Annotated in this window: 49 protein-coding genes and 1 tRNA gene (1 of these 50 running past the window's edge); 27 read left to right on the top strand and 23 right to left on the bottom strand. The window is 72.4% G+C overall.

All coding sequences use genetic code 11. The annotated features are described in order from the left end of the window. A protein-coding gene (locus tag IE311_RS06370; protein ID WP_373313768.1) for an ADP-ribosylglycohydrolase family protein crosses the window boundary here: on the bottom strand, positions 1-165 show its beginning. 1122 nt of this gene lie to the left of the window's left edge; only the first 165 of its 1287 coding nucleotides appear in the window; it begins with the start codon at positions 163-165; its stop codon lies off the left edge, out of view. 413 nt (positions 166-578) lie between these two features. Then, positions 579-1574 (bottom strand): ADP-ribosylglycohydrolase family protein, encoded by a 996-nt coding sequence (locus IE311_RS06365; protein ID WP_189830572.1) that lies wholly within the window; start codon positions 1572-1574, stop codon positions 579-581. 253 nt (positions 1575-1827) lie between these two features. Between IE311_RS06365 and IE311_RS06360 the strand changes: the two genes are divergently transcribed. The 3 genes from IE311_RS06360 (at position 1828) to IE311_RS06350 (ending at position 9235) form a co-directional block, all read left to right on the top strand. After that, positions 1828-2556: a VIT1/CCC1 transporter family protein gene (locus IE311_RS06360; RefSeq protein ID WP_189830571.1), complete on the top strand. Its 729-nt coding sequence runs from the start codon at positions 1828-1830 to the stop codon at positions 2554-2556. Positions 2557-3222: 666 nt separating this feature from the next. Next, positions 3223-7782 (top strand): glutamate synthase large subunit, encoded by a 4560-nt coding sequence (gene gltB / locus IE311_RS06355; protein WP_189830570.1) that lies wholly within the window; start codon positions 3223-3225, stop codon positions 7780-7782. After that, a complete protein-coding gene (locus IE311_RS06350) occupies positions 7775-9235 on the top strand; it encodes a glutamate synthase subunit beta (protein WP_189830569.1) in 1461 nt (486 codons plus the stop codon). Before gltB ends, IE311_RS06350 begins: the two co-directional genes overlap by 8 nt. Positions 9236-9396: 161 nt before the next feature. Here the strand turns inward: IE311_RS06350 and IE311_RS06345 are convergent, their stop codons facing one another. From IE311_RS06345 to IE311_RS06335, 3 genes are read right to left on the bottom strand one after another with little or no spacing between them, the layout of a single operon-like run. Next, positions 9397-10287: an alpha/beta hydrolase gene (locus IE311_RS06345; RefSeq protein ID WP_189830568.1), complete on the bottom strand. Its 891-nt coding sequence runs from the start codon at positions 10285-10287 to the stop codon at positions 9397-9399. Continuing rightward, a complete protein-coding gene (locus IE311_RS06340) occupies positions 10284-11009 on the bottom strand; it encodes an SDR family NAD(P)-dependent oxidoreductase (protein ID WP_229901754.1) in 726 nt (241 codons plus the stop codon). The genes IE311_RS06345 and IE311_RS06340 overlap by 4 nt, the downstream gene beginning before the upstream one ends. After that, positions 11006-12133 (bottom strand): LLM class flavin-dependent oxidoreductase, encoded by a 1128-nt coding sequence (locus tag IE311_RS06335; protein WP_189830567.1) that lies wholly within the window; start codon positions 12131-12133, stop codon positions 11006-11008. The genes IE311_RS06340 and IE311_RS06335 overlap by 4 nt, the downstream gene beginning before the upstream one ends. A gap of 111 nt (positions 12134-12244) precedes the next feature. Here IE311_RS06335 and IE311_RS06330 point away from each other — a divergent pair, with 111 nt between their 5' ends. From IE311_RS06330 to IE311_RS06315, 4 genes are all read left to right on the top strand, one after another. Continuing rightward, the gene (locus tag IE311_RS06330) at positions 12245-12856 is read left to right on the top strand and encodes a PadR family transcriptional regulator (RefSeq protein ID WP_229901753.1); all 612 of its coding nucleotides are present in this window, start codon (positions 12245-12247) and stop codon (positions 12854-12856) included. 52 nt (positions 12857-12908) lie between these two features. After that, positions 12909-13289, top strand: a complete 381-nt coding sequence (locus IE311_RS06325) for a VOC family protein (protein WP_189830566.1) — start codon at positions 12909-12911, stop codon at positions 13287-13289. 97 nt (positions 13290-13386) lie between these two features. After that, entirely contained in the window at positions 13387-13902 is a 516-nt protein-coding gene (locus IE311_RS06320; protein ID WP_189830565.1) for a pyridoxamine 5'-phosphate oxidase family protein, read from the top strand. 81 nt (positions 13903-13983) lie between these two features. Further along, positions 13984-14754, top strand: a complete 771-nt coding sequence (locus IE311_RS06315; RefSeq protein ID WP_189830564.1) for a hypothetical protein — start codon at positions 13984-13986, stop codon at positions 14752-14754. Between the two features lie 19 nt (positions 14755-14773). Here IE311_RS06315 and IE311_RS06310 read toward each other — a convergent pair whose 3' ends face one another. Both IE311_RS06310 and IE311_RS06305 read right to left on the bottom strand, forming a co-directional pair. Then, entirely contained in the window at positions 14774-15778 is a 1005-nt protein-coding gene (locus IE311_RS06310) for an acyl-CoA dehydrogenase family protein (protein WP_189830563.1), read from the bottom strand. Next, positions 15778-16923, bottom strand: coding sequence for an acyl-CoA dehydrogenase family protein (locus tag IE311_RS06305; protein ID WP_189830562.1), 1146 nt, complete (start codon positions 16921-16923; stop codon positions 15778-15780). Before IE311_RS06305 ends, IE311_RS06310 begins: the two co-directional genes overlap by 1 nt. 57 nt (positions 16924-16980) lie before the next feature. Between IE311_RS06305 and IE311_RS06300 the strand changes: the two genes are divergently transcribed. From IE311_RS06300 to IE311_RS06280, 5 genes are all read left to right on the top strand, one after another. Further along, positions 16981-18117: an acyl-CoA dehydrogenase family protein gene (locus IE311_RS06300; RefSeq protein ID WP_189830561.1), complete on the top strand. Its 1137-nt coding sequence runs from the start codon at positions 16981-16983 to the stop codon at positions 18115-18117. Next, a complete protein-coding gene (locus IE311_RS06295) occupies positions 18114-18908 on the top strand; it encodes an SDR family oxidoreductase (protein ID WP_189830560.1) in 795 nt (264 codons plus the stop codon). Before IE311_RS06300 ends, IE311_RS06295 begins: the two co-directional genes overlap by 4 nt. Positions 18909-19048: 140 nt before the next feature. Beyond that, on the top strand, positions 19049-19678 hold the full coding sequence (locus IE311_RS06290; protein ID WP_308439796.1) for a TetR/AcrR family transcriptional regulator: 630 nt from the start codon (positions 19049-19051) through the stop codon (positions 19676-19678). A 30-nt stretch (positions 19679-19708) separates the two neighbouring features. Continuing rightward, the gene (locus IE311_RS06285; protein WP_189830559.1) at positions 19709-20866 is read left to right on the top strand and encodes an acetyl-CoA C-acetyltransferase; all 1158 of its coding nucleotides are present in this window, start codon (positions 19709-19711) and stop codon (positions 20864-20866) included. 509 nt (positions 20867-21375) lie between these two features. Beyond that, a complete protein-coding gene (locus IE311_RS06280) occupies positions 21376-23100 on the top strand; it encodes a DEAD/DEAH box helicase (protein ID WP_189830558.1) in 1725 nt (574 codons plus the stop codon). Here the strand turns inward: IE311_RS06280 and IE311_RS06275 are convergent. Genes IE311_RS06275 through IE311_RS06255 form a run of 5 tightly spaced genes read right to left on the bottom strand, consistent with a single transcriptional unit; the run spans position 23025 to position 27370 of the window. Next, complete coding sequence (locus tag IE311_RS06275) at positions 23025-23927, bottom strand: tyrosine-protein phosphatase (protein ID WP_189830557.1); 903 nt, start codon at positions 23925-23927, stop codon at positions 23025-23027. The two genes, IE311_RS06280 and IE311_RS06275, sit on opposite strands and share 76 nt — an antisense overlap. Positions 23928-23974: 47 nt before the next feature. Then, the gene (locus IE311_RS06270) at positions 23975-25027 is read right to left on the bottom strand and encodes an NAD(P)H-dependent flavin oxidoreductase (RefSeq protein WP_189830556.1); all 1053 of its coding nucleotides are present in this window, start codon (positions 25025-25027) and stop codon (positions 23975-23977) included. Next, the gene (locus tag IE311_RS06265) at positions 25024-25773 is read right to left on the bottom strand and encodes a CoA-transferase subunit beta (RefSeq protein ID WP_373313758.1); all 750 of its coding nucleotides are present in this window, start codon (positions 25771-25773) and stop codon (positions 25024-25026) included. The genes IE311_RS06270 and IE311_RS06265 overlap by 4 nt, the downstream gene beginning before the upstream one ends. Further along, a complete protein-coding gene (locus IE311_RS06260; protein ID WP_189830555.1) occupies positions 25770-26624 on the bottom strand; it encodes a CoA transferase subunit A in 855 nt (284 codons plus the stop codon). The genes IE311_RS06265 and IE311_RS06260 overlap by 4 nt, the downstream gene beginning before the upstream one ends. Continuing rightward, positions 26621-27370 (bottom strand): enoyl-CoA hydratase family protein, encoded by a 750-nt coding sequence (locus tag IE311_RS06255; RefSeq protein ID WP_189830554.1) that lies wholly within the window; start codon positions 27368-27370, stop codon positions 26621-26623. Before IE311_RS06255 ends, IE311_RS06260 begins: the two co-directional genes overlap by 4 nt. 66 nt (positions 27371-27436) lie before the next feature. On the opposite strand from IE311_RS06255, the gene IE311_RS06250 reads away from it, so the two are divergent. From IE311_RS06250 to IE311_RS06240, 3 genes are all read left to right on the top strand, one after another. Then, entirely contained in the window at positions 27437-28297 is an 861-nt protein-coding gene (locus IE311_RS06250) for an SDR family oxidoreductase (protein ID WP_189830553.1), read from the top strand. 1 nt (position 28298) lies between these two features. Continuing rightward, positions 28299-29174: an SDR family oxidoreductase gene (locus IE311_RS06245; RefSeq protein ID WP_189830552.1), complete on the top strand. Its 876-nt coding sequence runs from the start codon at positions 28299-28301 to the stop codon at positions 29172-29174. Between the two features lie 184 nt (positions 29175-29358). Next, positions 29359-29784: a guanyl-specific ribonuclease gene (locus tag IE311_RS06240; RefSeq protein ID WP_189830551.1), complete on the top strand. Its 426-nt coding sequence runs from the start codon at positions 29359-29361 to the stop codon at positions 29782-29784. A gap of 130 nt (positions 29785-29914) precedes the next feature. Here IE311_RS06240 and IE311_RS06235 read toward each other — a convergent pair whose 3' ends face one another. Beyond that, positions 29915-31384 carry an ankyrin repeat domain-containing protein gene (locus IE311_RS06235; protein WP_229901752.1) on the bottom strand — a complete coding sequence of 490 codons (1470 nt, stop codon included), beginning with the start codon at positions 31382-31384 and terminating at the stop codon, positions 29915-29917. Between the two features lie 172 nt (positions 31385-31556). Here IE311_RS06235 and IE311_RS06230 point away from each other — a divergent pair, with 172 nt between their 5' ends. Together IE311_RS06230 and IE311_RS06225 are read left to right on the top strand one after the other, a co-directional pair. Continuing rightward, positions 31557-32018 (top strand): GNAT family N-acetyltransferase, encoded by a 462-nt coding sequence (locus IE311_RS06230; RefSeq protein ID WP_189830549.1) that lies wholly within the window; start codon positions 31557-31559, stop codon positions 32016-32018. Between the two features lie 81 nt (positions 32019-32099). Further along, positions 32100-32666 carry a DUF4291 domain-containing protein gene (locus tag IE311_RS06225; protein ID WP_189830548.1) on the top strand — a complete coding sequence of 189 codons (567 nt, stop codon included), beginning with the start codon at positions 32100-32102 and terminating at the stop codon, positions 32664-32666. 10 nt (positions 32667-32676) lie between these two features. Here the strand turns inward: IE311_RS06225 and IE311_RS06220 are convergent, their stop codons facing one another. Further along, positions 32677-33561 carry a hypothetical protein gene (locus IE311_RS06220; protein ID WP_189830547.1) on the bottom strand — a complete coding sequence of 295 codons (885 nt, stop codon included), beginning with the start codon at positions 33559-33561 and terminating at the stop codon, positions 32677-32679. A 175-nt stretch (positions 33562-33736) separates the two neighbouring features. Between IE311_RS06220 and IE311_RS06215 the strand changes: the two genes are divergently transcribed. Next, positions 33737-34507, top strand: coding sequence for a S1 family peptidase (locus tag IE311_RS06215; protein ID WP_229901764.1), 771 nt, complete (start codon positions 33737-33739; stop codon positions 34505-34507). Between the two features lie 176 nt (positions 34508-34683). On the opposite strand, the gene IE311_RS06210 is transcribed toward IE311_RS06215, so the two are convergent. Beyond that, positions 34684-36459 carry a glycoside hydrolase family 35 protein gene (locus IE311_RS06210; RefSeq protein ID WP_189830545.1) on the bottom strand — a complete coding sequence of 592 codons (1776 nt, stop codon included), beginning with the start codon at positions 36457-36459 and terminating at the stop codon, positions 34684-34686. Positions 36460-36550: 91 nt separating this feature from the next. On the opposite strand from IE311_RS06210, the gene IE311_RS06205 reads away from it, so the two are divergent. The 6 genes from IE311_RS06205 (at position 36551) to IE311_RS06180 (ending at position 44525) form a co-directional block, all read left to right on the top strand. Beyond that, on the top strand, positions 36551-37438 hold the full coding sequence (locus IE311_RS06205) for an AraC family transcriptional regulator (protein ID WP_189830544.1): 888 nt from the start codon (positions 36551-36553) through the stop codon (positions 37436-37438). A gap of 11 nt (positions 37439-37449) precedes the next feature. Next, on the top strand, positions 37450-37791 hold the full coding sequence (locus tag IE311_RS06200) for a chorismate mutase (protein WP_189830543.1): 342 nt from the start codon (positions 37450-37452) through the stop codon (positions 37789-37791). Next, entirely contained in the window at positions 37791-38777 is a 987-nt protein-coding gene (locus IE311_RS06195) for an asparaginase (protein ID WP_189830542.1), read from the top strand. The genes IE311_RS06200 and IE311_RS06195 overlap by 1 nt, the downstream gene beginning before the upstream one ends. 273 nt (positions 38778-39050) lie before the next feature. Next, positions 39051-41537 carry an aminopeptidase N gene (gene pepN / locus IE311_RS06190; protein ID WP_189830541.1) on the top strand — a complete coding sequence of 829 codons (2487 nt, stop codon included), beginning with the start codon at positions 39051-39053 and terminating at the stop codon, positions 41535-41537. Positions 41538-41736: 199 nt separating this feature from the next. Further along, positions 41737-43113: a pyridoxal phosphate-dependent decarboxylase family protein gene (locus IE311_RS06185; protein WP_189830540.1), complete on the top strand. Its 1377-nt coding sequence runs from the start codon at positions 41737-41739 to the stop codon at positions 43111-43113. Further along, on the top strand, positions 43110-44525 hold the full coding sequence (locus tag IE311_RS06180; protein WP_189830539.1) for a lysine N(6)-hydroxylase/L-ornithine N(5)-oxygenase family protein: 1416 nt from the start codon (positions 43110-43112) through the stop codon (positions 44523-44525). Before IE311_RS06185 ends, IE311_RS06180 begins: the two co-directional genes overlap by 4 nt. Positions 44526-44531: 6 nt before the next feature. Here the strand turns inward: IE311_RS06180 and IE311_RS06175 are convergent, their stop codons facing one another. After that, positions 44532-46334 (bottom strand): bifunctional metallophosphatase/5'-nucleotidase, encoded by a 1803-nt coding sequence (locus tag IE311_RS06175; protein WP_189830538.1) that lies wholly within the window; start codon positions 46332-46334, stop codon positions 44532-44534. 158 nt (positions 46335-46492) lie between these two features. Here IE311_RS06175 and IE311_RS06170 point away from each other — a divergent pair, with 158 nt between their 5' ends. Together IE311_RS06170 and pyk are read left to right on the top strand one after the other, a co-directional pair. Further along, on the top strand, positions 46493-47176 hold the full coding sequence (locus tag IE311_RS06170) for an SIMPL domain-containing protein (RefSeq protein WP_229901751.1): 684 nt from the start codon (positions 46493-46495) through the stop codon (positions 47174-47176). Positions 47177-47322: 146 nt separating this feature from the next. Further along, positions 47323-48750 carry a pyruvate kinase gene (gene pyk, locus IE311_RS06165; protein ID WP_189830536.1) on the top strand — a complete coding sequence of 476 codons (1428 nt, stop codon included), beginning with the start codon at positions 47323-47325 and terminating at the stop codon, positions 48748-48750. 3 nt (positions 48751-48753) lie between these two features. Here pyk and IE311_RS06160 read toward each other — a convergent pair whose 3' ends face one another. Further along, entirely contained in the window at positions 48754-49542 is a 789-nt protein-coding gene (locus IE311_RS06160) for a helix-turn-helix domain-containing protein (RefSeq protein ID WP_189830535.1), read from the bottom strand. A gap of 84 nt (positions 49543-49626) precedes the next feature. Then, positions 49627-49709, bottom strand: a tRNA-Leu gene (locus IE311_RS06155). Between the two features lie 93 nt (positions 49710-49802). Between IE311_RS06155 and IE311_RS06150 the strand changes: the two genes are divergently transcribed. Then, positions 49803-50456, top strand: coding sequence for an ANTAR domain-containing response regulator (locus IE311_RS06150; protein ID WP_187623954.1), 654 nt, complete (start codon positions 49803-49805; stop codon positions 50454-50456). 87 nt (positions 50457-50543) lie between these two features. Here IE311_RS06150 and IE311_RS06145 read toward each other — a convergent pair whose 3' ends face one another. The 5 genes from IE311_RS06145 to IE311_RS06125 form a co-directional block, all read right to left on the bottom strand. Then, positions 50544-51260, bottom strand: a complete 717-nt coding sequence (locus IE311_RS06145) for an ABC transporter ATP-binding protein (protein WP_189830534.1) — start codon at positions 51258-51260, stop codon at positions 50544-50546. Then, positions 51257-52327, bottom strand: a complete 1071-nt coding sequence (locus IE311_RS06140; protein WP_189830533.1) for an ABC transporter ATP-binding protein — start codon at positions 52325-52327, stop codon at positions 51257-51259. The genes IE311_RS06145 and IE311_RS06140 overlap by 4 nt, the downstream gene beginning before the upstream one ends. 3 nt (positions 52328-52330) lie before the next feature. Next, on the bottom strand, positions 52331-54172 hold the full coding sequence (locus IE311_RS06135; RefSeq protein WP_373313757.1) for a branched-chain amino acid ABC transporter permease: 1842 nt from the start codon (positions 54170-54172) through the stop codon (positions 52331-52333). Further along, on the bottom strand, positions 54169-55098 hold the full coding sequence (locus tag IE311_RS06130; RefSeq protein ID WP_055644126.1) for a branched-chain amino acid ABC transporter permease: 930 nt from the start codon (positions 55096-55098) through the stop codon (positions 54169-54171). The genes IE311_RS06135 and IE311_RS06130 overlap by 4 nt, the downstream gene beginning before the upstream one ends. A gap of 129 nt (positions 55099-55227) precedes the next feature. Beyond that, positions 55228-56448 carry a branched-chain amino acid ABC transporter substrate-binding protein gene (locus IE311_RS06125; protein WP_373313767.1) on the bottom strand — a complete coding sequence of 407 codons (1221 nt, stop codon included), beginning with the start codon at positions 56446-56448 and terminating at the stop codon, positions 55228-55230. Between the last annotated feature and the right edge of the window lie 29 nt (positions 56449-56477).

Genomic DNA, 56477 nt, shown 5'->3' with positions numbered 1-56477 from the left:
ACGATGCCTGGCGGCGGGCCAGCCGGCGGCGTCGCCCGAGGCGAGGCCGAGGAGGAGGCCTTCGACGGCGTCCCGGTCCGCACTGCGGGGGGCCTCCGGCCGGGGGGCCCGGTGGGCGCCGCCCCACGAACCGGTGCCGCGCACCGGGGCGGCCGCCTGTGGCACGAGGTCCGGCGGGCCGGCGTCCGGCGGCGGCACGAGGGCCGGCGGGACGGAATTCGGCGCCGAGGCGGGGGCCTGTGGTGCGAGGGCGGTGGGGTCGGCGTTCGGTGCGGGGGCCTGTGGTGCGAGGACCGGCGGGTCGGTGTTCGGGGCCGGGGTCTGTGGTGCGAGGCCCGGCAGGTCGGCGTTCGGTGCCGGTGGTGCGAGGTCCGGTGGGTCGGCGTTCGGCGTCGGTACCGGTGGCGCGAAGTCCACGGGGGCGGAGCCCGGTACCGGCGATCGGTCCAGGGGGGTGCCGAGCAGGGAGCCGTGACCCGCCGTCAGGGGCTGCGCCCACCCGTCCCGGTCCGCGGGACGAGGCTCCGCGGTGGTGGCGGCGACCGTGCCCGCGGTGTCCGTCGTCGTGTCCCCACTCATCAGGATTCCCCCTCCGGGGTCAGAAGGTCTGCTACGTCCAGGACGTGGTAGCCGCGCATCGACGGGAGGCAGCTGCCGGTCACCGGCGCGATGGCCCGCGCCCATTCCTCGGGGATCGCCGACGCGCCCGCCATCGCGCCGGCCAGGGCGCCCGCCACCGCCGCCGTGGTGTCGGCGTCGCGGCCCATGTTGACGGCCGTGAGGACCGCCGTACGGAAGTCGCCCCGCGCCGCCGCGAAGGCGCCGAACGCCAGGCCCACCGCTTCCGGGGCCAGGTCCGTCCAGGGGTAGCCGCCGATGACGACCGCCGAGCGGACCTGGCGTTCGCGGGTGAGGGGGTCCGGCTGGACGCGCTGGGCGGCGACGACCGCGCGGCGCAGTGAGCGGGCCGTCCACGAGTCCATCGGGACCGCGGAGAGGGCCGCGGCGATCACGGAGGTGACGCCCGCTCCCGCCATCGCCGCCGCGACGCCCGCCGCGACCGCCTGGCCGCCGTAGATGCCCTCGCCGTCGTGGCTGACGCTGCCGTCGATGGCGACGAGCCGGGCCGCCTCCGCCGGGCGGCCGGCCGCGAACACCCCGAACGGTGCCGCGCGCATGGCGAGACCGTCGCTCCAGGCGTGCCGGTGCTGGGCGGAGATGGGGGCGGCGAGGCCCCGGCGGAGGTTCTCCAGGGTGCCGCGCTCCGAGAAGCCCGCGCCGCGGAACGGGCCTTCGTCGAGGTCGGCGATCCAGTGGTGCCAGGCCCGTTCGACGTGGTGGACGGTGAGGGCCGAGCCGTGCCGGGCGAGGAGCAGCGCCGAGAAGATGGCGTACTCGGTGTCGTCCGTGCCGGCCGGGCTGTCCGTGACGAAGCCTTCGATCCGGCCCCAGCGGCGGCGGATCTCGGAGGGCCGCATGTTCTCGGCGGGCGCGCCGAGCGCGTCGCCGACGGCGAGGCCGAGAAGTGCCCCTCTCGCCCGTTCACGCGTGTCGCGCGCCGTGGTGGTCACCATGGTCGTGGCCCCTTCCTCGGTGGGGGCGCGTCGATGGCGCCCGCTGCCTGGATCTGTGCCACCACGGGCCGCGAACTCGCCGAAGAAACGTCTCTGTCACCCGCCTGACACCTCGCCAGAACCCGGTTCCCGCAGCAAGGCACGCCTTAGTAAGTACGGCCTGCCTTGCTGGCGGGCCCCTTACATCGCGCGTATTTTCGAGGGTGTTGGGGGCGGCGGGTGCAACCCGGCCCGCCGGAACGAGGGGAGAGCCATGTCCATCATCGAAGCTCAGGCGCCACTGCACGAGGCCCACCGCGACAACCACACGCACCGTGACGTGAACGGCGGTTGGCTGCGTCCGGCGGTCTTCGGCGCGATGGACGGACTCGTGTCCAACCTCGCCCTGATGACCGGCGTCGCCGGTGGCGCGGTCTCCACGCAGACCGTCGTCATCACCGGCCTCGCCGGACTCGCGGCCGGCGCCTTCTCGATGGCCGCCGGCGAATACACCTCCGTCGCCTCGCAGCGCGAGCTCGTCCAGGCGGAACTGGACGTCGAGCGACGTCAGTTGCGCAAGCACCCGGTCGACGAGATGGAGGAGCTCGCGGCGCTCTACGTCTCCCGGGGCGTGGAGCCCGCGCTCGCCCGCGAGGTCGCGATGCAGCTGTCGCGGGACCCGGAGCAGGCGCTGGAGATCCACGCCCGCGAAGAGCTCGGCATCGACCCGGACGACCTCCCGTCGCCCACCGTCGCCGCCGTCTCGTCCTTCGGCTCCTTCGCGCTCGGCGCGCTGCTCCCCGTGCTGCCGTATCTGCTGGGGGCGACCGCGCTCTGGCCGGCCGTCCTGCTCGCGCTCCTCGGGCTCTTCGCCTGCGGCGCGCTCGTGGCCCGGGTGACCGCCCGCGGCTGGCTCTTCAGCGGACTGCGCCAGCTCGTCCTCGGCGGCGCGGCCGCCGCCGTCACCTACGGGCTCGGCATGCTCCTCGGGGCCGCGCTGTAGGTCCTCTCCCGTGGATCTCGCCCGGCCCGCGCGAGGCGAGCCGGCCCGCGCGAGGTACCCCGGCCCCCGAGAGGCGCCCCGGCCCGCGAGAGGCGACCTGGCTCCTGAGGGGCGACCCGGCTCCCGAGAGGCGACCCGGCCCCCGCGGGGCCGGTGCGGATTCCGTACCCCCGCAGAAGACCGAGAGGCTCCCCAAAGGGGCTTCTCGGTCTTTTCGTGCTCTCTTTTCGGCGCAGAGGCCGCGAAAGGGCTGTGACGTATATCCCTGGCCCGATCCGCCGCAGCGATGAGACACTATGCAGGACGCCACATATGTAGCCGGTTACCCGGCGGTTTCGAACCCATGACCAACGGGAATGAGGCATGAGCGTCGCTGGGCAATGAAGCCCACACAGTGACGGGTCGCCGAAGACCCGGAGATCCTCCGGATCGACTCGATCCGTCCCCGCGAGGCAGGCCTCTGACCTCGCAAACCACAGGTGAACCCACACCACCGCTCCGTGTCGGTGGTGTCCGCATGCTGGAACGAGCTATCCACTTCGCGAGAAGCCAGCCATCATGTAACCTGCACGAAATTTCGCGGAGGGCCAACGTCGTCCCTCGGCAGCAGCTCCCCCAGACGTGGTCTGGGAGGTGCCCCCAGCCACGACGACGACGGGAGAGCCGATGCGTTCCGACGCCTGGTCGCCCATGGACGGTCGCCCTGCTCCGCAGGGGATGTACGACCCCCGTAACGAACACGACGCCTGTGGTGTCGGGTTCGTGGCCACCCTCACCGGTGTAGCCAGCCACGCGCTGGTCGAGCAGGCGCTGACCGTACTGCGCAACCTCGAGCACCGCGGCGCCACCGGCTCCGAGCCCGACTCCGGTGACGGCGCCGGCATCCTTTTCCAGGTCCCGGACGCCTTCCTCCGCGAGGTCGCCGGCTTCGACCTCCCCGAGGCCGGCGCGTACGCCGTCGGCATCGCCTTCCTCCCCGAGGACGGCACCGACGAGACCACCGCCAAGATCGAGGCGATCGCCGCCGAAGAGGGCCTGAACGTCCTCGGCTGGCGCGAGGTCCCCGTCGCCCCCGAGCTGCTCGGCGCCTCCGCCCGCGCCACCATGCCGGTCTTCCGCCAGCTCTTCGTCGCCGACGGCGAGACCTCGGGCATCGCGCTCGACCGCAAGGCCTTCGTCCTGCGCAAGCGCGCCGAGCGCGAGGCCGCGACCTACTTCCCGTCGCTCTCCGCCCGCACCATCGTCTACAAGGGCATGCTGACCACCGGCCAGCTCGAGCCCTTCTTCCCGGACCTGTCGGACCGCCGCTGCGCCACCGCCGTGGCCCTGGTCCACTCCCGGTTCTCCACCAACACCTTCCCGAGCTGGCCGCTGGCCCACCCGTACCGCTTCGTCGCCCACAACGGTGAGATCAACACCGTCAAGGGCAACCGGAACTGGATGACCGCCCGCGAGGCCCAGCTCGACTCCACCGTCTTCGGCGAGGGCTCGCTGGACCGGATCTTCCCGATCTGCACCCCGGACGCCTCCGACTCGGCCTCCTTCGACGAGGTCCTGGAGCTGCTCCACCTCGGCGGCCGCTCCCTGCCCCACGCGGTCCTGATGATGGTCCCGGAGGCGTGGGAGAACCACGAGACCATGGACCCGGCCCGCCGCGCCTTCTACCAGTACCACTCCACGATGATGGAGCCCTGGGACGGCCCGGCCTGCGTCACCTTCACCGACGGCGTCCAGGTCGGCGCGGTCCTCGACCGCAACGGTCTGCGCCCCGGCCGCTACTGGGTCACCGACGAGGGCCTCGTCGTCCTCTCCTCCGAGGTCGGCGTCCTCGACATCGACCCCGCCAAGGTCGTCCGCAAGGGCCGCCTCCAGCCCGGCAAGATGTTCCTCGTCGACACCGCCGAGCACCGCATCGTCGAGGACGACGAGATCAAGGCCGCCCTCGCCGCCGAGCACCCCTACGAGGAGTGGCTGGAGACCGGCGAGATCGAGCTCTCCGACCTCCCCGAGCGCGAGCACATCGTGCACACCCACGCCTCGGTCACCCGCCGCCAGCAGACCTTCGGCTACACCGAGGAAGAGCTCCGCGTCATCCTCGCCCCGATGGCCCGCACCGCCGGCGAGCCCCTCGGCTCCATGGGCACGGACTCGCCGATCGCGGCCCTGTCCGCCCGCCCGCGGCTCCTCTTCGACTACTTCACCCAGCTGTTCGCGCAGGTCACCAACCCGCCGCTGGACGCCATCCGTGAAGAGCTCGTGACCTCGCTGCGCTCCTCGCTCGGCCCCGGCAGCAACCTGCTCGAGCCCACCTCCTCGACGTGTCGCAGCGTCACCCTGCCGTTCCCGGTGATCGACAACGACGAGCTGGCCAAGCTCATCCACATCAACGCCGACGGCGACATGCCCGGCATGAAGGCCGCGACCCTCTCCGGCCTCTACCGGGTCTCCGGCGGCGGCGAGGCCCTCGCCGCCCGCCTCGACGCCATCTGCGCCGAGGCCGACACCGCCATCGAGGGCGGCGCCCGCCTCATCGTGCTCTCCGACCGGCACTCCGACGCCGAGCACGCGCCGATCCCCTCGCTGCTGCTCACCGCGGCCGTCCACCACCACCTCATCCGCACCAAGCAGCGCACCAAGGTGGGTCTGCTGGTCGAGGCCGGTGACGTCCGCGAGGTCCACCACGTCGCCCTGCTCATCGGCTACGGCGCCGCGGCGGTCAACCCGTACCTCGCCATGGAGTCCGTCGAGGACCTGGTCCGCGCCGGCACCTTCATCGAGGGACTGGAGGCCGAGCAGGCCATCCGGAACCTGATCTACGCCCTCGGCAAGGGCGTCCTCAAGGTCATGTCCAAGATGGGCATCTCCACCGTCGCCTCCTACCGCGGCGCCCAGGTCTTCGAGGCCGTCGGCCTCGACGAGACCTTCGTCGCCACGTACTTCAACGGCACGGCCACCAAGATCGGCGGCGCCGGTCTCGACGTCGTCGCCAAGGAGGTCGCCGCCCGCCACGCCAAGGCGTACCCCGTCTCCGGCGTCCCCTCGGCGCACCGCGCCCTGGACATCGGCGGCGAGTACCAGTGGCGTCGCGAGGGCGAGCCGCACCTGTTCGACCCGGAGACCGTCTTCCGCCTGCAGCACGCCACGCGCAACAAGCGGTACGACATCTTCAAGCAGTACACGGACCGGGTGAACGAGCAGTCGGAGCGCCTGATGACGCTCCGCGGCCTCTTCGGCTTCACGTCGGACCGCCCCGCGATCTCCGTCGACGAGGTCGAGCCGGTTTCCGAGATCGTCAAGCGCTTCTCCACCGGCGCCATGTCGTACGGCTCCATCTCCCGCGAGGCGCACGAGACCCTCGCCATCGCCATGAACCAGCTGGGCGCCAAGTCCAACACCGGTGAGGGCGGCGAGGACCCGGACCGCCTCTACGACCCGGCCCGCCGCTCCGCGATCAAGCAGGTCGCCTCCGGCCGCTTCGGCGTCACCAGCGAGTACCTGGTCAACGCCGACGACATCCAGATCAAGATGGCCCAGGGCGCCAAGCCCGGCGAGGGCGGCCAGCTGCCCGGCCACAAGGTCTACCCGTGGGTCGCCAAGACGCGTCACTCGACGCCCGGCGTCGGCCTCATCTCGCCGCCGCCGCACCACGACATCTACTCCATCGAGGACCTGGCTCAGCTGATCCACGACCTCAAGAACGCCAACCCGGTCGCCCGCATCCACGTGAAGCTGGTCTCCGAGGTCGGCGTCGGCACGGTCGCCGCCGGTGTCTCCAAGGCCCACGCGGACGTCGTCCTCATCTCCGGCCACGACGGCGGAACGGGCGCCTCGCCGCTCACCTCGCTGAAGCACGCCGGCGGTCCCTGGGAGCTCGGCCTCGCCGAGACCCAGCAGACCCTGCTGCTCAACGGGCTGCGGGACCGGATCGTCGTCCAGACCGACGGCCAGCTCAAGACCGGCCGTGACGTCGTCATCGCCGCGCTGCTCGGCGCCGAGGAGTTCGGTTTCGCGACCGCGCCGCTCGTCGTCTCCGGCTGCGTCATGATGCGCGTCTGCCACCTGGACACCTGCCCGGTCGGCATCGCCACCCAGAACCCGGCGCTGCGCGACCGGTTCTCCGGCAAGGCCGAGTACGTCGTCAACTTCTTCCAGTTCATCGCCGAAGAGGTCCGCGAGATCCTCGCCGAGCTGGGCTTCCGCACCATCGAGGAGGCCGTCGGCCACGCCGAGCTGCTCGACACCAGCCGCGCCGTCACCCACTGGAAGGCGCAGGGTCTCGACCTGGAGCCGCTCTTCTACGTGCCGGAGCTGCCCGAGGGCGCGGTCCGCCACGCGCTGATCGAGCAGGACCACGGTCTGGAGAAGGCCCTCGACAACGAGCTGATCCAGCTCGCCGCCGAGGCCCTCAACGCCGCCTCCGCCGAGGAGGCGCAGCCGGTCCGCGCCCAGGTCGCCATCCGCAACATCAACCGCACGGTCGGCACCATGCTCGGCCACCAGGTGACGAAGCGGTTCGGCGGTGCCGGCCTCCCGGCCGACACCATCGACATCACCTTCACCGGCTCCGCGGGCCAGTCGTTCGGCGCCTTCCTGCCGAGCGGTGTCACCCTCCGCCTGGAGGGCGACGCCAACGACTACGTCGGCAAGGGCCTCTCCGGCGGCCGCGTGATCGTCCGCCCCGACCGAGGCGCCGACCACCTCGCCGAATACTCGACCATCGCGGGCAACACCATCGGCTACGGTGCGACCGGCGGCGAGCTGTTCCTCCGCGGCCGCACCGGCGAGCGCTTCTGCGTCCGCAACTCCGGAGCCCTGGTCGTCTCGGAGGGCGTGGGCGACCACGGCTGCGAGTACATGACCGGTGGTACGGCGGTCGTCCTCGGCGAGACCGGACGCAACTTCGCGGCCGGCATGTCGGGCGGTGTCGCCTACGTCGTCGACCTCGACCGGGACAACGTCAACTCCGGCAACCTGGGCGCGATCGAGGCCCTGTCGGACGCCGACAAGGACTGGCTGCACGATGTCGTGCGCCGCCACCACGAGGAGACCGGCTCCACGGTCGCCGAGAAGCTCCTTGCCGACTGGACCGCGACCGCGGACCGGTTCAGCAAGATCATCCCCACCACGTACAAGGCAGTGCTCGCCGCCAAGGACGCCGCTGAGCTCGCCGGTCTCTCCGAGGCCGAGACCACCGAGAAGATGATGGAGGCGGCGACCCATGGCTGACCCCAAGGGCTTCCTGACCACCGGTCGCGAGGTCGCCGAGACCCGCCCCGTGGGCGAGCGCGTCAGGGACTGGAACGAGGTCTACGTCCCCGGCTCCCTGCTGCCGATCATCAGCAAGCAGGCCGGCCGCTGCATGGACTGCGGCATCCCGTTCTGCCACAACGGCTGTCCCCTCGGGAACCTGATCCCCGAGTGGAACGACTACGCCTACCGCGAGGACTGGTCGGCGGCGCAGGAGCGTCTGCACGCCACCAACAACTTCCCGGAGTTCACCGGCCGACTGTGCCCGGCGCCGTGCGAGTCCGCGTGCGTGCTCGGCATCAACCAGCCGGCCGTCACCATCAAGAACGTCGAAGTCTCCATCATCGACAAGGCCTGGGACGCCAACGACGTCAAGCCGCAGGTGCCCGAGCGCCTGTCCGGCAAGACCGCGGCCGTCATCGGCTCGGGCCCGGCGGGTCTCGCCGCCGCCCAGCAGCTGACCCGGGCCGGCCACACCGTGGTCGTGTACGAGCGTGCCGACCGCATCGGCGGCCTGCTGCGCTACGGCATCCCCGAGTTCAAGATGGAGAAGCGGCACATCAACCGCCGCATCGAGCAGATGCGCGCGGAGGGCACCAAGTTCCGCACCGGCATCGAGATCGGCCGCGACCTGACATCGACGGACCTGCGCAAGCGGTTCGACGCCGTGGTCATCGCCGCCGGTGCCACCACCGCCCGCGACCTGCCCGTCCCGGGCCGTGAGCTGGCCGGCATCCACCAGGCGATGGAGTACCTGCCGCTCGCCAACAAGGTCGTCGAGGGTGACTTCGTGACCCCGCCGATCACGGCCGAGGGCAAGCACGTCGTCGTCATCGGCGGCGGCGACACCGGCGCCGACTGCGTCGGCACGGCCCACCGCCAGGGCGCGGCCTCGGTCACGCAGCTGGAGATCATGCCGCGACCGGGCGAGGACCGGAACGCCAACCAGCCCTGGCCGACCTTCCCCATGCTGTACAAGGTCACCTCCGCGCACGAGGAGGGCGGCGAGCGGGTCTACTCCGTCTCCACCACCCACTTCGAGGGCGACGAGGACGGCAACGTCCAGTTCCTCCACCTCGTCGAGGTCGAGTTCGTCGCGGGCAAGCTGACCCAGAAGCCGGGCACGGAGCGCAGGATCCCCGCCCAGCTGGTCACGCTCGCGATGGGCTTCACCGGCACGGACGTCGAGAACGGCCTGGTCGCCCAGTTCGGTCTGGACCTCGACGAGCGGGGTAACATCGCCCGTGACGCGGACTTCGCCACCAACGTCGATGGCGTGTACGTCGCCGGAGACGCCGGCCGTGGCCAGTCGCTCATCGTCTGGGCCATCGCCGAGGGCCGCTCCGCCGCCCGCGGTGTGGACCGCTTCCTGACCGGCGCGAGCTCGCTGCCGGCCCCGATCCGCCCGACGGACCGTTCGCTGACGGTCTGATCCGACCGGATCACCCGAGAAACGTCCCGTACAACGACGTACGGAACTGAGCGCGGCGCCCCCCGAATGTCCCCGACCGGACGACTGGGTGGGCGCTGTTGCGCGTTCGCGGTCCGGGCGTGCTCACGAGGTGCGGGGTGGGGTGGATCCGAGCACCGTGCTCACGCGGTCCGGGGCGGGACGGATCCGGTCGTGGACAGCCAGGCCGCCGCCGCGTCCAGCGCCGCGTCCGCCTCCGGCAGCAGCCCCGCCCCGCCCAGGAAGCCGTGGAACACACCCGTGTGCAGGTGGACCTCGGTGCGCACACCCGCCGCTGAGAGGCGGCGGGCGTAGGCGAGGCCCTCGTCGCGCAGGGGGTCGCAGTCGGCCAGTACCAGGAGGGTCGGCGGGAGGCCGGAGACCTCGGCCGCCAGGCCGGGGGAGGCCGCGGTCGGGTCGCCGTCCGGGCCCATGTACTGCCGCCAGTACCAGCGCATGTGCGCCGTCGTGTGGAAGTAGCCCTCCGCGAAGTCGTGGGCCGATCGTCCCTCCATACGGTGGTCGAGGGCCGGGTGGACGAGGAGCTGGCCCGCCACACGCGGGCCGTCTCCGTCGCGGGCGCGGAGGGCCGCCGCCGCTGCCAGGTTCCCGCCGCTGCTGTCGCCGGCCAGGAACAGGGGGCGCCCCGGACAGCGGTCGGCCGCCCACTTCAGGGCCGTGCACACATCGTCCTCGGCCGCCGGGAAGCGGTGCTCGGGCGCGCGCCGGTAGTCGACGGAGACGACGGTGGCGCCGGTACGGGAGGCGAGCGCGCGGCACGTCCGGTCGTGGGTGTCCGGATCGCACAGGACCCAGCCGCCGCCGTGGGCGAAGACGACGACGAGGTCGGCCGTGCCCTCGTACACGCGGACGGGGACTCCGCGCGCCGAGGCGGAGGAGGCCGGCGGGATGTCGCCGAGGCGGGCCCGGGCCGCCGCCCGGAGGGCCTCCGGGCCCGCCTCGGGGCCGGGGAAGCCGGCCGTCATCGCGTCGCAGAGCGCGCGGGCGGCCGGGGTGAGGGGATCGGTCGTCATGCGGTGAGACCTCCGTCGATCGTGAACTCGGCGCCCGTCACGTACGAGGACCTGTCGGAGAGCAGAAAGGCGATCAGCTCGCCGACCTCCTGGGGGCGGCCCATCCGGCCGAGCGGCAGGTGCGACCAGTCCCTCTCGGCGACCGCCGCCGTCATGGGGGTGTCGACGGCGCCGGGGTGCACCGAGTTCACCCGGACGCCGTACCGGGCGAGGTCGCGGGCCGCCGAGCGGCTGAGACCCCGCAGACCGAACTTGCCCGCTCCGTAGGCGGCGTGGCCGGGGACTCCGGTCAGGCCGGCCGTCGACGACACGTTCACGATCGAGCCTCCCCCCGCCTCCCGGAGCGAGGGGAGGGCGGCCTGGATGCCGAGGAAGGGGCCCAGCAGGTTGACCCTGAGGAGGAGTTCGAAGTTCTCGTACGTCTCCGACTCCACGGGCGCCGTTCGCCACAGGGCCGCGTTGTTGACGAGCCCGTCGATCCTGCCGTACGTGGAGACCGCCGTGTCCGTCACGGCCCGCCAGTCGTCCGCCGACGTCACGTCGTGACGGACGAAGACCGCCGCCCCGCCGAGCTCCGCCGCGACCGCCCGGCCCTCCGCCTCCCGTACGTCGGTGAGGACGACCCGTGCCCCGTACGCCACCAGGAGGCGGGCCTCGGCCGCGCCCTGGCCGCGGGCCGCGCCCGTCACGATCACGACCCTGCCGTCCAGGACGCCGCTCACGCGGATGTCTCCGGTGCGCGGAAGTGCGGGATGACCTTCGTGCCCCACTGGCGGATGGTCTCCAGACAGACCTCCTGCGGCACGGTGCCCATCTGGATCAGGCACATCACCTCGTCGACGCCGATCTCCCGGAGCCGCTCGACGTAGGCGATCGCGGTGGCGGAGTCCCCGTAGGCGTGGTCGGTGTTGTAGGTGCCGGTGTCGACGGGCCGGGCGGGGACGTTCGCCTCGTGCAGCCGGGCGATCAGCGCGTCCCGTTCGAGGGCGAGGGCGCCGGTGTGGTCCTCGTCCTCCGCGTAGCCGGTGGGTGCGGGGGCGCCGCCGTACCAGTGGGCGATCGACTCGGCGAAGAAGCGCTGGCCGCGGGTGCCGAGCCGGCGGGCGCGGTCGGCGTCGTCCAGGACGATCGTCGGGCAGAGCGCGGAGAAGTGGTCGTTGACCTCGGTGGAGACGAGCCGCGACCCGTCCCGTGCGGCGACGGCCTCGTCGTACACCGTGCGCATCGCGCGGACGTCGTCGGCGCCCGCGAACCCCATCACGAGCGCGCCGATGCCGAGTTCGGCGGCCTGCCGAAGCGACTCGTGCCGGGAGCAGGCCATGAAGAGCGGGGGATGGGGGAGCTGGGCGGGGCGGGGCAGGACCGCGCCGGGGCCGATGTCGAGGGAGCCGTGCCACTCGAACTCGGGCTCGCGCCACGCGGCGGCGAGGATCCGCAGCGCCTCCTCCGTCTGCGGCCGGGTGTCCTCGGGGCGCACCCCGAACATCCGCATCTCCTGGCGGGTCGCGCCCCGGCCGGCGCCGATGTCGACCCGGCCGCCGGAGAGCACGTCGAGCATGGCGGCGCGTTCGGCGACCCGGACGGGGTGCTGGTAGCCGAAGGGCATGGTGACCACGCCGTGGCCGACGCGGATGGTCCGGGTGCGGGCGGCGACCCAGGTCAGGAAGATCTCGGACGCGCTCATGTGGGCGTACTGGGTGAGGGAGTGGTGCTCGACCGCCCAGACGCGGTCGAAGCCCATCTCCTCGGCGAGGACGGCCTGTTCGACGCAGTCGTGGAGGACGCGGTGTTCGCGGGCGGGGGTGGGGTCGACGAGCTGTGCTTCGAAGATCATGGAGAACTTCAACGGGAGCTCCTCCCAGGGCGATGGTGCGACCGGGGTGCAGGACTATACCTAATCGAAATACTTCTAACAGGTATAGATGGAGGAGGGAAGGGTGGCCGTAGACTGCGGTCCGTGGCGGACGAGAAGACGGACGCGGGGCGCGAGTCGCCCGAACTGCCGGAGTCGCCGGGGCTTCCGGCGACGAGCTGGGCCGTGCTCGGGCTGCTCTCCTTCGGGCGCGAGCTGTCCGGTTACGACGTCAAGAAATGGGCGGACCGGTCGCTGGGCCTCTTCTACTGGAGCCCGTCGTTCAGCCAGATCTACAGCGAACTCAAGCGTCTGGAGAAAGCCGGCTTCGCCGCGTCGCGCCTGGTCGCCCCGGAGGCCGGCTCGCGCGACAAGCGCGTCTACCTGATCACCGGGGCGGGCCTCGCCGCCGTCCGGACCTGGGCCCGCACCGCCCCCCTCGATCCCCCGGTCCTCAAGCACGGGCCGATGCTGCGGCTCTGGCTCGGCCATCTCCTCGAACCCGACCGGATGCGGGAGATCCTGACGGCGCACCGGGCGTACGCCGAGAGCATGCGGCTGCGCGCCGAGGCGGACGCGGCGGACGCCGCCGCGAACGAGGCCTGGGCCTACCCCCGGCTCACCCTCACCTGGGCCGAGCGGTACTACGCCGCCGAGCGCGACCTCGCCGACGCCATGCTCGCGGACATCGAGGGGCCAACGGGCGAACGCCCCTGAGCGGCCGGGAAATCGCTTGGCCGGGGCCGGGCGCGGCGGAGATCATGAACGTATGACCTCTCTCGTGCGACATGTGACGATCGACTGCACCGACGCCTACGCCCTGGCCACCTTCTGGGCGAACGTCCTGGACTCCAAGGTCTCCGACGACGACCGGCCCGGCGACGACGAGGTGCTCGTCGAGACGGCGGGCGCCGGGCTGCTCTTCATCCAGGTCCCGGAGACGAAGACGGTGAAGAACCGTGTCCACCTCGACCTCCAGCCGCAGGACCGGACCCGCGACGAGGAGATCGCGCGGCTGCTCGGCCTCGGCGCCGCCCTCCTCGACGACCGCCGGAACCCGGACGGCACCGGCTGGGCGACCCTCGGCGACCCGGAGGGCAACGAGTTCTGCGTCGAGCGCAGCGAGGCGGAGCGCACCGCCGCCTCCTGACGTCCACCGGTCCCGAGACGTCGGGTCCCGGCGTCGGGACCCGACGGACGGAGTAATCCGGACAGTGGATGTCTGCTTTCCGGTGTTTCCTGGACTCATGGGAGACACCGGAACCGGAACCACCTGGTCGGCCTTCGAGGCCGCCGAACCCGAACTCGCCGCGACCGTGCGCGAGCGCTTCGGGCAGTACACCCACCACGCCCTCGCCACGGTCCGAGGGGACGGCTCGCCCCGACTCAGCGGCATCGAGGCCGACTTCCGCTTCGGAGAACTCTGGCTGGGCATGATGCCGAACTCCCGCAAGGCCCTCGACCTGCGCCGCGACCCCCGCTTCGCCCTGCTCGCCAACCCGGGCTCCGGCACCGACATGGGCGGCGGGGACGTCCGCGTCTCCGGGCGGGCGGTCGAGGTCACCGACCCCGCGACCGTGGACCGGTACGCCGCCGAGGCGGGCGCGCCCCGGCCCTTCCACCTCTTCCGGGTGGAGCCGACCGAGGTCGTACGGACCTGGGTCGACGACGACGAGCTCGTCGTCCGCACCTGGTCCGCCGGGCGCCCGGTCCGCACCTTCCGGCGCGGCAACGGCGACAGCCCGCCCCGCCGGGTGGCATGAGCCCGTGACGCGGCGGACCCCGCCGGGTAGCGTGGGGATCTTCGGACGGCGGAAGCCCTCCGGAGTCCCGAAAGCGGTGCCATGACCCCGCATTCCGACGACACTCCCGCGCGAGCCCGGCTCCGGCTCGACGCCGCGCTCGCCGACCTGACCGACACCTTCCGCGGCATGACCGCTGCCGCGGACGAGGTCCAGTGCGACTGCCACTGGGGCAGCGAGGAAGAGCTGGCGCGGTTGAAGTCCCCGGACACGGAGCTGGACCCCGGCCTCCTGCGCCGCACCTGGACGGCTCCCGACTGGCGCGACAAGGGCGCCGTGCTGCGCCGCATCCTGCCCCAGTTCTCCGGGAGCCTCGTCCGTGGCCGGGTGGAGCAGCTGTCCGGCATGGAAGAGGTCGGGCGGGTGTTCGCCTGGGCCGATTGGCGCCAGTGGCCCGCGGACCAGAGCGCGGCGGTGGAGGAGTTCCTGCACGCCTGGTGGGCGTACAGCCTCGTCGAGACGGATCCCGCCGTGCCCGTGCACCAGCTGCTGGTGCTGTGCACCGAGGCCTCCGGCACGCTCGACCCCTGGCTCGCCGTGTGGGAGACGCTGGATCATCCGGCGGCCCACGGGCACCTGGCCGAGGCGGCCGGCCAGTGGGACCACGACCTGCTCGCCGACGAACTCCCCTGGCGCACCTGGCACGACGAGGACCGGCTGCGCACCGGTCTCGCGGACTGGCTGGTCGGCCACGCCCTTCCCCGGCTGCGGTCCCGGGGCGCTCCCGAGGAACTGCTCCACCGGATACGGCTGATCGGCCTCGGTGGTCCGGCCCGCTGGGAGGACCCGCACTGGCCGAACCACCGCTCCTGAGCCGCGCCCCCGCCCCAGGTCAGGAGCACGCGCCGAGGACGGCCGCCCGGCAGGCGGCCGGGTCCCCCCAGGCGTCCCGCAGCGGGCGGGCCTTGCGGAGCCACAGGGAGAGGTCCAGCTCCTCCGTGTAGCCGACCGCTCCGTGGATCTGGAGGGCGGTGCGGGCCGCCGCGTACCCCGCCTCGCCCGCCGCGACCTTGGCGGCCGCCACGTCCCCTTCGGCCGAGGTCACCGCCGCCCCGAAGACCAGCGGCCCGGCGAACTCCAGGGCGAGCAGCGTGTCGGCCAGGCGGTGCTTGACCGCCTGGAACGCGCCGATCGGGGTGCCGAACTGGGTGCGCTGCCGGGCGTACGCGACCGTCCGGTCGAGCAGCGCGCGGCCCACGCCGAGGGACTGCGCCGCCGTCGCCAGCGTCGCCAGGCGCCGGGCGTGGCCTGCCGCGACGGCCACGGCGGTTCCCTCGGCGAGCAGTTCCCCGCCGGGCGCCGGGCGGGCCAGGCGCCGCGCGGGATCGGCGGACACCTCGACCGGTCCGTGGCCGTGTGCCCGCCACAACTCCTCGCCCCGTACGACGAGCACCGCGTCCGCCCGGTCGGCGTCGAGGGCGTAGGGGACGGGGTGCCGTTCGGACTCCGGCCCGGCGATCGCCAGCGTCGCCGTCCACTCTCCCGACGCCAGGCCCGGAAGCAGCCGCTTCGCCGGGCCGGGCTCGCCCAGCCGCGCCAGTTCGCCGAGGAGCACCGCCGTCGCCACCGTCTCGACCACCGGGCCCGGCACCGCGTGACGGCCCAACTCGACGAACGCGTGAGCGAGTTCCACCGGGAGCGGGCCCACCCCGTCGTACGCCTCCGGTACCGCGAGCGCCCACACGCCCGCCTCCGCGAGCCGCCCCCACAGGGCCCGCCCCGGGCCGGGGTCGCCGCCCGCCCAGGCCCGTACGGCCGCCGGGGTGTCCGAGGCGCAGAGCATCGCGTCCAGGGAACGGGCGAAGGCCCGCTGCTCGTCGGTCGGCAGGAAGCTCATCAGCGGCGCCCCTTCGGGAGGCCGAGCAGCCGCTCGGCGATGATGTCGCGCTGGATCTCGTTGGTGCCCGCGTAGAGGGGGCCCGCGAGGGCGAAGACATAACCCTCGGCCCAGGCGCCGTCCGCGAGCTCGCCCTCCGCGCCGAGGAGGTCGAGTGCCGTCTCGTGCAGGGCCAGGTCGTACTCCGACCAGAAGACCTTGTTGAGGCTGGACTCGGCCCCCGACGGCGCCCCCGTGGCCAGCCGGGCCGCCGCGCCCGCCGTGAACAGCCGGTACGCCCGCGCCCCGATCACCGCGTCCGCCACCCGGTCCCGCAGGGCCGAGTCGGCCGGGTCGCCCTCCGCGCGCCACAGCCGTACGAGCCGGTCGGCGGCGGCGAGGAAGCGGCCGGGGGAGCGGAGCATCAGCCCGCGCTCGTTGCCGGTGGTGGACATCGCGATCCGCCAGCCCTGGCCCGGCTCCCCGATCACGTCCTCGTCGGGGACGAAGACCTCGTCGAGGAAGAGCTCGGCGAAGGCCGGCTTCCCGTCGAGCCGGCCGATGGGCCGGACCGTCACGCCCGGCGCCCGCAGGTCGAACATCAGATAGGTGAGCCCCCGGTGGGGCCGGTCCGCCGCCGGGTCGCTGCGGAAGACGCCGAAGGCCCGGTCGGCGAAGGCGGCCCGGGAGGACCAGGTCTTCTGTCCGGACAGCAGCCAGCCCCCGTCCGTACGGACCGCGCGGGAGGTGAGGGACGCCAGGTCGGAGCCGGCCTCGGGCTCGGACCAGGCCTGGGCCCAGATCGTCTCCCCGGTCGCCATCGACGGCAGCACCCGGGCCCGCTGTTCCTCCGTGCCGTGGTCGAAGAGGGTGGGGGCGAGGAGCTGGACGCCGTTCTGCGAGACCCTTCCGGGTGCCCCCGCCGCCCAGTACTCCTCCTCGAAGACCAGCCACCGGGCGAGGTCGACGCCACGGCCCCCGTACTCCTCGGGCCAGGAGACCACCGACCAGCGGGCGGCGGCCAGTTCGGCCTCCCAGGCGCGGTGGGCGGCGAAGCCCTCGGCCGTCTCCAGGGAGACCAGCGGCACGACGGGGACATGGTCCCGGAGCCACTCCCGGGCCTCCGCCCGGAAGGCCTCCTCGGTCCGTGTGTACGAGAGATCCATCGGTCACCCCGCCCTCACCCGTTCCCTAACAAGTGTTTGGTAGGTTAACGTACGGCCATGAGCAGCGTCGAGGAGTTCCGGGCGGAGATACGGGGCTGGCTGAAGACCCACCTCAGCGGCTCCTTCGCCGCCCTCAAAGGACGCGGCGGACCCGGCCGCGAACACGAGGCGTTCGCCGAACGCCTCGCCTGGGAACGGCACATGGCCGCCCACGGCTGGACGTGCGTCGGCTGGCCGAAGGAGTACGGCGGACGCGGCGCGACCATCGAGGAACAGATCGCCTTCCACGAGGAGTACGCCCTCGCCGACGCCCCCGCCCGCGTCAACCACATCGGCGAACAGCTCCTCGGGCCCACCCTGATCGACCACGGCACCGAGGAACAGAAGGCCCGCTTCCTGCCCCCCGTCCGCGCCGTCGAGGAACTCTGGTGCCAGGGCTACAGCGAACCCGGCGCCGGCTCCGACCTCGCCGCCGTCCGCACCCGCGCCGTGCGCGAGGACGACGCCTGGGTGGTGACCGGCCAGAAGATCTGGACCTCCCTCGCCCACGAAGCCCAGTGGTGCTTCGTCCTGGCCCGGACCGACCCCGGCTCCCGGCGCCACGCCGGACTCTCCTACCTCCTCGTCCCCCTCGACCGGCCGGGCGTCGAGATCCGGCCCATCGTCCAGCTCACCGGCACCAGCGAGTTCAACGAGGTCTTCTTCGACGGCGCCCGCACCGACGCCGCGAACGTCGTCGGCGCGCCCGGCGACGGCTGGCGGATCGCCATGGCCACCCTCGGCTACGAACGCGGGGTCTCCACCCTCGGCCAACAGGTCGGCTTCCGCCGCGAACTCGACGCCCTCGTCGCCCTCGCCCGGCGCAACGGCGCCGCCGCCGACCCCGACATCCGCGACCGCCTCACCCGCGCCTGGGCCGGACTGGAAGCCCTGCGCGCGGGCGCCCTGCGCGGCACCGACCCCTCCGCCGCCAAGCTGTACTGGTCCCACTGGCACCGCGACCTCGGCGAACTCGCCCTGGAGGTGTGCGGCCCCGCCGCCACCCTCGCCGCCGCGGCCCCGTACGAACTCGACGACTGGCAGCGGCTGTTCCTCTTCTCCCGCGCCGACACCGTCTACGCCGGGTCCAGCGAGATCCAGCGGAACATCATCGCCGAGCGGGTGCTCGGCCTCCCGAAGGAGCCGCGACCGTGACACCGCCGCCGCCCCCGCCCCCCTACGTGCCCGGCCACGGACTCCTCCGCGGACGGACCGCGGTGATCACCGCCGCCGCCGGAGCCGGCATCGGCGGTGCCACCGCCCGCCGCTTCCTGGAGGAGGGTGCCCGCGTCCTCGTCAGCGACGCCCACACCCGGCGCCTCAAGGAGACCGAGACCGCGCTCGCCGCCGAGTTCGGCGCCGGCTCCGTCGCCGCCCAGCCCTGCGACGTCACCGACGAGAGCCAGGTCCAGGCCCTGTACGACACCGCCGAACGGCTCCACGGCCGCCTGGACATCCTCGTCAACAACGCCGGCCTCGGCGGCACCGCCGACCTCGCCGACATGACCGACGAACAGTGGAACCGGGTCCTCGACGTCACCCTCGGCGGCACCTTCCGCTGCACCCGCGCCGCCCTGAACCGCTTCCGCGCGTCCGGCACCGGCGGCGTCGTCGTCAACAACGCCTCCGTCGTCGGCTGGCGCGCCCAGGCCGGACAGGCCCACTACGCCGCCGCCAAGGCCGGGGTCATGGCCCTCACCCGCTGCGCGGCCGTCGAGGCCGCCGCCTACGGCGTCCGGGTCAACGCGGTCTCCCCGTCCCTCGCCATGCACCCCCACCTGGCCAAGGTCACCACCACCGAACTCCTCGACGAACTCACCGCGCGCGAGGCCTTCGGGCGGTACGCCGAGCCCTGGGAGATCGCCAACGTCATCGTCTTCCTCGCCGGCGACTACTCCTCCTACATGACCGGCGAGACGGTCTCCGTCAGCAGCCAGCACGCGTAGGGGGTGTCGTGTGGATCGGGCCGCGCTCGCGGGCTCCGGCCCGCACGCCCGCCGCGTCGCCGTCAGTCGCCGACTGCCCCAGGAGCCCGCTCCCTCATCCGGCCCGACCCACACGACACCCCCTGGACCAGAATGGACGTGTGCCGAACACTCCCCAGAGCTCAAGCAAGAAGAAGACCCCGGTGAGCGGCGGGCCCGAGCGGCGCCGTGAACTCCTCGACACGGCGGCCGAGGTGTTCGCCGCCCAGGGGTACAACGCCACCACCGTCCGCAAGATCGCGGACGCCGCCGGAATGCTCGCCGGCAGCCTCTACTACCACTTCGACTCCAAGGAGTCGATGCTCGACGAGATCCTCTCCACCTTCCTCGGCGAGCTGTGGGAGGGGTACGACGCCGTCCTCGACGCCGGACTCGGGCCCCGCGAGACCATCGAGGCCCTCGTCACCGAGTCCTTCCGCGAGATCGACCGGCACCGCGCCGCCGTCGCCATCTACCAGAAGGAGTCCCGGCACCTCACCGACCAGCCCCGCTTCCACTACCTCACCGACTCGCAGCTCAAGTTCGAGAAGGCCTGGCTCGGCACCCTGGAGCGCGGGGTCGAGGCCGGGATCTTCCGCGCCGACCTCGACGTCCGCCTCACCTACCGGTTCGTCCGCGACACCGTCTGGGTCGCCGCGTCCTGGTACCGGCCGGGTGGCCTGCACAGCCCCGAGGAGATCGCCCGCCAGTACCTGTCGATGGTCCTGGACGGAATCGCCGTACGTCCCTAGACACCCAGGAAGACACCAGAAGGAGCCCCCATGCCCGAGGCCTACATCGTCGAAGCGGTCCGCACGCCCGTGGGGCGCCGGAAGGGCGGACTCTCGTCCGTCCACCCGGCGGACCTCGGCGCCCATGTGCTCAAGGCCCTCGTCGCCCGCTCCGGGATCGACCCGGCCGCCGTCGACGACGTCGTCCTCGGCTGCCTGGACACCGTCGGGCCGCAGGCCGGCGACATCGCCCGTACGGCATGGCTGGCCGCGGGCCTCCCCGAAGAGGTCCCCGGGGTGACCGTCGACCGCCAGTGCGGCTCCTCCCAGCAGGCCGTGCACTTCGCCGCCCAGGCGGTCATGTCCGGCACCCAGGACCTGGTCGTCGCCGGCGGCGTGCAGAACATGTCGATGATCCCCATCGCCTTCGCCTCCCGGCAGGCCGCCGAACCACTCGGCCTCACCGGCGGGCCCTTCCACGGCAGCGAGGGCTGGCGCGCCCGCTACGGCGACGCGCCGGTCAACCAGTTCCACGGCGCCGAGCTGATCGCGGAGAAGTGGCGGATCACCCGCGCCGACCAGGAGGAATTCGCCCTCCGCTCGCACCGGCGGGCGCTGCGGGCGATCGACGGGGGCCGCTTCGGACGGGAGACCGTGGCGTACGGGGAGGTCCGCGTCGACGAGGGGCCGCGCCGCGACACCAGCGCGGAGAAGATGGCCGGACTCGCACCGGTCGTCGAGGGCGGCACCATCACCGCCGCCTGCTCCTCCCAGGTCTCCGACGGGGCGGCCGTCCTGCTCCTCGCGAGCGAGCGGGCCGTACGGGAGCACGGGCTCACCCCCCGGGCCCGGGTGCACCACCTCTCCGCCCGCGGCGAGGACCCGATCCGGATGCTCTCCGCACCGATACCGGCGACCGCCCACGCGCTCAAGAAGACCGGTCTGACCATCGACGACATCGACCTCGTCGAGATCAACGAGGCCTTCGCACCCGTCGTCCTCGCCTGGCTCAAGGAGACCGGCGCCGACCCCGCGAAGGTCAACGTCAACGGCGGCGCGATCGCACTGGGTCACCCCCTCGGCGCGACCGGCGCGAAACTCATGACCACCCTCCTCCATGAGCTGGAACGCACCGGCGGCCGCTACGGCCTCCAGACGATGTGCGAGGGCGGTGGTCAGGCGAACGTGACGATCATCGAGCGGCTGTGAGGCGTGCGGGGCGGGGTGGCGTGGGGCGGTCGTGACGGTCACCGGCGGGGTGCCGGGACCGTCCTGCCGGAGGCAGGCGCAGCCGCCCGAAGCCGGGGAGGCCCCTCGGGGCCGAGCGGTGCGAGGGTGGCCGGTGGGGGAGGGGGCGATGTGCGAGGGCGGCGGTCAGGCGAACGTGACGATCATCGAGCGGCTGTGAGGCGGGCGTGGGCGGCGTGGCGTCCGGCGGCCGTGACGGTCACCGGCGGGGTGTGGGCGGCGCCGTCGGGCTGTGAGGTCGCCCACGTCGCGAGCCGCTGGGCTGGCCTGATCCGTCCGGGCATCCGTCGGGCGGGGCGGGAAGGTCCCGAGGCGCACTATTGTTCCGGTAGAGACATCCGGGGCTCGTATCACGCGTTCCGGGAAAACAGCCGGGGCCCGTATCGCGTGTTCCGGGTAGAGCAGCCGGGGCCCGCACCGTGCAGGTGCGGGCCCCCGCTGTGCCGCGAGCACCGGCCAGAAAGGCACGCATGACCCGCTCCGAGCGCCCCCACAAGCGCAGCCCCCGCACCTCCCAGGCGAAGTCCACGTCGCAGCCGAAGAACTCCCGCGGCGGCCGCCGTCCCACCGCGCCCCCGCCGCCGAGCGAGTTCACGCCGCCGGAGACGGTCACTCCCGCGCTGCCCGCGGTGGCCTCCTTCGCCGACCTCGACATGCCCGAGGGGCTGCTGCGGACCCTGGGTGAGCAGGGCGTCACGGAGCCGTTCCCGATCCAGGCCGCGACCCTCCCGAACTCGCTGGCCGGCCGTGACGTGCTCGGCCGCGGGCGTACCGGCTCCGGCAAGACCCTGGCCTTCGGACTCGCGATCCTCGCCCGCTCCGCCGGCCGCCGCGCCGAGCCGGGCGCGCCGCTCGCGCTGGTCCTGGTGCCCACGCGCGAGCTCGCCCAGCAGGTGACCGACGCGCTCACCCCGTACGCCGCCGCGCTGCGGCTGCGGATCACCACGGTCGTCGGCGGCATGTCGATCAGCCGGCAGTCCTCCGCGCTGCGGCGCGGCGCCGAGATCCTCATCGCCACGCCGGGCCGTCTCCACGACCTCATCGACCGGGGCGACTGCCGCCTCGACCAGGTCGCCGTCACCGTCCTCGACGAGGCCGACCAGATGGCCGACATGGGCTTCCTGCCGCAGGTCACGAAGCTGCTGAAGCAGGTCGAGCCGGGCGGGCAGCGACTGCTGTTCTCGGCGACCCTCGACCGGAACATCGACCGGCTGGTCAAGATGTTCCTCGACGACCCGGTCGTGCACTCGGTCGACCCGTCGGCCGGCGCGGTCACCACGATGGAGCACCACGTCCTGTACGTGGCCGACGAGACCGACAAGAAGGCCGTCACGCTGCGGATCGCGGCCCGCGACGGCCGGACGATCCTCTTCCTGGACACCAAGCGGTCGGTGGACCGGCTGGTCAAGCGGCTCCTCGCCAACGGCGTACGGGCCTCCGGGCTGCACGGCGGCCGTTCGCAGCCGCAGCGCAACCGGACCCTGGACCAGTTCAAGAGCGGTCAGGTCACCACGCTCGTCGCCACGAACGTGGCCGCGCGCGGCATCCATGTCGACGACCTCGACATGGTCGTCAACGTCGACCCGCCGATGGACCACAAGGACTACCTGCACCGCGGCGGCCGTACCGCCCGTGCCGGTGAGTCCGGCAGCGTCTTCACCCTGGTCCTGCCCGAGCAGAAGCGCGACATGGGCCGTCTGATGTCGAACGCGGGCATCAGCCCCCGTACGGCGCAGATCAAGTCCAGCGACGAGGAGCTGGCCGAGCTGACCGGCGCGAAGGAGCCCTCGGGCGTCCCGGTCGTCGTCGAGACCCCGCAGCCGACCCAGCCGCGCAAGCCGGCCGGCGCCGGCGGTGGCCGTTCCTCCGGCCGACGCCGTCGTCCGGCCGCGGCCGGCGGCGCCACCGGTGCCGGAGCGGGCTCCGGCCGTTCCGGCGCCACCGGTACGGCCTCGGGCCGCACGGCGGGCTCCTCGGGCCGTACGGCGGGCTCCGCCGGCCGCACCGCCGGTGCCGCCGGTGGCTCGGGCCGCGCGTCCGGCGGTGGCCGGGGCGCCGGCTCCGGCACGGGCGGCGGAGGCGGTGCCCCCGGGGGCGCCGGTGCCGGTCGCACCGGGCGTCAGGCCGCGGGCACCAGCCGTGCGCGCAGTGCCGGCAGCTCGCGGAGCTCCAGGCCGAGGCCGACCGACACGTAGCGGAACACGCTCCCGTACGAGGAGCGCAGCTGCTCCAGGGCGGTGTCGAGGTACTCCGCCCGCACCTCCTGGAGCGGAATGATCAGGGCCGGGTTCTGCATGAGCCCGGCCTGTTTCAATCCCTCGCGCACCCGTGCGTCGTACGCGGCGCGGAAGGTGTTGGAGGCCAGGTAGTCGGCGCGGGCGAGGGTGTCGGGCACGCCGAGCAGGGTGAGCAGGAGCCAGCCGACCCAGCCGGTGCGGTCCTTGCCCGAGGTGCAGTGCAGCAGCAGCGGCCCCCGGCGGGGGTCGGCGAGGTCCCGCAGGGTCGCCGCGAAGGCGGCCCGGTTCGCGGGGTCGGTGACGAAGGTGCGGTACACCTCGCGCATGAACGCGGCGGCCCGCCCGCCGCCGAGCAGCTCCTCCTGCCGCACCGGGTCGCGCGAGCCGATCGCGGTGAGCAGCTGCCCGAACAGGCCGTTGTCGGTGACGGGCCGGGGGACCGGGAGGGCGCCGGCCGGCAGCCGGTCGGCGCCGTCGTACCCGACCTCCAGGGGGATCCGCAGGTCGACCACGGAGCGGAGGCCGAGCCCGGCGAGGGTGGTCAGGTCGGCGTCGGTGAGCTTGGCGAGGTGGTCGCCCCGGTAGGCGAGGCCGTACCGGACCCGGCTCCCGTCGTACGTGGGGTATCCGCCGAGGTCACGGACGTTGACGGCGCCCTGGAGCGGGATCTGCCGGATCGCGGGCGTCCGCGCGGTCCGGGGGCGGGCGGTCGCCTCCGTGGGCAGGGCGGTGAGCAGGGCGGTGGTGCCGGTGGCGGTGAGCAGAGCGCGTCGGGACAGGTGCACGGCCGGACTCCTTTGCGGCTCGGGGGTGTCGAGGGTCTCGGGCGGGGTCACGGCTCCGGGTGCGGGAGCGCCCGGAGCACCTGGGCGGCCTCGGACATGATCCGGGCGACGAGTTCCTCGCAGCCGGGGAGGTCCTCGATCACTCCGGCGATCTGACCGGAGGCCATGACGCCCAGGTCGGTGCGGCCCTCGACCATCGAGGCCCGCAGGAGCATCGGGGTGTTCGCGGCGAGCAGGATCTGGCTCCAGGACAGGTCCTTGCCGTGGCGCATGGCCAGGCCGTCGCGGACCATCGCCGCCCAGGAGAGCCCGGAGAGCTTCCGGAAGCCGGCCGCCCGTCGTACCGCCTGCGTCAACCCCCTTACCCGGCCCGCCCGTTCGAGCGAGGAGACGAACTCGGTACGGAGCATCCGGTGCGGCAGCCCGTCGACGGCCGTCGTCACCGTGATGTCCTTGACCGTGGCCGCCAGATAGCGGGCCTTCACCGCGTCCGGCACGGTCGAGTCGGAGGTCAGCAGGAACCGGGTGCCCATGGCGATGCCCGCCGCCCCGTGGGCGAGGGCGGCGACCAGGCCCCGTCCGTCACGGAAGCCGCCGGCCGCGATCACCGGGATGTCGACGGCGTCCACCACCTGCGGCAGCAGCACGGTCGTCGCGACCTCGCCGGTGTGGCCGCCGCCCTCCCCGCCCTGGACGAGCACCGCGTCCGCGCCCCATCCGGCGACCTTCTCGGCGTGCCGCCGGGCGCCGACGGAGGGGATCACCACCACCCCGGCGTCCTTGAGCTCGGCGATCAGGTCGCGGGAGGGGGCGAGGGCGAAGGAGGCGACCCGTACGCCCTCGTCGACGATGATCCGGACGCGCTCGCGGGCGTCCCCCGCGTCGGCGCGCAGGTTCACCCCGAAGGGCCGGTCGGTGCGGGACCTCACCTCGCGGACGGCGGCGCGCAGTTCGGCCGGGGTCATCGTGGCGGAGGCGAGGATCCCGAGGGCGCCCGCGTTCGCGGTGGCGGTCACGAGCCGGGGACCGGCGACCCAGCCCATGCCGGTCTGCACGATCGGGTGACGGACCCCGGTCAGCTCGGTGAGCGGGGTCCTCATCGGGGCGCGACCTCGCGGTCCCGCAGCCCGCGCGGGTCGACGACCTCGCGGATCAGCCGCAGCTCCTCGGCGGTCGGCTCGCGGGTGTACGGCACGTCGCCGTCGGTCACCAGGTCGAAGCCGGTGGCCGCGCGGACCTCGTCGACGGTGACGCCCGGGTGGACGGAGGCGAGCCGCATCGCGTGGCCGGGCGACTCGAAGTCGAGGACGGCCAGGTCGGTGACGACCCGGGGGAGGCGGTGGTACGGCCCGACGGCATGGTCGTAGCCGACCCCGCTGATCATGTCGACCCGCTCGACGAAGACCCGGGGCGAGTGCTTGGGGATCCAGTAACTGACCGGGTTGTTGAGCGTGTTGACCGGTGCCCCGCGGACGCCGAGGAGCTGACGGGTGGGCCGTTCCCAGTCGCCGATGCAGGAGATGTTCTGGTTGCCGTACCGGTCGATCTGGCTGGCGCCCATCATCACGTGCCGCTTTCCGCCGGTGACCATCGTGAGATGCCTGCGGTACGGCAGCCAGCCCTCGGGCTCCCCGTCGAGGCCGACGAGCAGGGCCTCGCCGTCGGTGAGGAGGAGATCGGGGGAGAAGGTGCGTCTGGCCAGGCGGGCGCCGAACGAGGGGATCAGGCCCATGGGGCTGGCGAGCACCTCGCCGTTGTCGCGCCAGGCCTCGGCGCAGGCGATCACGCAGTACTCCGCCCGGCTGGTCACCGCTGCCGTCGCCTCCGTCGTCGCTTCCCTCGTCACTTCCGCTCCTCGCGCTCGTCGTGCCAGGCCCGTACGGCGTTCTGGTAGTCGTCCTCGCTCTTGCCCGACAGGAAGCGCTCGGCGAACTCGGACCAGGGGGTGGTGGCGTAGAGCTTCTGGAAGGGCTCGTCACGGTCGTGGTCGGGCGCGCAGGACGTGAAGTGGGCCCCGTTCGGGGTCTCGACGACGCCGGTGACGCTGTGGCGGCCGACGAGGAGGGTCTGGGGCACGGTGTCCGGCCCGAAGCGGTCGACGAGCCGCTCGCAGGAGAGGTACGCGGTGTCGGCCGCCTCGCAGAACAGGTCGTCGAAGTACGGGTCGGGGCCGAGGTACTGGCCGTTGCCGCGCCGGTCGGCGCGGTTGAGGTGGACGAGGGCGGCGTCCATGCGCAGAGCGGGCACGGCGACGAACTCCTCGCCGTCCTCGTACGGGGAGGTGACGGTCCGCAGGCCCGGATTGACCCGCATCACGTCGGAGCCGAGGCCGGCCCGGACCGGCAGGAAGGGCAGCCGGTTGGCGGCGGCGTGCAGGCCCCACATGAACATCGCCTCGTCGAGCTCGGTGAGCTCGAAGGCGCCGCGCTCGCGGGCGGCCCGGAAATGGGGTTCGAGGGGGATGGAGTCCAGGGTGGTGAAGGGGGCGACGAGCCGACGGATCCGGCCGGCGGCGGCGAGCAGGCCGACGTCCGGGCCGCCGTAGGAGATCACCGTGAGATCACTGATCTCGGACCGGAGCAGGGCTCTGACCAGGGCCATCGGCTTGCGTCGCGAGCCCCAGCCGCCGATCCCGATCGTCATGCCGGAGCGGAGCCGGCCGACGACCTCCTCGGGTGTCATCGTCTTGTCGGTCACGGGGAGTTCTCCTTCCCGAAGGTGTCGCGGACCCGGTCGGCGACACCGCTCAGATTGGCCTCGAAGGTGAAGCCCTGTTCGAAGCGGTAGCTGCGCCGGACGTCCACGGGGTCGATGCCGTTGAGGGCGGCCTTGGCGAGGCGCAGGAGGGTGCCGTCCTTGGCGGCGATCTCCCCGGCCAGGCCGAGGGCCGCGTCGAGCAGCTCGGGACGGGGGACGACCTTCCACACCGAGCCGTGGGCGTGCAGTTCGGCGGCGGTCGCGGTCCGCGAGGTGTAGTAGAGGGTCCGCATCAGATGCTGGGGCACGAGCCGGGCGAGATGGGTGGCGGCGCCGAGCGCGCCCCGGTCCAGCTCGGGGAGCCCGAAGACGGCGTCCTCGGCGGCGACGATCGCGTCGGCGTTGCCGACGAGGCCGATGCCGCCGCCCAGGCAGTGCCCGGCGACCGCCGCGACGACCGGGACCTCGCACTCGTACACCGCCGCGAAGGCCTCGGCGCAGCCGCTGTTGGCGCCGATCAATGAGGTGTGCCCGGGGTCCCGCTGCAGTTCCTTGATGTCGACGCCCGCGTTGAAGCCGCGGCCCTCGGCGGTGAGGACGACACAGCGGACCTCGGGGTCGCGGCCCGCCGCGCGGACGGCGTCGGCGAGCGCGTACCAGCCCTTGACGGGCAGGGCGTTGACGGGTGGGAAGTCGACGGTGACCAGAGCCACGCCCGCGGTGGGGCGAGAGGTGCAGACACCCATGAGCGGATCAGCTACCTTTCCACCAAACGTTTGTTAGGTATCTCTTGAGGGGGAAGGTAGCAGCCCATGGAGCTGGACGGGAGGGTCGTGCTCGTCACCGGCGGAACCCGCGGTGTCGGCGCGGGCATCGCACGCGCCTTTCTGCGGGCCGGCGCCCGGGTCGCCGTCTGCGCCCGCAGACCGCCGGACGCACCGGTCGGGGCGGCGGGCCGCACCGCCGAGTTCCACCCCGTCGACCTGCGGGAACCCGCGGCCGTACGAGAGTTCTTCCACGACTTCGCCGAGCGGTACGGACGGCTCGACACCCTCGTCAACAACGCGGGCGGCACGCCGTACCGGCTCCTGGACGACGAGGAGGGCGGCATCGAACGCCACGCGCGCGTGCTCGCCCTGAACCTCACCGCCCCGCTCACCGTCAGCCTCGCCGCCCACCCGCTGCTCCGCGCCGCGCGCGGCGCGATCGTCATGATCGGCAGCGTCAGCGGCACCCGGCCCTCACCGGGCACGGCCGCCTACGGGGCGGCCAAGGCGGGCCTGGAGAACCTCGCCCGCTCGATGGCCGTCGAATGGGCCCCCGAGGTGCGGGTCAACACCCTCGTCCTCGGCATGGTGGAGACCGAACTGTCCCACCTCCACTACGGCGACGAGGCCGGGATCGCCGCCGTCGGCCGGACCGTACCGCTGGGCCGGCTCGCCGCACCGGACGAGATCGGGGAGGCGGCCGTCTTCCTCGCCTCCGACCGGGCGGCCTACGTCTCGGGAGCCTCGCTCCTCGTGCACGGCGGAGGGGAGCGCCCCGCCTTCCTCGACGCCGCGACCGCCAACGCCACGGCCGCCAACGTTCCGAGCATCAATGTCCCGACCGCCGACACCGCGACCGTCGACACCGTGAACGTCACCGTCACCACCGCCGACAAGGAGAGCTGACATGGGAATCTGCGAGGGTCGCGTCGTGATCGTGACGGGAGCGGGCCGCGGACTCGGCCGGGCGCACGCGCTCGCCTTCGCCGCCGAGGGCGCCCGGGTGGTCGTCAACGACCTCGGGGTCGGTCTCGACGGCCGCCCCGGGCCCGACAGCCCGGCGGTCGCGGTCGTCGAGGAGATCAGAGCCGCGGGCGGCGAGGCCCTCGCCCACGGCGGTGACATCGCGAGCACCGAGGGCGCGGCCTCCCTGGTCGCGACCGCCCTCGACGCCTACGGCCGGCTCGACACGCTCGTCAGCAACGCGGGCTTCCTGCGCGACCGGATGCTCGTGAACCTCGACGAGAAGGACTGGGACGCGGTCATGCGGGTCCACGCCAAGGGTCACTTCCTGCCGCTGCGGTACGCCGCGGCGCACTGGCGGGCCGAGACGAAGGCCGGGCGCGCCCCGGTGGCGCGCGTCGTCCACACCACCTCGGGCGCCGGGCTCCTCGGCAGCGTCGGCCAGGGCAACTACGCGGCGGCCAAGGCCGCGATCGTCGGCCTCACCCTCGTCGCCGCGGCGGAACTCGCCCGGTACGGGGTCCAGGTCAACGCGATCGCCCCGGCGGCCAGGACCCGGATGACCGAGCGGGTCTTCGAGGGGCTCGACGCACTGCCCGAGGACGTGTCCCCGCTGGTGGTGTGGCTGGGCTCGGCCGACTCGGACGGCGTGACCGGCAGGGTCTTCGAGTCCGAGGGCGGCCGGCTCACCGTCATGGAGGGCTGGCGGCCGGGCCCGACGGCGGAGAAGGGTACGCGCCGGAGCCCGGCGGAGGCGGGGGAGACGGCCCGGCGCCTCCTCGCGGAGGCGGAGCCGCCGCATCCGGTGTACGGGGCCTGAGCGGGGCGCGTCCGGGCGGGCGGCCGCGGCGGCCGGCCCGGACGCGCGGCGCGGCCGCCGGGTCCGGAAGGGCCCCGGAGTCATGCTCACAGGATCCCCACGTTCGCGAGCACGAGGTCAACATCCGGAGAATTGAAGGGAATCGGCCTTCCGGGCCGGTTCTACGCGCGTCATCATCGCCGTCATGCGAATCCCCCCTCGATTCACCCTCGCCGGCGGTGTCGCCACCGCCCTCCTGTCCTCCCTCCTGCTCGGCGCCCCCGCCACCGCCGCCGGGGCCCCCGCGCCCGCCGCCGTCACGACCCCGTTCGCCTCGGTCGCGGCCGTCGGGGAGATCTGCTCCTCCGACCTCCCCGGCCAGGCGCACACGACCCTGAGCCTGATCGACGCGGGCGGCCCGTTCCCGTACAGCCAGGACGGCTCCGTCTTCCAGAACCGGGAGCGGATCCTGCCGGCCCGCACGGTCGGCTACTACCACGAGTACACGGTCGAGACCCCGGGGTCCTCCACCCGCGGCGCCCGCCGCATCGTGACCGGCGACTCGGCGCGGGAGGACTACTACACCGCCGACCACTACGCGTCCTTCGACCTGATCGACCACAACTGCTGAGACCGGCCCCACCCGACCCGCCCTCGGGGCCGACCCGCCCTCGGGGCCGACCGGCCCTACCCGGTCGGCCCTACCCGGTCGGCCCTACCCGGTCGGCCCCACTCGGTCGGCCCCGGACCCGACCGGTCCCTCAGGCGCTGCGCGGGAACGTCCACTCCAGCCGGGTCCTGACCCGGGGGTCCCGCACGTACTCCAGGGCCGCGAGCGCCGTCTCCCGCGCCGCGCTCTCCGCCTCCCCGTCCGCGAGGACCGAGGCCAGGGCGTCGACCGCACGCGGATCCTGACGGATCGCGAGCCCGCGCGCCGCCTCCGCCGCCGTCTCCGGATCGCTGTCGCCGAGCCGCTCGGCGAGCCCCTCCCGTACGAGAGGGGTGTCGTCGGGCAGTTCGGCGAGCGCGAGCGTCGCCCAGTCCCGTACCCGCGCGTCGCCGTCCCGGCTCAGCGCGAGCAGCACCCCGAGCGCCTCCGTGTGCCCGGCCGGCACGATCCCGGCCAGCGCGCCCGCGACCGCCCGCCGTACCGCCGCGTCCGGATGCCCGGCCGCGGCCAGCAGTTCGGGCACGGCGGCCGGCTCCGCGCACTCCCCGAGCGCCCACACCACCGAGAGGACCGGCTCCCGCGCCGACAGCGTCACCTCCGCCGCCAGCCGCCGCAGCACCGGGACCGCGCTCGGCGCGAAACCGGGCAGGGAGCCGAGCACCCGCGCGCCGAGCGCCCGGCGCAGCGGATCGCGGTACGCGCACCAGGCGGCCGCCGCCACGAAGGTCTCCTCGTCGGCCCGGCCGGCCAGCTCGGTCACCGCCGTCGTCCAGTCGTCGAGCTCCGGGTCGCCGCAGCGCAGCGCCCGCGCCGCCAGCTCCTCGTGCGAGGTGCGGAGCCCGAGCGCCGCTTCCAGGAGGGTGGCGATGGCGGCGTGCCCGGTCCCCCGGTCGTCGCCGCGCCCGGGGGCGCCGTTCTCGCGCAGCAGTTCCACGACGACCGTCACCCCGCCGTCCTCCTTGACCCGGCGGATCACGGCCTCGTACGTCTGCCCGCCCTCGTTCCCCGCGACGAGCCCGCGCCGCAGCTCGGCCGCCATGTCGACGCCGATCCAGCGCCGCGCCTCCCGCAGCCCCGCCTCCCGCGCCGCCGCCCCGTGGTCCAGGAGCGCCCGGACGCAGCCGGTGGAGCCGCGCCGGGCGGCGGCCACGAGCGGCAGGATCCCGTCGGGTCCGCGCCGGTCGGGGTCGGCGCCGTACTCCAGCAGCACCCTGGCCGTGTCGGCGTGCCCGAGCCGCAGGGCCCAGGAGAGGGCCGTGAAGCCGTACGCCTCCTCCTGGTCGGCCCCGGCGCCCGCCGCGAGCAGCGCCCGCACCACTTCGGTGTGCCCGCCGACGGCCGCGCCGCACAGCGGCAGATCGTCGCCGTCCTCGCCGCTGCCGCGGCCCGGGTCGGCCCCGGCGGCCAGCAGCACCCGTACGATTCCGGCCTCGTCGCCGACGGCCGCCCGGTACAGAGCGGTCTCCTCGTCCTCCCGCTCCTCGGGGTCGGCCCCGTTCCGCAGGGCCTGTACGGCCCCGTCCTCGTCCCCGTCGCGGATGGCGTCGAACAGCGTGCTCATGCGCCGACCCTGACCCGCCGTCCGGTCCTGGCGCAAATCGGATTCCCTCGGCCGCCTCCGGCGCCGTGCCCGCCCCGCCTCCGGCGCCGTGCCCGCCCCGCCTCGCGGCGCCGTGCCCGCCCCGTCTCCCGGCGCCGTGGCCCCTCGTACGCCCGTGCCAGAATCGAGCCGTATGACGCACCATCACGACGACCCCGCAATCGAAGTCGGCCACGGCGACGCCGCCCTCGCGAAGCTCCTGGAGGAGGGGCTCGACGCGATCAACTTCGCGGCGACGCACACCACCCCCGAGGACCAGGGCGAACTGTCGGTGAGGGCCGTCGACGCGAACGGCGGGCTGATCGGCGGGCTCACCGGCTGGACCTGGAGCGGTCTCTTCGGCATCGACATGCTCTGGGTCCGTGAGGACAGCCGGAAGGACGGCTGGGGGAGCCGGCTCCTGCGCGCCGCCGAGGACGAGGCCAGGCGGCGCGGATGCGACCGGGTCAACGTCTCGTCCTTCACCTTCCAGGCCCCGGACTTCTACCGGCGGCACGGCTATGTGGAGACCGGGCGGGTTCTCGGCATCCCGGGCGACGCCGAGGACATCCACTTCCACAAGAGCCTGGTCCAGGACGTTCCGGACACCCCCTAGGCGTGTTTCGAACCGGCCTCCGGTGGCGGCGGGGCGAAATCGGCTCGCCCCGCCGACGCACCGACTGGCAGGGTGCGGCGCATGACGCCCCCGTACCAGATCCGTGCCGACCACGACGCCCGCACCATCGTGGTCTACCAGGCGTACTCGTCCGCCATCGCCGACGCGGCACTGCGGGCGGGCCGTTTCGTCGCACCGTTCTCGTTCCACCGGATGACGTGGATCAAGCCGTCCTTCATGTGGCTGATGCACCGCAGCAACTGGGCCCGCAAGCCCGGCCAGGAACGTGTCCTCGCGGTGCGGATGACCCGGGAGGGCTGGGAGGAGGCCCTGTCGCAGGCCGTGCTGACGACCGCCGACCCGGCGGCCGTGGCCCGGGCGGCCGTACATGTCCAGTGGGACCCGGAGCGCTCGCCGCGCGGAGCGGCACTGAACCACTACAGCATCCAGGTCGGCATCGGCCGCCATCTGATCCGCACGTTCGCCGACGACTGGGTCGTCGGCCTCACCGACCTCACCCCCCAGGTCCGTAAGGCCTCGACGCTGATACGGACCGGGCGCGCCGCCAAGGCACAGCGGCTGATTCCCGTGGAGCGCGTCTACCCGATGGACCGGACGCTTGAAAGCGTCGTCTCCCCCGGTGGATGAAAGGGACGACCTAGCCTCCGCACTCCAGGACCGTGCGGCACACCCCGCAGCGGGCCCGCAGCGCCCGCCCCGCGGGGATCCGCAGGCGCTGCCGGCAGACCGGGCAGAGGAACGAGACACCGGTCGCCGGCGCGCCGCCGTCGAAGGTGTACGGGGCGCCCTCGCCGGCCCGGCCCCGGCGCCGTTCCCAGCCGTACCGCCGGCGCTCGGCCCAGCCCGCCCCGGCGAGCGGCGCCGCCGTCCGCTCCCGGTCGGCCTCGGCCCGGCCCCGTACCCATGCCTCGTACGCCACCGCGCTGGTGAACCACGGTGACGGGTCCTCACCGAACACCTCGGCCCGTTTGGCGAGGACGTAGCCGAACTCCTCGGGGGTCAGATAGCCCAGCTTCTGGCTCTCGACACCGTCCTGCCGGAAGGCGTCGAGCAGCAGCCAGCCCGCGCCCAGATAGGTGGTGACGACGTCGGTGAGGATCTCGTTCTCGGCGGTGCCGGGGAAGCCGAGGCCGAGCCGGTGCAGGAGCACATGGGTGATCTCGTGGGCCAGGGCCGCGCCGATGTCCCGGCGGCGGGTCCGGAACCGGTCGTTGAGTTCCACGTAGTACTCGGGTCCCGCCGCGAGCTCGACGGCCGCCGCGTGCTCCATCGGACGGAAGCTCACGACCATGCGCGCCTCGGGGAGCCGCAGATGGCGGACGAGGGCGCGGGCCACCCGCTGGGTGCCGAGGTGGAGGTCCTCGTCGTCGTCGAGAGCGACGTCCGAGGGCGGCACACTCACCGGGTAGCGGTGTACTCCGTCGGGGGAGAGGCGCCGGTAGAGCGCCGTGAGCGAGGCCCCGACCGAGGCCCGGTGCGGGAAGCCGTGGACGACACGACCGCCCCCCTGTCCGTGCGGCATACCGGACCCCCCTTCCCGCCCACTGTACGGTCCTGTCGTCCGGCGTGGCCGAAAACACTTCCTTGTGGCGGCAGTTGCCCGCTGTCCATACTCCGGACATGACTTGACGGGCGCATGTCATTGTCCGTCGAGGCAACCCCCCATGAGAGAAGGCAGACACGTGAATCAGAACCGAATGGTCCGCGCACTCCAGAAGCTGGCCGCGGCCGGCGCCGTCGTCCTGGCGGCCGTCAGCCTCCAGCCCACCACCTCGGCCTCCGCGGCCCCCGCCCCCGTCGTCGGTGGCGTCCGCGCCGCCCAGGGCGAGTTCCCCTGGATGGTCCGGCTCTCCATGGGCTGTGGCGGCTCGCTGATCACCCCGCAGGTCGTCCTCACGGCGGCCCACTGTGTGAGCGGCTCCGGCAACAACACCAGCATCACCGCCACCGCCGGAGTCGTGGACCTGCAGAGCAGCAGCGCGATCAAGGTCAGGTCCACCAAGGTCCTCCAGGCCCCGGGCTACAACGGCAAGGGCAAGGACTGGGCGCTGATCAAGCTCGCCAGCCCGATCAACTCGCTGCCCACGCTGAAGATCGCCGAGACCACCGCGTACAACAGCGGCACCTTCACCGTCGCCGGCTGGGGCGCCGCCCGTGAGGGCGGGGGCCAGCAGCGCTACATGCTCAAGGCGAACGTGCCGTTCGTCTCGGACGCCTCCTGCCAGAACTCCTACGGCAGCGACCTCGTCCCGAGCGAGGAGATCTGCGCCGGCTACAGCCAGGGCGGGGTCGACACCTGCCAGGGTGACTCCGGTGGGCCCATGTTCCGCAAGGACAACGCCGGAGCGTGGACCCAGGTCGGCATCGTGAGCTGGGGCGAGGGCTGTGCCCGCGCCGGCTACCCCGGTGTCTACACGGAGGTCTCGACCTTCGCCGCCGCGATCAAGTCCGCCGCGGCCACGCTGTAGGGCTTTCCCGTACTGGTGCCCCGGAGCGGCCTCGGCTCCGGGGCACCGCCGTGCCCGGCGCCGCGGTCCGCCCCGGAGGCCCCGAGGCCCGGCGCCCCGGAGGGACGCCGAGGTGCCGAGGGCGTCGAGGACGCGGAGGACGCGGCGGACGCGGAGGACACGAAGGACCGGAGGGCTCAGAGGACGCCGAGCTCCATGTCCGGCACCCCGTCCCCCTCCAGCTCCAGCACCCACACCTCGTTCGCGCCCTCCCGGAGCACCGGGCCCGGCACGAACAGCGCCTCCTGCGGGCCGGCCGTCCAGTACCGGCCGAGACAGAAGCCGTTCACCCAGGCGAAGCCCCGGGTCGCGCCCGGCAGCCGCAGCACCGCGTCCCCGGCCCCCGTGACCCCCAGGACCCCCCGGTACAGCCCCGGGCCGCCGCCCTCCGCCCCCTCGCCGAACGGCCGCTCGGCGAACGGCACCTTGCCCACCGCCGCCGTCCCGAAGGCGTCCAGACGCAGACCCCGCGCCCGTACCCCGTGCAGATACTGCCGCTCGTGCCGGACCCCGCCCGTGATCCCCTTCGGCTCCCCCTGCCGCGGCCCGTAGTTGACCCGGCCGAGGGACTCCACCCACAGATCCACCACCGCCGGACCCGCCACCGGGGCGGCGAGCACCGGATCCTCCCCCTCCGCCGTGTCCAGCACCCCCGCCGGGGAACCGTCGACGTACACCACCGCCCGGTCCCGCAGCCCCGTCACCCCCAGCGGATACGGCTGCCGGGGACCCGGCACCACCACCCGGTAGCGGACCAGACCCCGGTCCACACCCAGCTCCTCGAAGGTCGACGGCACCGGCGCGACCACCTCCTCGTCGCCCAGCACCTCCAGGACCGACTCCAGCGACGCCCAGCCGTCGAACCCGCCCCGCACCGGCGCCGCGAGCCGTGCCGGAGGCTCCGGAAGCTCCGGCAAAGACCCCTCCGCGTACTCCGCGAGCACCTCGCGGAACCGCCAGAACTTCTCCGTCGGCCGCCCCGCCTCGTCCACCGGAGCGTCGTAGTCGTACGAGGTCACCGTCGCCCGCAGCGGCCCGTCGTGCAGCTCACCGGCCCGGTTCGCACCGGCCCAGCCCCCGAAGTTCGTCCCCCCGTGCGCCATGTACACATTGACCGAGGCCCCGCACTCCAGGATCTCCCGCAGCGCCCGGGCCGCGTCCTCCGCGTCCCGCACCGCGTGCTCCGTGCCCCAGTGGTCGAACCAGCCGCACCAGAACTCCATGCACATCAGCGGCCCCGAGGGCTGATGACGCCGCAGCGTCGCGAAGCCCTCCCGCGCCCCCGAACCGAAGTTCGCCGTCGCGAGCACCCCCGGCACCGAACCACCGGTCAGCATGTGGTCCTCGGGACCGTCCGAGGTGAACAACGGAACGCTCACCCCACAACGCCGCAACAGCTCCGCCAGCCACTCCAGATACGCCCGGTCGCTGCCGTAACTCCCGTACTCGTTCTCCACCTGCACCAGGAGCACCGGCCCGCCCCGGTCGATCTGCCGCTCCACCACCTGCGGAAGCAGCCGCCGGAACCAGGCCGCCACCGGCGCGAGGAACTCCGGATCGAGAGTCCGCACCCGGCGCCCGAGCGGCCCCGTCAGCCAGTGCGGCAGACCGCCGTTCTCCCACTCGGCGCAGATGTACGGCCCCGGGCGCACGATCGCCCACATCCCGGCCCGCTCCACCGCGTCCAGGAACCGGCCGAGCGCCTCCACGTCCCCGAACCGGCCCGGCTCCGGCGCGTACAGATTCCACGGAACGTACGTCTCGACGCAGTTGAGTCCCATGGCGCGCAGCATCCCGAGCCGGTGCTCCCACTGCTTCTCGTGCACCCGGAAGTAGTGCAGCGCCCCCGACAGGAGCCGCACCGGCCGTCCGTCGAGCAGAAAGTCCTCGTCACCCACAGCGAACGTGCTCATGGCCTCACCCTCACCCTCTGGCGGTGAGCCGGTCCATGGACAAAGATCGTTGCAGTTTGGACGTTAGGACGTCAGGGAAGGGCCCCGCCGCATGTACCACACCTGGATGCGCTACTTCACGCCCAGCCCGGTCCACCACCGCCTCGGCCTGGTCTGCCTCGGCGTCGGCCTCCAGCACGGCACCCTGCCCACCGTCGGCCCCCGCACCCTCGACCACCACGTGGCCGTCGTCGTCTCCGCCGGCAGCGGCTGGTACCGGGGCGCCGACGGGCGCCGCACCACCGTCACCGCCCCCACCCTGCTCTGGCTGACCCCCGGCACCCCCCACCACTACGGCGCCGACCCCGAAACCGGCTGGGACGAGGCCTTCGTCGACTTCTCCGGGCCCGCCACCGCCACCTACACCGAACTCGGCTACATCGAACCCGACCGGCCCGTCGTCCCCCTCTCCGACGCCGCCCCCGCCCGCGCCGCCATCGGCCGGATCGCCCGCGCCGCCCGCGCGGGCAACCCCCTCCTCGAGGTCGAGACCGGCGCCGCCGTCCACGAACTGCTCGTCGCCCTGCGACGGGCCCGCGCCGACACCAACGCCGACGGCGACCCCGTCCTCGCCGCCCTCGCCCGCGACGCCTTCCAGCCGCTCTCCGTCGCCGAGCACGCGGCCCGGCACGGCATGACCGCCGCCGAACTGCGCACCGCCGTCCGCCGCGCCGCCGGATGCAGCCCCAAGGACTACCTGCTCACCGTCCGCCTGGGCCGCGCCAAGGAACTCCTCGCCGCCACCGAACTGCCCGTCGCCGCCGTCGCCCGCCGCGTCGGCTACGACGACCCGGCCTACTTCTCCCGGCTGTTCACCCGCCGGGTCGGCACCGCCCCCATCCGCTTCCGCGAGCAGCAGGGACGGTCCGTGCACGGAGGCTGGAGCAACCGCGTTCCGGATCCCGAACACCCGCCCACGATCCCCCCGAGATCCGTCTAAGCTCGCAGATCATGAGCGAGTCCACCGGCCACCAGTCCCAGCCGTCCCCGTCCCAGCCCGACGACTCCGTACGGGCCGAACTGACCCGGCTGCGCGAAAGCATCGACAACATCGACGCGGCGGTCGTCCACATGCTCGCCGAGCGCTTCAAGTGCACCCAGCAGGTCGGCGTCCTCAAGGCCCGGCACCAGCTGCCGCCCGCCGACCCCGACCGCGAGGCCCGCCAGATCGCCCGGCTGCGGGAACTCGCCGGGAGCGCGAAACTGGACCCGGCCTTCGCGGAGAAACTCCTGAACTTCATCATCGCCGAGGTCATCCGCCACCACGAGACGATTGCGGACGGAGCACGCTGATGGCCCGCGTCACGGTCTTCACCCTCGGAGGGACCATCTCCGCACGAGGCGGTGACGCGGCCCGCATGACCGGCCAGGAGGTCCTCGCCGAACTCGGCGGCGACCACGACATCGTCCTCAACGACTTCCGCCGCGTCCCCAGCTCCACCCTCACCCACGAGGACCTCGCCGCACTCGCCGCCGAGGTCCGCGCCACCGTCGCCGCCGGCTCGGGCGTGGTCGTCGTCCAGGGCACCGACACCCTGGAGGAGACCGCCTTCCTCCTCGACCTGCTCTGCACCACCGAGCAGCCGATCGCCGTCACCGGCGCCATGCGCCGCCCCGACCTGCCCGGCGCCGACGGCCCCGCCAACCTGGCCGCCGCACTCGCCGTCGCCGCCGACCCGGCCTGCCGAGGCCTCGGCGTCCTCGTCGTCCTCGCCGACGAGATCCACGCCGCCCGGCTCGCCCGCAAGACCCACACCACCTCCGTCGCCACCTTCGCCTCGCCCGGCGCCGGGCCGCTCGGCACCGTCGTCGAGGGCGAGCCCCGCATCCTCCTCCGGCCCGCCGTCCCCGCCGCGGCCTGCCCGCTGAAGCTCGACCCCCAGGTACGGGTGGCCCTGGTGACCCTCTCCCTGGGCGACCGCGGCGAACTCCTCGAAGCCGTCGACGACCGCTTCCAGGGCCTCGTCGTCGCCGCCTTCGGCGCCGGCCACGCCCCCGCCCGCCTCGTCGAACCGCTCGCCGAGCTGGCCCGCCGCATCCCGGTCGTCCTGGCCTCCCGCACCGGCGGCGGAACGACCCTCTCGCACACCTACCGCGGCCCCGGCTCCGAGTACGACCTGCTGCACCACGGACTGATCCCGGCCGGCCCCCTCGACCCCGCCAAGGCCCGCATCCTGCTCCACACCCTGCTGTCCAGCGGCGCGGCGGGCCCGGCCGGCTACGACCGCCCGCGGATCACCGCCGCCTTCGCCCATCTGAACGGCTCCGGACTGGCCTGAGCCCCGGAGGGCCACCCGGCACGGACACGAGGCGGCCCGGCGTCGCCCGGCACGGACGCGAGGCGCCCCGGCGACGTCCGGCGCGCACACCCGGCGCCCCGGCGTCGCCCGGCACGCCCCGGCGTCCCCGCGACGCTCGGCACGCCCCCGGCACCCGCCCCGGACGCACCCCCGGCGGGAGACACCCGGGAGAGGGCGTGTCTCGCCCTCACCAGGGGCGTTCCGCCCCACCACCCCTGCCCGGCCCGGGCGGGATCGGGCAGCATAGGGCCCATGTCCGTACTGACGCGCGACGAAGCGCAGACCCGTGCCCAGCTCCTCGACGTCCAGCACTACACCGTGGACCTCGACCTCACCACCGGCGACGAGACCTTCGAATCCACCAGCCTCATCAGGTTCACCGCCCGCACCGCCGGGGACACCTTCGTCGAGCTGAAGCCCGAAACCCTGCACTCCGCCCTTCTGGACGACGAACCCCTCGACATCACCACCCTCGAAGGCAACCGTCTCCCGCTGCGCCTCGGCGCGGGCGAGCACGTCCTGCGGATCACCGCCACCATGCGCTACTCCCGCACCGGCGAGGGCATGCACCGGTTCACGGACCCCAGCGACGGCGAGTCGTACGTCTACACCCAGCTCTTCATGGAAGACGTCCAGCGCGTCTTCGCCGCCTTCGACCAGCCCGACCTCAAAGCCGTCTTCGAGGTGTCCGTCGACGCCCCCGAGGGCTGGACCGTCCTCGCCAACGGCATCACCGAACAGCAGCCCGACGGACGCTGGAAGGCGGCCCCCACCCCGCCGCTCTCCACCTACTTCGTCTGCTTCGCCGCCGGCCCCTGGCACTCGGTCCGCACCGAGCACGCCGGACTCCCCTTCGGCATCCACTGCCGCCGCTCCCTCGCCGCCCACCTCGACGCCGACGCCGACGAGATCCTCACCGTCACCAAGGCCTGCTACGACCGCTTCCACGAGAAGTTCGAGGAGCCGTACCCCTTCGACTCCTACGACCAGGCCTTCGTCCCCGAATTCAACTCGGGCGCCATGGAGAACCCCGGCCTCGTCACCTTCCGCGACGAATTCGTCTTCCGCTCCGCCGTCACCGTCACCGAGCGCCAGACCCGCGCCATGGTCATCGCCCACGAGATGGCCCACATGTGGTTCGGCGACCTCGTCACCCTGCGCTGGTGGGACGACATCTGGCTGAACGAGTCCTTCGCCGAGTACATGGGCTACCAGACCCTCAACGAGGCCTGCTCCGACCTCTTCCCCGACACCTGGGTCGACTTCGGCGTCACCCGCAAGGCCTGGGGGTACGAAGCCGACCAGCGGCCCTCGACCCACCCCGTCGCCCCCGACCCGGAGTCCGTCCCCGACACCGCCTCCGCACTCCTCAACTTCGACGGCATCTCCTACGCCAAGGGCGCCTCCGCCCTCCGCCAGCTCGTGACCTGGCTCGGCGAGAAGGACTTCCTCGCCGGCATCAACATCCACTTCAAGCGCCACAGGTTCGGCAACGCCACCCTCGCCGACTTCATCGACAACCTCGCCGCCGCCACCGACCGCGACGTCCACGCCTGGGCCGAGCAGTGGCTGCGCACCACCGGCGTCGACACCCTCACCCCGGCCCTCACCGGCGAAGGCCTCCACTGGAAGCTCGCGGTCGACCGCGACGGCGCCCGCCCGCACCGGATCGCCGCCGGCCTCTACGACCGCGACCCCTCCGGCGACCTCGTCCTGCGCGAACGCCGCGAACTCGACGTCCCCCAGACCGGACCCGCCGAGCTCACCGGCCCGCGCCCCGCCCTCGTCGTCCTCAACGACGAGGACCTCACCTACGCCAAGCTCCGCTTCGACGAGGTGTCCGAGGAAGCCGCCCTGCGCGGCCTCTCCCGCATCCCCGACCCGCTGACCCGCGCCGTGATCTGGAACGCCCTCCGCGACATGGTCCGCGACGGCGACCTCGGCCCCCGCGACTACCTGGAGATCGCCCTCGCCCACCTCACCGAGGAGACCGAACTCGCCGTCGTCCAAGGAGTCCTCGGCTTCGCCCGCGCCCAGATCGCCGACCGGTACGTCACCGAGGAGCAGCGCCCCGCCGCCCTCGCCACCATCAGCGAGATCGCCCGCGCCCTGCTCCGTCACACCGAGGACGGCGAGGCACCGGGGCTGCGCCTCACCGCGGTCCGCGCGTGCATCGACAGCGCCACCACCCCCGACAAGATCGCCTCCTGGCTCGACGAGGGCACCGTCCACGGCGGCCCGGAACTCGACCCCGAGCTGCGCTGGCGCATCCTGGCCCGCCTCGCCGTCCTCGGCGCCACCGACGAACCCACGATCGCCGCCGAACTGGAACGGGACCCGAGCGCCACGGGCCAGGAGGGCGCCGCCCGCTGCCGGGCCTCCCTCCCCACCGCGGAGGCCAAGGCGGCGGCCTGGTCGGCCCTCTTCGACACGGACGACCTCTCCAACTACCTCTTCACCGCCACCGCCCAGGGCTTCTGGCAGCCGGAACAGGCCGCACTCGTACGCGAGTACGTCCCCCGCTTCTACCCCGCGGCCGTCGCCCTCGGCGACCGCCGGGGCGCCGCCATGGCCGAGGCGGCCGGCCGCCACGCCTTCCCGGCGTACGCGATCGACCAGGAGTCCCTGACGCTGGGCGAGCGGCACCTCGACGACGACCGTATGATCCCGGCCCTCCACCGCAAGCTCGTCGACCAGCTCGACGACCTCGCCCGAGCCCTCAGGGCCCGCGAGGCCTGACGGAGGGTACGGCCGGGCGGAGAGCGTGGCCGGGCGGAGGGGGGACCGCCCGACAGGGGTACGCCCCGCCCCGCCCGGCCGCGACCACCCACCCCGCATCCCACGGACGGCGCCCCGAAACCAGGGCGCCGTCCCTCGTTCGGGTCACAACCCCCGACTCCCCGGACATACCCCGACAACCCCCGGCACCCTGTCGTCCATGCGTGCCGCACCCCCACCCCTCGCCGGAGGCACCCCCGGCCCCGACGCCCTCGGCCCCCTTCTCCGCACCGTCCTCGACGCACTCCGCGCGGGGGCGGAGCAACGCGGCGGCCCCCTGCCGGCCGGTGGCCCCCAGGCGGTGGCCCGCCACATCGACGCACTCGGCACCGCCCTCCCGGAGACCGGCACCGGCGCGGACGAAGCCCTGACCGCACTCGTCCGCGCGCTCGCCGCCGGCGCCGCCGACCCCGACGGCCCCCTCTGCGCCGCCCACCTCCACACCCCACCCCTCGCCCTCGCCGCAGCCGCCGACCTCGCCGCCTCCGCCCTCAACCCGTCCATGGACTCCTGGGACCAGGCCCCCGCCGCCTCCGCCCTCGAAGCCCTCGTCACGACGGCGCTCGCCGCCGAGGTCTTCCCCGACGCCGTCCGTCCCGACGCCCTCGTCACCACCGGCGGCACCGAGTCCAACCAGCTCGCCCTCCTCCTCGCGCGAGAACGCCACGGCCCGGTCCGCACCGTCGTCGGCGCCAACGCCCACCACTCCTTCCGGCGCGCCGCCTGGCTCCTCGGCCTCCCCGAACCGGTGGTCGTGCCCACGCCCCGCGGCACGATCGACCCCACCGCCCTCCACGAGACACTCACCACCCTCACCGGGCCCGTCCTCGTCGCGGCCACCGCGGGAACCACCGACGAGGGCCTCGTCGACCCGCTGCCCCGGCTCGCCGACGCCTGCGCGGCCCACCACGCCGAGTTCCACGTCGACGCCGCCTACGGCGGCCCCCTCCTCTTCAGCCGCGCCCACCGCCACCTCCTCGACGGCACGGCCCGCGCCCGCACCGTCACCGTCGACCTGCACAAACTGGGCTGGCAGCCCGCCGCCGCAGGCCTCCTCGCCGTACAGGAGACCGCCGACCTCGCCGCCCTCGGCCACACCGCCGACTACCTCAACGCCGACGACGACACCGAAGCCGGCCTCCCCGACCTCCTCGGCCGCTCCCTGCGCACCACCCGCCGCCCCGACATCCTGAAGACCGCCGTCACCCTCCGGGCCCTCGGCCGCACCGGTCTCGGCGCCCTCGTCGACGCCTGCATGGAACGGGCACAGGAACTGGCCGACCTCGTCGAGAAGGCACCGGGACTCGACCTGCGGGACCGGCCCGTCCTCACCACCGTGCTGTTCCGGCCGCGCGACGCCGACGACGAGACCGTCGCCGCGATCCGCCGCACCCTCCTCGCCGAAGGCCGCGCCGTGCTCGGCCGGGCCGAGGCGGACGGCCGCCTCTGGCTCAAGGCCACCCTGCTCAACCCCCACGCCACCCCCGGCGACCTGGCCCAGCTCATCACTCTCGCGGAAGGCAGCACGCACCGATGACCGGCAGCACCCCCAAGGACGAGCAGGACCGCCCCCACGATCTGGTGGGCATCGGCATCGGCCCCTTCAACCTCTCGCTCGCCGCTCTCGCCCAGGGCATCCCCGGCAGCCTCTCCACCACCTTCTTCGAGCAGAAACCCACCTTCCACTGGCACCCCGGCCTCCTCATCGAGGGCGCCACCCTCCAGGTCCCCTTCCTCGCCGACCTCGTGACCCTGGCCGACCCCGCCAGCCCCTGGACCTTCCTCAACTACCTGAAGCACCGGGAACGCCTCTTCCCCTTCTACTTCGCCGAGAAGTTCCACATCCAGCGCACCGAGTACGACGCCTACTGCCGCTGGGTCAGCGAACGCCTGCCCGGCCTGAACTTCGGCCACCAGGTCGACTCGGTCCGCTGGAACCCCGAGCGGCGCCTGTTCGAGGTCGACTTCACCCAGATCGACCCCGACGGCGAGGCCGAAGCCCTCGGCCGCGCCTACACCCGCAACGTCGTCCTCGGAGTCGGCACGGAACCCTACGTCCCCGAGCCGCTGAAACCGCTCGCCGACGCCCCCGGCGTCCCCGTCTTCCACTCGGCCGACTACCTCGCCCACCGCGACACGCTCCTCGCCGCCGGGCACGTCACCGTCGTCGGCTCCGGCCAGTCCGGCGCCGAGGTCTTCCTCGACCTGCTCAGATCCCGCCCCGCCGGTGCCGAGAGGATCCACTGGCTGGCCCGCACCGAGGCCTTCGCCCCGATGGAGTACTCCAAACTGGGCCTCGAACACTTCACCCCCGACTACACCCGCTACTTCCACTCCCTCCCCGAGCAGGTACGCGGCGACCTCGTGCCCCGGCAGTGGCAACTGCACAAGGGCATCGACGCGGACACGATCGCCGCCATCCACGACGAGCTCTACCGCCGCACCCTGCACGGCGGCTGGCCCGACGCCGTCCTCACCCCCGGCGTCCGCGTCCGCACCGCCGGCCGGGTCGCCACCACCCAGGTCGAACTGCACCTGGAACACCTCCAGCAGGGCACCCGCTCCCGGCTCACCACCGACGCCGTCGTCCTCGCCACCGGCTACCGCGAGCGCCCGGTGGAACGGATGCTCGCCGGCCTCGACCCGTATCTGCGCCACGACTCCGCGGGCCGCGCACGGGTCGACGAGCGGTACCGGCTGGTCCTCGACCCGTCCGTGACCGGCGCCGTCCACGTACAGAACGCCGAGAAGCACACCCATGGCGTCGGCGCCCCCGACCTGGGCCTGGCCGCCTGGCGGAGCGCGACCATCCTCAACTCGATCACCGGCAAGGAGCCGTACCCGCTGCCCCGCCGGACCGCCTTCACCACCTTCGGCCTGGAGACACGAGAGGCGCCGAGCATTCCGGCCCAGGGCCAGAAGCTGACGCCTCTCACACAGATCGTCTAGCGGGTCTCAGAAGACCGGGACGCCGTCCCGGGTCAGCCTCCAGTCCACGGAGGCGAACAGACCCGGGTCGACCGTCCCCTTCGCCTGCACCCACTGGATGATGGTGTTGCGGATCTCGTCCGAATTGGCCCACAGCTGCTGTGCGTTCGCCACGTGCGGGAACGCGCCGCCACCACTCGCCCGGTAGTTGTTGACCGCGAGGACGAACTTCGCCGCCGGGTCCAGCGGCTTGCCCTCGAAGGACAGGTTCACGATCCGCGAACCGGCCGGCGCGGCGATGTCGATGTCGTACGTGAGCCCGGAGACGGCGTCGTAGTTGTAGTCCGGGATACCGCCCGCGTTGGTCAGCTTCGCGGTGTCCACGGGGACACCCGCCGCCGTCTGGACGTAGTACCGCGCCGAGTACTCCAGGTAGTCCTTCAGCTGGGCGCCCGTCATCAGACGGGCCTCCAGGGTGTTCTCGAAGGGATACAGACCGGCGGCGTCCTTGATGGAGACCTGCCCGGCCGGGATGCGGGCCGTCCGGGAGAAGCAGGAGGCCTGCGACAGCACCGGCAGGGCCGCGTGCGCCCCGCCCGCGAGGGCGGCCTTCACCGTCTCGGCCTGGACGACGTTGATCAGATCGATGATCGGCTCGTCCTTCCACGGCGCGTCCGCCGTGGTCATGACGGCGGTGGAGGTGCCGATGATCTGGTTGACGTACGCGACGACCTTCTTGTGCTCGTCCCCGAGCAGCCCCGTGATCTCCGGGTCCTCGGCCACCGTGTTGGAGTTGAGGACCTGCGCACCGACCTTCTCGACCGTCCAGCGGCCCTTCTCCCACACCAGGTCGAAGTCGAAGAGGGTGAGCCGCTGACCCCACTTCAGCGGCTCGGACAGAACGACGTCCTTGCCGGTCTCCTTGTTCGTGACCCGGTACTCGGGGATCTCGGTGTGCGCGTGCCCGACGAGGATGGCGTCGATGCCCGGCACCTGCTCCGCGACGAGCCCGGCCGCGTTCTCGATGTGGGGGAGCTGGTCACCGTAGGAGGAGGTGCCGCTGGAGCCGGAGTGCGCCGAGACGACGACGACGTCCGCACCCATCGAGCGGAGCTTCGGCACCCACTTCGCGGCCTGCTCCTCAAGACCCGGGAAGACCATCTTCCCGCTGACGTTCGCCTTGTCCCAGATCGCGATGCCCGGGTTGGTCAGGCCGAGTATCGCGACCTTGACGTCCTTGCCGTGCGGGGTCCGCAGCCGGTGCATGCTGTACGGGGCGAAGGCCGGGCGCAGCGTCTTCGCGTCGAGCGCGTTGGCGCCGAGCAGCGGGAAGTCGCACTGCTCCTCGAACTTCCGCAGCACCGGGATGCCGTAGTTGAACTCGTGGTTGCCCAGCGCGGCGGCGTCGTAGCCGATGGCGTTCATGGCCTGCGCCATCGGGTGGACCGGGCCGCGGCGGGCCGTGATCGGGTCGACCTTGGCGTAGTAGTACGAGAGCTGGGTGCCCTGGATGGTGTCGCCGGCGTCGATGAGAAGGGTGTTGCGGCGCCCCTTCTCCTTGCGCACCTGGTCGACCAGGGTCGAGATCTTGGCGAGGCCGACATCGTTGTGGGCCTTGTCGTCGAACTCCTTGTCCGTGAAGTAGTCCCAGTTGAAGACATTGCCGTGCAGGTCGGTGGTGCCCATCACGGTGAAGGAGTACCGCTTCTGCGGACGCGGGCGGCCATGGCCGCCGTGGGCCTCGGCGGGCACGGCGACGGCCCCGGCGACGGCCACTCCGGCTCCGGCGGCGGCGGTGCGCTCCAGGAACGTCCTGCGGTTCAGCGGCATGTGCGATCTCCCCTTTGGTTCTGTGACGCAGGCGCCGACCGTGGCGCACAACGCGCGTAGATTCTGGCTCAGACCGCACCCCGGCAACAGACCTTTCGGGTTACGGAGTGGGAAAGTGTTCGGTGGACGATCGCTACCGAACACGGAGGAGTCAGGACGTGACGCAGGAACACGTGACCCCGGACGCACCCCAGGTGACGGTCCGCGGTGAAGGGCGACTGGAGATCGACCCGGAGCTCGCCCGGATCTGGGTGACCGTCTCCGCGCGCGGCACCGACCGCTCCGCGGCGCTCGCCGACCTCACCCGGCGCAACGCACAGGTCCTCGAACTGGTCAAGGCACAGGGCTCCGCCGTCGAGAAGCTGGAGACCGGCAGCTTCTCGATCTCCCCCGAGCTCACCCGCAAGGGACGCGGGGAACGGGTGCACGCCTTCCGCGGACGGGTGCGGGTCACCGCCGAACTGAGCGACTTCACCGTCCTGGGAGAGCTGGTGACCCGCCTCGCCGACCTCGAACTGACCAGTGTGGACGGACCGTGGTGGTCCCTGCGCCCGGCCTCCCCGGTGTACGCGGAGGCGCGCCGCCTCGCGGTGACGGAGGCGGTCGCACGGGCACGGGCCTACGCCGAGGCGCTCGGCACCTCCCTCGCGTCACTCCTCGAACTGTCGGACGCGGGGCTCGCCGAGCCCCTGATGCCGAGGCGCGCCGGGTTCGGCTCGGCGGCGGTGGCCTACTCGGCGGAGGCGGCCGGCGAGGCCCCGCCGCTGGACCTGGAACCGCAGCGGCAGACCGTCACGGCCGAGGTCGTCGCGCGCTTCACGATGCGGCCGCCCGCACTCTGAGACAGGGGGCGCCGGGGCGCGGAAATCGCTCATCGGAGCACCCCGGCGCACAGATTCAAGACTTGTCAACAGCCTTTCACGGAAAGGTTGTTGAGTAGTCATGTCCCACCAACTCGCTACTGGTGGGTAAGCCCTAGTCTCGACCTATGCGCCGAGCGAAAATCGTTTGTACCCTTGGGCCCGCCACCGAAACATACGACCAGATCAAGGCGTTGATCGAGGCCGGAATGGACGTGGCCCGCTTCAACCTCAGCCACGGCTCGTACGTCGAGCACGAGGAGCGCTACCAGCACGTACGCAAAGCCTCCGACGAGACCGGCCGCAGCATCGGAGTCCTCGCCGACCTTCAAGGCCCGAAGATCCGCCTCGGCCGCTTCCGCGAAGGCCCCGTACTCCTTGAACGCGGCGACGAGTTCACCATCACCGTCGAACCCGCCGAAGGCGACCGCCACTGCTGCGGCACGACCTACTCCGGCCTCGCCGAGGACGTCACCACCGGCGAGCGCATCCTCGTCGACGACGGCCGCGTCACCCTGGAAGTCGTCTCCGTCGAAGGACCCCGGGTCAACACCCTGGTCATCGAAGGCGGCATGGTCTCCGACCACAAGGGCCTCAACCTGCCCGGCGTCGCCGTCTCCGTCCCCGCCCTCTCCGAGAAGGACATCGAAGACCTCCGCTGGGCGCTGCGCATCGGCGCCGACGTCATCGCCCTCTCCTTCGTCCGCAGCGCGCGGGACATCGAGGACGTCCACCGCATCATGGACGAGGAGGGGCGCCGGCTGCCCGTCATCGCCAAGATCGAGAAGCCGCAGGCCGTCGAGAACATCGAGGAGATCGTCGCCGCCTTCGACGGCATCATGGTCGCCCGCGGCGACCTGGGCGTCGAGATGCCCCTGGAGCAGGTGCCGATCGTCCAGAAGCGCGCCGTCAAGCTCGCCAAGCGGAACGCCAAGCCGGTCATCGTCGCCACCCAGATGCTCGACTCGATGATCGACAACTCCCGCCCCACCCGCGCCGAGGCCTCCGACGTCGCCAACGCCGTCATCGACGGCACCGACGCCGTCATGCTCTCCGGCGAGACCAGTGTCGGCCGCTACCCCATCGAGACCGTCCGCACCATGAGCCGGATCGTCGAAGCCGCCGAGGAGGACGTCCTCGCCAAGGGCCTCCCGCCGCTGACCGACCGGAACAAGCCCCGCACCCAGGGCGGCGCCGTGGCCCGCGCGGCCGCCGAGATGGGCGACTTCCTCGGCGCCAAGTTCCTCGTCGCGTTCACCCAGTCCGGCGACACGGTCAAGCGACTCTCCCGCTACCGCTCGCCGATCCCCCTGCTCGCCTTCACCCCGGACCCGGCGACCCGCTCCCAGCTCAACCTCACCTGGGGCGTCGAGACCTTCCTCGGCCCGCACGTCGACTCGACGGACGCGATGGTGGCGCAGGTCGACGAGGAACTGCTGCGGATCGGCCGCTGCCGCCCCGGCGACATCGTGGTCATCACGGCCGGCTCCCCGCCGGGCGTCGCGGGCTCGACGAACCTGGTCCGCGTCCACCACATCGGCGACCCGCTGACGTAGGGGTCAGTGCTTGGGTCCGACGTGCTGGTCCATGAGGGCGACGGATGCTTTGCGGGCGACGGAGATGTTCTGGGCGGTGCGCGACTGGTTCGCGGCCTTCCACTCGACGCCCACGCGGTCGAGGGCGTGGGTGAAGAGCCCGATGATGTCGGTGGACGAGTTGGTGAAGAAGTAGCGGGGGTACTCGTACCGCTTCCGTTCGCCGCCGATGAGCCGGGTCGTCCAGTTCGTGATCCGGCTCCCGTCGGAGTGGATGAGTCCCCGGATGAAGTGCCACGGGTACGCGTCGACGATCTCCTGCTGCCACGGTTCGAGGGCGATGTGCCGCTCGTGCTTCTTGCCGGGCCCGTGCTGAGGGAAGAGGCATGCGAGGTGCTTGGAGTAGATCTTGACGTCTAGGCACCCTTGCCGCTGGACCTTCGATGCGTGATTGCCGGGTAGGACGGATTGCATCGCCTGCACGCAGGCGTCGATGAGCCCCGGCCAGGTGTCGGTACACGAGATGGAAAGGCTCGGAACCCGCATAGCAGGGCTGTGGGCGATGTGCCCGTCACCGAGGTAGAGCCCCAGTAGGTACGAGTACGCCGACCCGTCGAGATCCCGTCCGTCGCACCGTGCGCACAGAGGGCTGTGCCTACCTGGGCACTCGCCACGCGTCGCGCGGTCCTTGTGCTTCCAGTAGCTGATCGTGCCCTGTGGGACGTTGAGCTGGCGTGCCACGTCCGCGTTCTTGGCGCCGCCGCGCAGCAGTGTGAGAGCCCGCTGTCGTACTTCTGTGCTGTGAAAGTCCATGCGGTCACTCTGCGCAGTGAGCCGTCGCCGTGCGCAGCAAAAAGCGGACATTCACACGAAGGTGAACGTCCGCTTCAGAAGCTGTGCCGGGTGCGGGACTCGAACCCGCAAGCCCTCACGGGCAGATGTGTTTGAGACATCCGTGTATGCCATTCCACCAACCCGGCAGATCGCCAATCGGAGTGTACCCGGTCACTGGTCCGGCCAGCAGCTAGGTAGGCTTCCTAGTGCAGCGCACTGCCCCGCAACGAGGAGCCCCCGTGACCGCCCCCGAGTCGCCCCAGCCCGCCGACGACGCCGACGCGTCGCACGTCCCGCCGCTGACGACCCGTGTCGTCATCGCCGAGGACGAGGCCCTCATCCGCCTCGACCTCAAAGAGATGCTGGAGGAAGAGGGCTACACGGTCGTCGGCGAGGCCGGTGACGGTGCCACGGCCGTCGAGCTCGCCCGCGAGCACCGCCCCGATCTCGTCATCCTGGACGTGAAGATGCCCGTCCTGGACGGCATCTCGGCCGCCGAGAAGATCGCCGGCGAGTCCATCGCCCCGGTCCTCATGCTCACCGCCTTCTCCCAGCGCGAGCTCGTCGAGCGGGCCAGGGACGCCGGCGCCATGGCGTACCTGGTGAAGCCGTTCAGCAAGAGCGACGTGGTGCCGGCCATCGAGATGGCCGTCTCCCGCTTCTCCGAACTGCGCGCCCTGGAGCAGGAGGTCGCGGACCTCTCCCAGCGTCTGGAGACCCGCAAGCTGGTGGACCGCGCCAAGTCGATCCTGCAGACCCAGTACGGGCTGACGGAGCCGGCCGCGTTCCGCTGGATCCAGAAGACCTCGATGGACCGCCGTATGTCGATGCAGCAGGTCGCCGAGGCCGTCATCGAGGACGCCGAGGAGAAGAAGGCGGCCAAGGGCCAGTAGCCCCGTCCGCCCCCGTACACATACGGAGAAGGCCCGCCCCACGACTTTGTGGGGCGGGCCTTCTGTCTGTGGTGCCGACCGGGTGGGTCAGTCCTCGCCGAGGTACGCCTTGCGGACGGACTCGTCGTGGAGCAGGTTCCGGCCGGTGCCCGAGAGCACGACCTTGCCGATCTCCATCACGTGACCCTGGTCGGCCAGGGCGAGCGCGGCCTGGGCGTTCTGCTCGACGAGCAGGATGGTGGTGCCCTGGGCCTTCAGCTCGGCGATGGTCGCCATGATCTTCTGCATCATGATCGGCGAGAGGCCCATGGAGGGCTCGTCGAGCATGAGCAGCTTGGGCTGGGACATCAGTGCCCGGCCCATGGCGAGCATCTGCTGCTCACCGCCGGAGAGCGTGCCGGCGGCCTGCTTGCGACGCTCGCCCAGGATCGGGAAGAGGTCGTAGGCGCGCTGGACGTCCTTGGCGATGCCCGCGGTGTCCTTCCGGAGGAAGGCGCCGAGGAGGAGGTTCTCCTCGATCGTCATGCGGGGGAAGATGTGCCGGCCTTCGGGGGAGTGCGCCAGGCCCAGCGAGACGATCTTGTGTGCGGGGATCTTGCGGAGGGACTTGCCCTCGAACTTGATCTGGCCGCCGACCGGCTTGAGGAGCCCGGAGAGGGTCCGCAGGGTGGTGGTCTTTCCGGCGCCGTTGGTGCCGATGAGGGTGACGACCTCACCGGCGTTGACGGAGAAGGAGATGCCCTTGACGGCCTCGATCTTCCCGTAGGCGACGCGCAGGTCCTCGACTTCGAGCAGTGCGGTCATGCGTCGTTCTCCTTGCCCGAAGCAGGGTCGTGCGGGGTGTCCTCCGAGGTCTCGCCGGCGGCCGGGGCCTCGTCGGCGGGGGCCTCGGGGGTCTCCGGGGCGTCGTCCGAAGCCTCGTCCTCGGAGGCCTCGTCGTCGGCGGCCCCGTCCTGGGACGGAGCCTCCTTCGCCGGGGCGTCCTCGGCCGGAGCGGCCTCGGCGGCCTCGTCCTTCGCGGGGGTCTCCTCGGAGGGGGCCTCCGCCGCCGCGGTGTCGTCCGCGACGGGCTCGCCCAGGTAGGCGGCGATGACCCGCTCGTCGCTCTGGACGGTGTCGCTGTCGCCCTCGATCAGCTTCTGGCCCTGGACGAGTACGGCGACCCGGTCGCAGAGGTTGAAGATGAACCGCATGTCGTGCTCGATGACGAGCACGGCGATGCCCATGTCCCGGATGGCGAAGATGAGTTCCTCCGCCGCCCGCGTCTCCTGCGGGTTCATGCCGGCGGTGGGCTCGTCGAGCAGGATCAGACCGGGGTCGCTCGCGAGGGCGCGGGCGATCTCCAGCTTGCGCTGCTCTCCGTACGGGAGGTTCTTGGCGAGGTGCTGGGCCTTGTCCTGGAGACCGATGAACTCCAGGAGCTCCATCGCCCGCTCGGTCGCCTCCGCCTCGGCCTTCTTGAAGCCGGGCAGACGGAGCAGCGCGGACCAGAGGCCCTGCTTCATCCGGGTGTGGCGTCCGACGAGGACGTTCTCCAGGACCGTCATGTTGTGGAAGAGACGGATGTTCTGGAAGGTGCGGGCGATGCCGGCGTCGGTGACCTTGTACGACGTGGGCGGCAGGACCTTGCCCTTGTACCGGACCTCTCCCTCGGTGGGGACGTAGAGGCCGGTGAGGCAGTTGAAGAAGGTGGTCTTGCCGGCGCCGTTGGGGCCGATGAGGCCGACGATCTCGCCGCTGTTGACGGTCAGGTTCACATCGCGCACGGCGGTGAGGCCGCCGAAGCGCATGGTGACCCCGCGGGCGTCGAGAACGGTCTCGCCGGCGGTCGGCGCGCTGGTGGCGTCGGCGGTCTTCGTGGTGGTCGTCATGGTTCAGGCACCTGCCTTGACGGGCGTGGCGGGCGTCTCGTCGTGCTCGTGGAACTCGAGCTGGTTGCGCCGGTTGGCGATCATGCCCTCGGGGCGGAACCGCATGAGCAGGATCAGCGCGACGCCGAAGGCGAAGAGCTGGTACTCGCCCATGAACTGGAGCTTGTTCGGGATGAGGAAGAGCAGCGAGGCGCCGACCAGGGGACCGCTCATCGTGCCCATGCCGCCGAGGACGACGGCCGCGAGCAGGAAGGCGGAGTTGGGCGGGATCGGTCCGGCGAAGAGGTACTGCTCCGGGGTCACCGTGTAGGTCACGTGGGCCTGCACGGTGCCGGCGAGGCCGGCGAGCGAGGCGCCGAGCGCGAAGGCGATGAGCTTGACCCGGAAGCCGTTGATGCCCATGGCGAGCGCCGCGGTCTCGTCCTCGCGGATGGCGACCCAGGCGCGGCCGATGCGGGAGTCGCCGCTGCGCCGGAAGACCATCACGACGACTGCCATGATCAGCAGCATCAGGAAGAAGTAGTTCGCGAAGCGGCCGATGGTGAAGCCGGCGATGGCGTGCTCGGCGCCGAAGTCGAACCCGAGGATGCTGAGGTTCGGGATGGACGCGATGCCGTTGGAGCCGTTGGTGATGTCCGGGCCCGAGGTGCCGTCGGTGTTCATGACGGCGATGCGGAAGATCTCACCGAAGCCGAGCGTCACGATGGCGAGGTAGTCGCCGCGCAGTCGCAGGGTCGGGGCGCCGATGAGGACACCGAAGACCAGGGAGGCTCCGGCGCCGACGAGGACGGCGGCCCAGAAGGGCAGGTGGACGCCGAACGGGGAGGTCGGGGCTCCCGAGACGAGGGCGGCCGCGTAGGCGCCGACGCCGAGGAAGGCGACGTAGCCGAGGTCGAGGAGACCGGCGAGGCCGACGACGATGTTCAGGCCCAGGGCGACCGTGGCGAAGATCAGGATGTAGACGCCGAGCGTCGCGTACTGGTCGTCGGTCTGGGTGAAGGGGAAGAGCGCCGCCGCGATGAACGCACCCGCGATGGTGAGGTTCTGGTGCTTCTTGGTGAGCTGCGTGGCCTGCTGCATGAGGCCGGACTTGTTGATCGCGGCGAAGCCGAGGCCGGCCGTGATCAGGAAGCCGACGAACAGCTCGTCGTACTCGGTGCCGACGCCGTAGGTGAAGACGCCGAGCGCCGCGGCGAGGATGCCCGTGATGATCAGGATCTCGACCGTGGAGTGCATCGGGGGCAGCTTGCGGGCGGTGCCGGTGGCGGCGAAGGCGCCCTTGAAGGCCGTCCAGCCGTTGCCGGCGCGGTGCTTGAACTGGTCCCAGCCGGTGTCCTCGGGGTCCACGGGGTGTACCGCGGGCCGTTCGAAGGGGAGGGCGAGGGCGCCGAGGAGGGTGAGCAGGGAGGTGAGCGCGACGATCGCGCCGCCCGGCTCCAGGTTGATCGGGCCGCCCAGCGAGACGCTGATCGCGGCGACGGTGTACCAGGTGGTGCCGAAGGTGGCGAGGGCGGCGACCTTGATCGCGGCGTCGGCGCCGGCCGGGGTCAGCCAGCGGGTGCCCTTGACGCCGTAGGAGGAGAGGGCGAAGAGGGCGGTGAGCAGGCCCAGGACGAGGACCTGGGTCTGGAGGCCGGCGGGGGAGCCGTAGTACGTGAGGTCGCCGGGGAACGTGGGCGTCCAGGTCCAGGCGAGGAAACAGGCGGCGACGGTGAGGCCGGAGCCGCCCAGGGCGAGGGCGCGGGCGGCCTTGGCCGGCAGGAAGCCGATCAGACCGGTCGCTTCGTCCCGCTGGGAGGCCGCTGCTGCCTGGGTGTTCTCGGAGATGGTGGTCATGGTGCTCACGCCCTGTCCGCGACGCGCTCGCCCAGGAGGCCTTGTGGCCGGGCGAGGAGTACGACGATGAGGAGTACGAAGGCCCAGACGTCGGCCCAGGACTGGCCGCCGAGCTGCTCCATACCGGGGATGTGGCTGACGTACGCCGTCGCCATGGTCTCGGCGATACCGAGGACGACTCCGCCGATCATGGCTCCGTAGATGTTGCCGATGCCGCCGAGGACGGCGGCGGTGAAGGCCTTGAGTCCGAGGAGGAAGCCCATCTTGTAGTCGACGACGCCGTACTTGAGGCCGTAGGCGACGGCGCCGACGGCGGCCATGGCCGCGCCGAGGGCGAACGCGATCACGATGATCCGGTCGGTGTTGACGCCCATGAGCTTGGCGGTGTCCGGGTCCTGCGCGGTGGCCTGCATGCCGCGGCCCACGCGGGTCCGCATGACGAAGAAGGCGAGGACGGCCATGCAGATCGGGGCGGCGATCAGCAGGAAGACGTCACCGGTCTGGATGGTGATCGGGCCGAGCTCGATCGGACCGCCGGGGATCTGCGGGAAGGTCCGGGCGCTCTTCGCCTCGGGGTACCACACCCACACCGCGTACTGCAGGGCGAGGGAGAGGCCGATGGCCGTGATGAGCGGGGCGAGGCGGGGGCCACCTCGTAGCGGACGGTAGGCGAACCGTTCCGCCCCGACGGCTATGGTGGTCGCGACTATCACGGCACCGATGATCATGACGGGCAGCGCGACCCACATGCTGGTGCCGCCGGGCAGGATGAGCCAGACCGTGAGCGCCCCGAAGCCGCCGGTCATGAAGATCTCGCCATGGGCGAAGTTGATGAGCTGGACGATGCCGTAGACCATCGTGTAGCCGACGGCGACGAGCCCGTACATGGATCCCAGTAGCAGGCCGTTGACCAGCTGCTGCGGCAGTTCGTTCACCGCATTGTCCTCCGAGACTTTCGACGGATGTGACACCGCGCGGGGAGCCTGGTGCGGCCCCCCGCGCGGTGAAAGTGGTGCTGAGTGGTGCTGAGTGGTGCTGAGTGGTGCTGCGGAGCGGGCTGTTGATCAGCCGCCGAAGGTGTCGGACTTGACCGGCTTGAACGCGCCGCCCTCGACCTTGTAGACCGTCAGCTGCTTGTTGGTGGTGTCACCGAACTCGTCGAAGGAGACCTTGCCGGTCACGCCCTCGAAGGAGACGGACTGCATGGCCTCGACGACCTTGGCGCGCTCGGGGGCCTTGCCACCGTTGCCCTCGGCGGCCTTCTTGACCGCCTCGATGATCGCCCAGGTGGAGTCGTAGGCGTAGCCGCCGTAGGCCTCGTAGGCCTCCTTGTAGCCCTTGGCCTTGTAGTTGGCCAGGAACTCCTTGGCGGAGTCGAGGGACTCGATCGGCGCGCCGACCGAGGTGGCGATGTCACCGTTGGTCGCGGCCGCGCCACCGAGCTTCACGTACTCGGGGCTGTAGATCGCGTCGCCGCCGACGACGACGACCTTCGCGCCGGCTTCCTTGATCTGCTTGGCCAGCGGGCCGGCGGCCGGGTACTCGCCACCGTAGTAGACGACGTCGGCGCCGGAGCTCTTCACCTTGGTCGCGACCGCGGAGAAGTCCTTGGTGTCCGGGTTGATGTGCTCGGTGCCGAGGACCTTGCCGCCGAGCTTCTCGAACTCGCCCTTGAAGGTGCCCGCGAGGCCGGCGCCGTAGGTCTTCTTGTCGTCGATGATGAAGGCCTTGGTCTTCTTGGCCTCGTTGAAGACGTACTGCGCGGCGAACGGGCCCTGGATGGCGTCCGTGGTGGCCGTGCGGAAGTACGACTTGTAGGTGCGCTTCTTGTCGCCGGTGCTCCAGTTGATGCCCTGGCTCAGCGCGGGGTTGGTGTTGGCCGGGGAGACCTGCACCAGCTTGGCGTCGTCGAAGACCTTCTGCATCGACTCGGCGACGGAGGAGTTCAGCGGGCCGACGACGCCGAGGACGGACTTGTCGGCGACGAACTTGGTGGCGTTCTGCTGGCCGGCGGAGGGCTGGGCCTGGTCGTCCAGGGACTCCAGCTTGAAGGTCACGCCCTTGACGTAGGACTTCTCGTTGGCCGTCTTGACCGCGAGGTCGGCGGAGTTCTTGATGCCGAGGCCGAGGGCGGACAGCTCACCCGTGAGGGGCGCGTCGAGACCGATGGTCACGGTGACGTTGCCGCCGTCACCGTTCTCGGCGGCGCCGCCCTTGTCGTCGCGCGAACCACAGGCGGTGAGGGTGAGTGCTCCCGCGGTGACCGCGGTGGTGAGTATGAGCATCGAACGGTTTCGCACGAAGGGTCCTTTCC

Origin of the sequence: Streptomyces zaomyceticus (assembly GCF_014656215.1) — a bacterium.
GTDB lineage: Bacteria > Actinomycetota > Actinomycetes > Streptomycetales > Streptomycetaceae > Streptomyces > Streptomyces zaomyceticus.
Note: the sequence above shows the minus strand (reverse complement) of the source record. Positions and strands in the feature narration are given on the sequence as shown.

What these genes read in the sequence shown, in the direction of transcription:
- IE311_RS06225 (WP_189830548.1), top strand. Translation starts at nt 32,100, where the DNA reads ATGACGCCCCCGTACCAGATCCGTGCCGACCACGACGCCCGCACCATC.
- IE311_RS06315 (WP_189830564.1), top strand. Translation starts at nt 13,984, where the DNA reads ATGACCCCGCATTCCGACGACACTCCCGCGCGAGCCCGGCTCCGGCTC.
- IE311_RS06145 (WP_189830534.1), bottom strand. Translation starts at nt 51,260, where the DNA reads ATGACCGCACTGCTCGAAGTCGAGGACCTGCGCGTCGCCTACGGGAAG.
- IE311_RS06285 (WP_189830559.1), top strand. Translation starts at nt 19,709, where the DNA reads ATGCCCGAGGCCTACATCGTCGAAGCGGTCCGCACGCCCGTGGGGCGC.
- IE311_RS06250 (WP_189830553.1), top strand. Translation starts at nt 27,437, where the DNA reads ATGGAGCTGGACGGGAGGGTCGTGCTCGTCACCGGCGGAACCCGCGGT.
- IE311_RS06235 (WP_229901752.1), bottom strand. Translation starts at nt 31,384, where the DNA reads ATGAGCACGCTGTTCGACGCCATCCGCGACGGGGACGAGGACGGGGCC.
- pyk (WP_189830536.1), top strand. Translation starts at nt 47,323, where the DNA reads ATGCGCCGAGCGAAAATCGTTTGTACCCTTGGGCCCGCCACCGAAACA.
- IE311_RS06350 (WP_189830569.1), top strand. Translation starts at nt 7,775, where the DNA reads ATGGCTGACCCCAAGGGCTTCCTGACCACCGGTCGCGAGGTCGCCGAG.
- IE311_RS06220 (WP_189830547.1), bottom strand. Translation starts at nt 33,561, where the DNA reads ATGCCGCACGGACAGGGGGGCGGTCGTGTCGTCCACGGCTTCCCGCAC.
- IE311_RS06175 (WP_189830538.1), bottom strand. Translation starts at nt 46,334, where the DNA reads ATGCCGCTGAACCGCAGGACGTTCCTGGAGCGCACCGCCGCCGCCGGA.
- IE311_RS06360 (WP_189830571.1), top strand. Translation starts at nt 1,828, where the DNA reads ATGTCCATCATCGAAGCTCAGGCGCCACTGCACGAGGCCCACCGCGAC.
- IE311_RS06210 (WP_189830545.1), bottom strand. Translation starts at nt 36,459, where the DNA reads ATGAGCACGTTCGCTGTGGGTGACGAGGACTTTCTGCTCGACGGACGG.
- IE311_RS06180 (WP_189830539.1), top strand. Translation starts at nt 43,110, where the DNA reads ATGACCGGCAGCACCCCCAAGGACGAGCAGGACCGCCCCCACGATCTG.
- IE311_RS06325 (WP_189830566.1), top strand. Translation starts at nt 12,909, where the DNA reads ATGACCTCTCTCGTGCGACATGTGACGATCGACTGCACCGACGCCTAC.
- IE311_RS06270 (WP_189830556.1), bottom strand. Translation starts at nt 25,027, where the DNA reads ATGAGGACCCCGCTCACCGAGCTGACCGGGGTCCGTCACCCGATCGTG.
- gltB (WP_189830570.1), top strand. Translation starts at nt 3,223, where the DNA reads ATGCGTTCCGACGCCTGGTCGCCCATGGACGGTCGCCCTGCTCCGCAG.
- pepN (WP_189830541.1), top strand. Translation starts at nt 39,051, where the DNA reads ATGTCCGTACTGACGCGCGACGAAGCGCAGACCCGTGCCCAGCTCCTC.
- IE311_RS06215 (WP_229901764.1), top strand. Translation starts at nt 33,737, where the DNA reads ATGGTCCGCGCACTCCAGAAGCTGGCCGCGGCCGGCGCCGTCGTCCTG.
- IE311_RS06195 (WP_189830542.1), top strand. Translation starts at nt 37,791, where the DNA reads ATGGCCCGCGTCACGGTCTTCACCCTCGGAGGGACCATCTCCGCACGA.
- IE311_RS06300 (WP_189830561.1), top strand. Translation starts at nt 16,981, where the DNA reads ATGAGCAGCGTCGAGGAGTTCCGGGCGGAGATACGGGGCTGGCTGAAG.
- IE311_RS06200 (WP_189830543.1), top strand. Translation starts at nt 37,450, where the DNA reads ATGAGCGAGTCCACCGGCCACCAGTCCCAGCCGTCCCCGTCCCAGCCC.
- IE311_RS06280 (WP_189830558.1), top strand. Translation starts at nt 21,376, where the DNA reads ATGACCCGCTCCGAGCGCCCCCACAAGCGCAGCCCCCGCACCTCCCAG.
- IE311_RS06240 (WP_189830551.1), top strand. Translation starts at nt 29,359, where the DNA reads ATGCGAATCCCCCCTCGATTCACCCTCGCCGGCGGTGTCGCCACCGCC.
- IE311_RS06245 (WP_189830552.1), top strand. Translation starts at nt 28,299, where the DNA reads ATGGGAATCTGCGAGGGTCGCGTCGTGATCGTGACGGGAGCGGGCCGC.
- IE311_RS06305 (WP_189830562.1), bottom strand. Translation starts at nt 16,923, where the DNA reads ATGGATCTCTCGTACACACGGACCGAGGAGGCCTTCCGGGCGGAGGCC.
- IE311_RS06125 (WP_373313767.1), bottom strand. Translation starts at nt 56,448, where the DNA reads ATGCTCATACTCACCACCGCGGTCACCGCGGGAGCACTCACCCTCACC.
- IE311_RS06185 (WP_189830540.1), top strand. Translation starts at nt 41,737, where the DNA reads ATGCGTGCCGCACCCCCACCCCTCGCCGGAGGCACCCCCGGCCCCGAC.
- IE311_RS06320 (WP_189830565.1), top strand. Translation starts at nt 13,387, where the DNA reads ATGGGAGACACCGGAACCGGAACCACCTGGTCGGCCTTCGAGGCCGCC.
- IE311_RS06310 (WP_189830563.1), bottom strand. Translation starts at nt 15,778, where the DNA reads ATGAGCTTCCTGCCGACCGACGAGCAGCGGGCCTTCGCCCGTTCCCTG.
- IE311_RS06345 (WP_189830568.1), bottom strand. Translation starts at nt 10,287, where the DNA reads ATGACGACCGATCCCCTCACCCCGGCCGCCCGCGCGCTCTGCGACGCG.
- IE311_RS06205 (WP_189830544.1), top strand. Translation starts at nt 36,551, where the DNA reads ATGTACCACACCTGGATGCGCTACTTCACGCCCAGCCCGGTCCACCAC.
- IE311_RS06230 (WP_189830549.1), top strand. Translation starts at nt 31,557, where the DNA reads ATGACGCACCATCACGACGACCCCGCAATCGAAGTCGGCCACGGCGAC.
- IE311_RS06365 (WP_189830572.1), bottom strand. Translation starts at nt 1,574, where the DNA reads ATGGTGACCACCACGGCGCGCGACACGCGTGAACGGGCGAGAGGGGCA.
- IE311_RS06255 (WP_189830554.1), bottom strand. Translation starts at nt 27,370, where the DNA reads ATGGGTGTCTGCACCTCTCGCCCCACCGCGGGCGTGGCTCTGGTCACC.
- IE311_RS06140 (WP_189830533.1), bottom strand. Translation starts at nt 52,327, where the DNA reads ATGACGACCACCACGAAGACCGCCGACGCCACCAGCGCGCCGACCGCC.
- IE311_RS06160 (WP_189830535.1), bottom strand. Translation starts at nt 49,542, where the DNA reads ATGGACTTTCACAGCACAGAAGTACGACAGCGGGCTCTCACACTGCTG.